Origin of the sequence: Planktothrix agardhii (genome assembly GCF_904830935.1) — a bacterium.
GTDB classification, from domain to species: Bacteria; Cyanobacteriota; Cyanobacteriia; order Cyanobacteriales; family Microcoleaceae; genus Planktothrix; species Planktothrix agardhii.
Genome location: NZ_LR882952.1, coordinates 1,890,172 through 1,947,842 on the forward strand (window position 1 = coordinate 1,890,172; position 57,671 = coordinate 1,947,842).

The 57,671-nt window shown below is 40.2% G+C and carries 43 protein-coding genes (1 of these 43 running past the window's edge); 13 read left to right on the plus strand and 30 right to left on the minus strand.

From position 1 onward, the window contains the following. Positions 1 to 230 precede the first annotated feature (230 nt). Positions 231 to 2,789: a phosphoenolpyruvate--protein phosphotransferase gene (gene ptsP / locus NMG88_RS08780; protein ID WP_254035326.1), complete on the plus strand. Its 2,559-nt coding sequence runs from the start codon at positions 231 to 233 to the stop codon at positions 2,787 to 2,789. A 199-nt stretch (positions 2,790 to 2,988) separates the two neighbouring features. After that, entirely contained in the window at positions 2,989 to 4,827 is a 1,839-nt protein-coding gene (gene ptsG, locus NMG88_RS08785) for a glucose-specific PTS transporter subunit IIBC (RefSeq protein ID WP_042155861.1), read from the plus strand. 119 nt (positions 4,828 to 4,946) lie between these two features. Here the strand turns inward: ptsG and NMG88_RS08790 are convergent, their stop codons facing one another. Then, positions 4,947 to 5,654, minus strand: coding sequence for a calcium-binding protein (locus tag NMG88_RS08790; RefSeq protein WP_235751903.1), 708 nt, complete (start codon positions 5,652 to 5,654; stop codon positions 4,947 to 4,949). A gap of 105 nt (positions 5,655 to 5,759) precedes the next feature. After that, the gene (locus tag NMG88_RS08795) at positions 5,760 to 6,425 is read right to left on the minus strand and encodes a ComF family protein (protein ID WP_227351112.1); all 666 of its coding nucleotides are present in this window, start codon (positions 6,423 to 6,425) and stop codon (positions 5,760 to 5,762) included. A 45-nt stretch (positions 6,426 to 6,470) separates the two neighbouring features. Here NMG88_RS08795 and NMG88_RS08800 point away from each other — a divergent pair, with 45 nt between their 5' ends. Then, positions 6,471 to 8,921 (plus strand): putative PEP-binding protein, encoded by a 2,451-nt coding sequence (locus NMG88_RS08800; RefSeq protein ID WP_227351111.1) that lies wholly within the window; start codon positions 6,471 to 6,473, stop codon positions 8,919 to 8,921. A 43-nt stretch (positions 8,922 to 8,964) separates the two neighbouring features. Here the strand turns inward: NMG88_RS08800 and NMG88_RS08805 are convergent, their stop codons facing one another. From NMG88_RS08805 to NMG88_RS08820, 4 genes are all read right to left on the minus strand, one after another. Then, positions 8,965 to 9,477 carry a type III secretion system chaperone family protein gene (locus NMG88_RS08805; protein WP_081846414.1) on the minus strand — a complete coding sequence of 171 codons (513 nt, stop codon included), beginning with the start codon at positions 9,475 to 9,477 and terminating at the stop codon, positions 8,965 to 8,967. A gap of 49 nt (positions 9,478 to 9,526) precedes the next feature. Beyond that, complete coding sequence (locus NMG88_RS08810) at positions 9,527 to 10,129, minus strand: hypothetical protein (protein WP_227351110.1); 603 nt, start codon at positions 10,127 to 10,129, stop codon at positions 9,527 to 9,529. 334 nt (positions 10,130 to 10,463) lie between these two features. Further along, entirely contained in the window at positions 10,464 to 13,562 is a 3,099-nt protein-coding gene (gene ppc / locus NMG88_RS08815) for a phosphoenolpyruvate carboxylase (RefSeq protein WP_227364949.1), read from the minus strand. 106 nt (positions 13,563 to 13,668) lie between these two features. Beyond that, entirely contained in the window at positions 13,669 to 13,890 is a 222-nt protein-coding gene (locus NMG88_RS08820; RefSeq protein ID WP_254035327.1) for a hypothetical protein, read from the minus strand. 183 nt (positions 13,891 to 14,073) lie between these two features. Between NMG88_RS08820 and NMG88_RS08825 the strand changes: the two genes are divergently transcribed. The 5 genes from NMG88_RS08825 (at position 14,074) to NMG88_RS08845 (ending at position 21,885) form a co-directional block, all read left to right on the plus strand. Further along, positions 14,074 to 17,544: a hypothetical protein gene (locus NMG88_RS08825; protein ID WP_254035328.1), complete on the plus strand. Its 3,471-nt coding sequence runs from the start codon at positions 14,074 to 14,076 to the stop codon at positions 17,542 to 17,544. A 108-nt stretch (positions 17,545 to 17,652) separates the two neighbouring features. Next, a complete protein-coding gene (locus NMG88_RS08830) occupies positions 17,653 to 18,252 on the plus strand; it encodes an NfeD family protein (RefSeq protein WP_254035329.1) in 600 nt (199 codons plus the stop codon). A 262-nt stretch (positions 18,253 to 18,514) separates the two neighbouring features. Continuing rightward, the gene (locus tag NMG88_RS08835; protein WP_430204123.1) at positions 18,515 to 19,807 is read left to right on the plus strand and encodes a flotillin family protein; all 1,293 of its coding nucleotides are present in this window, start codon (positions 18,515 to 18,517) and stop codon (positions 19,805 to 19,807) included. A gap of 128 nt (positions 19,808 to 19,935) precedes the next feature. Beyond that, complete coding sequence (locus tag NMG88_RS08840; RefSeq protein WP_042155845.1) at positions 19,936 to 21,252, plus strand: flotillin family protein; 1,317 nt, start codon at positions 19,936 to 19,938, stop codon at positions 21,250 to 21,252. A gap of 180 nt (positions 21,253 to 21,432) precedes the next feature. Then, positions 21,433 to 21,885: a DUF29 domain-containing protein gene (locus NMG88_RS08845; protein WP_026794651.1), complete on the plus strand. Its 453-nt coding sequence runs from the start codon at positions 21,433 to 21,435 to the stop codon at positions 21,883 to 21,885. 56 nt (positions 21,886 to 21,941) lie between these two features. On the opposite strand, the gene NMG88_RS08850 is transcribed toward NMG88_RS08845, so the two are convergent. Then, positions 21,942 to 22,721, minus strand: coding sequence for an MBL fold metallo-hydrolase (locus tag NMG88_RS08850; RefSeq protein ID WP_042157786.1), 780 nt, complete (start codon positions 22,719 to 22,721; stop codon positions 21,942 to 21,944). A 118-nt stretch (positions 22,722 to 22,839) separates the two neighbouring features. Next, positions 22,840 to 24,936 (minus strand): thioredoxin domain-containing protein, encoded by a 2,097-nt coding sequence (locus NMG88_RS08855; protein WP_254035331.1) that lies wholly within the window; start codon positions 24,934 to 24,936, stop codon positions 22,840 to 22,842. A 189-nt stretch (positions 24,937 to 25,125) separates the two neighbouring features. Between NMG88_RS08855 and NMG88_RS08860 the strand changes: the two genes are divergently transcribed. Next, positions 25,126 to 26,691, plus strand: a complete 1,566-nt coding sequence (locus NMG88_RS08860; RefSeq protein ID WP_227358120.1) for a PQQ-like beta-propeller repeat protein — start codon at positions 25,126 to 25,128, stop codon at positions 26,689 to 26,691. A gap of 5 nt (positions 26,692 to 26,696) precedes the next feature. Here the strand turns inward: NMG88_RS08860 and NMG88_RS08865 are convergent, their stop codons facing one another. From NMG88_RS08865 to NMG88_RS08880, 4 genes are all read right to left on the minus strand, one after another. Then, a complete protein-coding gene (locus NMG88_RS08865; RefSeq protein ID WP_079679753.1) occupies positions 26,697 to 26,930 on the minus strand; it encodes a prevent-host-death family protein in 234 nt (77 codons plus the stop codon). 109 nt (positions 26,931 to 27,039) lie between these two features. Next, positions 27,040 to 30,207, minus strand: a complete 3,168-nt coding sequence (locus NMG88_RS08870) for a type ISP restriction/modification enzyme (RefSeq protein ID WP_254035332.1) — start codon at positions 30,205 to 30,207, stop codon at positions 27,040 to 27,042. 55 nt (positions 30,208 to 30,262) lie between these two features. Next, the gene (locus NMG88_RS08875; protein ID WP_042155833.1) at positions 30,263 to 31,450 is read right to left on the minus strand and encodes a tetratricopeptide repeat-containing S1 family peptidase; all 1,188 of its coding nucleotides are present in this window, start codon (positions 31,448 to 31,450) and stop codon (positions 30,263 to 30,265) included. A gap of 372 nt (positions 31,451 to 31,822) precedes the next feature. Next, the gene (locus tag NMG88_RS08880; RefSeq protein WP_227351099.1) at positions 31,823 to 34,285 is read right to left on the minus strand and encodes a tetratricopeptide repeat protein; all 2,463 of its coding nucleotides are present in this window, start codon (positions 34,283 to 34,285) and stop codon (positions 31,823 to 31,825) included. Between the two features lie 223 nt (positions 34,286 to 34,508). Here NMG88_RS08880 and NMG88_RS08885 point away from each other — a divergent pair, with 223 nt between their 5' ends. Continuing rightward, positions 34,509 to 35,669: a CapA family protein gene (locus tag NMG88_RS08885; RefSeq protein ID WP_254035333.1), complete on the plus strand. Its 1,161-nt coding sequence runs from the start codon at positions 34,509 to 34,511 to the stop codon at positions 35,667 to 35,669. A 128-nt stretch (positions 35,670 to 35,797) separates the two neighbouring features. Here NMG88_RS08885 and NMG88_RS08890 read toward each other — a convergent pair whose 3' ends face one another. From NMG88_RS08890 to NMG88_RS08930, 9 genes are all read right to left on the minus strand, one after another. Then, positions 35,798 to 36,409, minus strand: coding sequence for a hypothetical protein (locus tag NMG88_RS08890; RefSeq protein ID WP_254035334.1), 612 nt, complete (start codon positions 36,407 to 36,409; stop codon positions 35,798 to 35,800). A gap of 2 nt (positions 36,410 to 36,411) precedes the next feature. Then, positions 36,412 to 37,005, minus strand: coding sequence for a S1 family peptidase (locus tag NMG88_RS08895; protein WP_254035335.1), 594 nt, complete (start codon positions 37,003 to 37,005; stop codon positions 36,412 to 36,414). A gap of 168 nt (positions 37,006 to 37,173) precedes the next feature. Then, positions 37,174 to 38,577 carry an NAD(P)(+) transhydrogenase (Re/Si-specific) subunit beta gene (locus NMG88_RS08900; RefSeq protein ID WP_254035336.1) on the minus strand — a complete coding sequence of 468 codons (1,404 nt, stop codon included), beginning with the start codon at positions 38,575 to 38,577 and terminating at the stop codon, positions 37,174 to 37,176. Beyond that, complete coding sequence (locus NMG88_RS08905) at positions 38,577 to 38,873, minus strand: NAD(P) transhydrogenase subunit alpha part 2 (RefSeq protein WP_026786183.1); 297 nt, start codon at positions 38,871 to 38,873, stop codon at positions 38,577 to 38,579. Before NMG88_RS08905 ends, NMG88_RS08900 begins: the two co-directional genes overlap by 1 nt. Before the next feature lie 27 nt (positions 38,874 to 38,900). Then, complete coding sequence (locus NMG88_RS08910; protein WP_254035337.1) at positions 38,901 to 40,058, minus strand: Re/Si-specific NAD(P)(+) transhydrogenase subunit alpha; 1,158 nt, start codon at positions 40,056 to 40,058, stop codon at positions 38,901 to 38,903. A gap of 307 nt (positions 40,059 to 40,365) precedes the next feature. Beyond that, complete coding sequence (locus tag NMG88_RS08915) at positions 40,366 to 41,283, minus strand: hypothetical protein (RefSeq protein ID WP_235751894.1); 918 nt, start codon at positions 41,281 to 41,283, stop codon at positions 40,366 to 40,368. Further along, on the minus strand, positions 41,264 to 42,157 hold the full coding sequence (gene yhdJ / locus NMG88_RS08920; protein ID WP_235767033.1) for an adenine-specific DNA-methyltransferase: 894 nt from the start codon (positions 42,155 to 42,157) through the stop codon (positions 41,264 to 41,266). Before yhdJ ends, NMG88_RS08915 begins: the two co-directional genes overlap by 20 nt. A 118-nt stretch (positions 42,158 to 42,275) precedes the next feature. Continuing rightward, a complete protein-coding gene (locus NMG88_RS08925; protein ID WP_254035338.1) occupies positions 42,276 to 43,448 on the minus strand; it encodes a methyltransferase domain-containing protein in 1,173 nt (390 codons plus the stop codon). A gap of 175 nt (positions 43,449 to 43,623) precedes the next feature. Then, the gene (locus NMG88_RS08930; protein WP_227351093.1) at positions 43,624 to 44,586 is read right to left on the minus strand and encodes a glycosyltransferase family 9 protein; all 963 of its coding nucleotides are present in this window, start codon (positions 44,584 to 44,586) and stop codon (positions 43,624 to 43,626) included. Between the two features lie 79 nt (positions 44,587 to 44,665). Between NMG88_RS08930 and ispD the strand changes: the two genes are divergently transcribed. Together ispD and NMG88_RS08940 are read left to right on the plus strand one after the other, a co-directional pair. Next, positions 44,666 to 45,358: a 2-C-methyl-D-erythritol 4-phosphate cytidylyltransferase gene (ispD, locus tag NMG88_RS08935; protein ID WP_042155817.1), complete on the plus strand. Its 693-nt coding sequence runs from the start codon at positions 44,666 to 44,668 to the stop codon at positions 45,356 to 45,358. A gap of 4 nt (positions 45,359 to 45,362) precedes the next feature. Continuing rightward, positions 45,363 to 45,956, plus strand: a complete 594-nt coding sequence (locus NMG88_RS08940) for a hypothetical protein (RefSeq protein ID WP_235751891.1) — start codon at positions 45,363 to 45,365, stop codon at positions 45,954 to 45,956. Here the strand turns inward: NMG88_RS08940 and dusA are convergent. Beyond that, positions 45,886 to 46,878, minus strand: coding sequence for a tRNA dihydrouridine(20/20a) synthase DusA (gene dusA / locus NMG88_RS08945; RefSeq protein ID WP_042155813.1), 993 nt, complete (start codon positions 46,876 to 46,878; stop codon positions 45,886 to 45,888). The genes NMG88_RS08940 and dusA overlap by 71 nt on opposite strands. Positions 46,879 to 46,883: 5 nt before the next feature. Then, a complete protein-coding gene (locus NMG88_RS08950; protein WP_254035339.1) occupies positions 46,884 to 49,376 on the minus strand; it encodes a VIT domain-containing protein in 2,493 nt (830 codons plus the stop codon). A gap of 290 nt (positions 49,377 to 49,666) precedes the next feature. On the opposite strand from NMG88_RS08950, the gene lpxB reads away from it, so the two are divergent. After that, a complete protein-coding gene (gene lpxB, locus NMG88_RS08955; RefSeq protein WP_202807851.1) occupies positions 49,667 to 50,887 on the plus strand; it encodes a lipid-A-disaccharide synthase in 1,221 nt (406 codons plus the stop codon). Between the two features lie 156 nt (positions 50,888 to 51,043). Here the strand turns inward: lpxB and NMG88_RS22670 are convergent, their stop codons facing one another. The 7 genes from NMG88_RS22670 to NMG88_RS08985 all read right to left on the minus strand — a co-directional run. Beyond that, positions 51,044 to 51,325 carry an SUMF1/EgtB/PvdO family nonheme iron enzyme gene (locus tag NMG88_RS22670; RefSeq protein WP_367399920.1) on the minus strand — a complete coding sequence of 94 codons (282 nt, stop codon included), beginning with the start codon at positions 51,323 to 51,325 and terminating at the stop codon, positions 51,044 to 51,046. Beyond that, positions 51,244 to 52,338: an RNA-directed DNA polymerase gene (locus tag NMG88_RS08960; RefSeq protein ID WP_254035340.1), complete on the minus strand. Its 1,095-nt coding sequence runs from the start codon at positions 52,336 to 52,338 to the stop codon at positions 51,244 to 51,246. Before NMG88_RS08960 ends, NMG88_RS22670 begins: the two co-directional genes overlap by 82 nt. Continuing rightward, a complete protein-coding gene (gene avd, locus NMG88_RS08965) occupies positions 52,299 to 52,649 on the minus strand; it encodes a diversity-generating retroelement protein Avd (protein ID WP_235752992.1) in 351 nt (116 codons plus the stop codon). Before avd ends, NMG88_RS08960 begins: the two co-directional genes overlap by 40 nt. Positions 52,650 to 52,754: 105 nt before the next feature. Continuing rightward, complete coding sequence (locus NMG88_RS22580) at positions 52,755 to 55,838, minus strand: SUMF1/EgtB/PvdO family nonheme iron enzyme (RefSeq protein WP_346732946.1); 3,084 nt, start codon at positions 55,836 to 55,838, stop codon at positions 52,755 to 52,757. 100 nt (positions 55,839 to 55,938) lie between these two features. Beyond that, positions 55,939 to 56,916 (minus strand): AAA family ATPase, encoded by a 978-nt coding sequence (locus tag NMG88_RS08975; RefSeq protein ID WP_254035341.1) that lies wholly within the window; start codon positions 56,914 to 56,916, stop codon positions 55,939 to 55,941. Further along, a complete protein-coding gene (locus NMG88_RS08980) occupies positions 56,892 to 57,128 on the minus strand; it encodes a hypothetical protein (RefSeq protein WP_254035342.1) in 237 nt (78 codons plus the stop codon). Before NMG88_RS08980 ends, NMG88_RS08975 begins: the two co-directional genes overlap by 25 nt. After that, positions 57,107 to 57,671, minus strand: the 3' portion of a protein-coding gene (locus tag NMG88_RS08985) for a hypothetical protein (RefSeq protein ID WP_254035343.1). 128 nt of this gene lie beyond the right edge of the window; only the last 565 of its 693 coding nucleotides appear in the window; the start codon falls outside the window, past its right edge; the stop codon is at positions 57,107 to 57,109. Before NMG88_RS08985 ends, NMG88_RS08980 begins: the two co-directional genes overlap by 22 nt.

The window sequence follows — 57,671 nt, forward strand, 5'->3', positions numbered from 1 at the left end:
CTGTTAATGTAGAAGCAGAGGAACAAGATATTTTGATCAACGAAGATAGGGTTGAAGATGAGTAGACATTGGTATTGCCAGAAGTCGCCGTTTTATACTAAGAATTGTTGCAAATTAAAACAAAATCGAAATCTTTGAATAATGACAAAAAGTTAATTGTATCTTAAACAATATCCAGAGTTGAACAACCGACCCAGATTAAAAAACACAATTTAAACAGGACTTAATTGATGATTAATACTGTAACACCAGTTCCCAAAGGGATTGGCGTTCTATTAAAAGCACCTTTATCGGGACATATTCTACCCATTGAACAGGTTCCCGACCCGGTATTTGCTCAAAAAATGGTTGGGGATGGGATTTCTATTGACCCCGTGAGTCAGGTGTTAATTGCCCCCTGTGACGGGGAAGTGATCCAACTGCATCCGTCCTATCATGCGGTGACACTGAAGACGCCAGAAGGGTTAGAAGTGTTGATGCACATTGGTTTAGATACGGTGACATTGCGGGGTCAAGGGTTTAGTCCTAAAGTTAAAATGGGCGATCGCATTCAAACAGGCGATCCCTTAATAGAATTTGATCCCGATTATATAGCTCTAAATGCTAAAAGTTTGCTCACCCAAATTGTGATTACTAATAGTGAGCAAGTGGCAACTTTTCAAGCCAGTTCGGGTAATGTTGTTGCTGGAGAAACAGTTATTTTAGAACTGACTTTAGCCCCAAAAGTCATTGAAAATAACCCAATTTCTGCCGAGATAATTACCTCAGATGAAATTATTATTCCTAATCCTACAGGATTACACGCTAGACCCTCGGCCGTATTAGCAAATTTAGCTAAAAAATATAAATCAAAAATTCGTTTACAACGGGGTGATCAAGACGCAAATGTTAAGAGTGTAGTCGGATTAATGGCCATAGAAGTCAATAACGGCGATCGGGTGGTATTGGTGGCCCAGGGGCCAGATGCGGCCGAAGCGATCGCCGAACTCACTGAGGCCATGCGTTCCGGGTTGGGGGAAGAAGGAAGTGCCCCGATCTCAGCCCCGGCTAGTGTTGCTCAAGGAGAAATCTCGAATCCAGCCCCCCGTCGGCGTTCGGACGATCCGAATCTGGTTTTAGGGGTGGCTGCATCCTCTGGAATAGCCGTTGGTCAGACCTTCCGGGTCAGGGAACAGGAAATTGAGGTGACGGAAAAGGGCGAAAACCCCAATACAGAAAGGCGTAAGTTAGAATCGGCGATCGAACAGGCCCAATTAGAGGTAGAAGCGTTACGGGCCAATGTTCATAGCCAGGGCGATCCCAGCAAATCGGCGATTTTTGCCGCCCATCAAGAATTATTAGAAGATCCCGAATTAATTGATATTGCTACCAGCACCATTGATAAGGGAAAAAGTGCGGCTTTTGCTTGGAAACAAACCTTTACCAATAGTGCAAAGCAACTGGCACAATTACAAAATGAGTTGTTATCTCAACGGGCAAATGATGTCCGAGATGTGGGGCAAAGGGTATTAAGAATTTTGACTGGAGTAACCTTAACCGGGCCGATTTATCCTGAGAATACTATTTTAATTGCTGAGGATTTAACTCCTTCGGATATGGCAACCTTGGATAGATCAAAAGTGATTGGATTTTGTACCGTTGCCGGGGGTTCGACCTCTCACGTTGCCATTTTAGCGCGTTCTATGGAAATTCCGGCGATCGCGGGAACTGAACCTCAAGTATTAGATTTAGCTGATGGTACACCTGTTATTTTAGATGGCAGTAAAGGCACTTTAAAATTAAATCCGACAACGGCGGAAATGGAACGGGTAAAAACCCTGCAAGTTGAAATAGCAAAAAAACGGGAAACCGACTTAGCTAATGCCATGAAACCCGCCATCACTACCGATGGATACCGGATGGAAATTGTTGCCAATATTGGAAGCAAATCGGAGGCAGAAACTTCGGTGAAATTGGGGGGAGAAGGGGTTGGTTTATTACGGACGGAATTTGTATTTATGGAGCGTGCTTCTGCCCCTACAGAGGACGAACAAACGGAAATTTATAGTAGTATTGCCAGGGTTTTAGGGAAGGAACGGCCGTTAATTATTCGGACGTTAGACGTAGGGGGAGATAAACCTTTACCCTATTTACCAATTCCCCATGAAGAAAACCCATTTTTAGGAGAACGGGGAATTAGATTTGGCTTTGATCGTCCTGAACTTTTAAGAACCCAATTTCGGGCTATTTTAAGATCGGCGGAGGCGGGAATGTTGCGAATTATGTTCCCAATGATTGCCCGATTAGAAGAAATTAGAATGGCAAAAGCGATGTTAGAAGAAGAACGGGAAAAGTTAAATCTTCCTCCCGTTTCTGTGGGAATTATGGTGGAAGTTCCCTCGGCGGCAGTCATGGCAGAACAGTTTGCCAAGGAGGTTGATTTCTTCTCTATTGGCACTAATGATTTAACCCAATATACTTTAGCTATGGATCGGGGACATCCGAAATTAGCGCCCTATGTAGATGGGTTAAATCCGGCTATTTTACGATTAATTGATTTAACTGTAAAAGGAGCTATTAAACAGGGGAAATGGGTGGGGGTTTGTGGGGGAATTGCTAGTGATCCTCAAGCTATTCCATTATTAATTGGTTTGGGGGTTAAGGAATTAAGTGTTAGTGTTCCGAGTATTCCCACAATTAAGGCACAAATCCGAGAATTAAGTTTAGTTGAGTGTCAAGAATTAGCCCAAAAAGCTTTAAATGCAGAAACGGGGGCGGATGTGCGGGGGTTGTATTCTATGGATGTTTGACCCCCCCTAGCCCCCCCTTAGTAAGCTGGGGGAATAATTGAAATCCCCCCCTTAGTAAGCAGGGGGAATAGTCAAAAAAGGTAACGGGGAATAGTCAAAAACTCCTCCCCTTGGTAAGGGGAGGTTGGGTGGGGTTCTTCTTCAGGAATTTTAATTCTGTCTAGTTATTATCAACAATCAACAATTAATAACAAAAACGATGTTCAAAAACGCTTTTGCTTTATTACAAAAAATGGGAAAGTCTTTAATGCTTCCCGTTTCGGTTTTACCCATTGCTGGCTTATTATTAGGATTGGGTAGCGCTCGTTTAATTGAATTACAAAATCTGGCATCGGGAACAATTTCCTCCCCTAAATTTTGGTGGCTTCCTGAAGGTTTAGCGAACATTATGAAAACTTCCGGGGATGCAATTTTTGGCAATTTACCGATTATTTTTGCGATTTCCGTTGCCATTGGATTTGCGGAAAATGACGGGGTGGCTGCTTTAGCTGCAACGGTGGGATTTGTGGTTTTTGTTGCTTCTTTAGGGGCGGCTTCTACTACTTTCTTTGGCATGAATCCCGAACAATTAAAACCTGTTATGGGCATTCCTTCCCTAGATACGGGGGTGTTTGGCGGGTTAATTATGGGCTGTGTTGCCGCCTATTTATTTAACCGTTATTTCCGAATTCAATTACCTCAATATCTGGGATTTTTTGCCGGAAAACGATTTGTTCCGATTGTGACTTCCTTTGCAGCGATCGCCATGGGAATCTTAATGAGCGTGGTCTGGCCGCCCATTGGAGCCGCGATTTCTACGGCTGCAAATGCCGCTGCATCTGGGGGAAATGTTAGTCTTACCGCCGCAATTTATGGGCTTGTAGAACGGTTATTATTACCCTTTGGATTACATCATATTTGGAATGTTCCTTTCTTTTTTCAAATCGGATCATTTCTTGATCCAATTACCAATAGAATCGTAACCGGAGACATTAATCGCTTCTTTGCTGGCGACCCAACGGCCGGAATTTTAGGGGGTGCTTATTGGTTCAAAATGTTCGGTTTACCTGCGGCGGCGATCGCTATTTGGCGGACAGCAAAACCCAAAAATCGAGCGTTAACTGGCGGGATTATGATCTCTGCTGCTTTCACCTCTTTCTTAACCGGAATTACCGAACCGATTGAATTTTCATTTATGTTCGTAGCCCCGCCTTTATACGCCATTCATGCAGTAATGGCGGGCTTTTGTGATTGGTTATTTGTTGCCTTGGGTGGGCGCATGGGATTTACTTTTTCCCAGGGATTTATTGACTTTTTCCTGTTTAATGGATTAGGTACAAAGGCGTGGTTAATTCCCGCATTGGGGCCGTTTTTTGCGGCTTTATATTTCTGTGTTTTTTACTTTGGAATCCGACAGTTTAATTTCTCCACTCCGGGTCGAGAAGATGAGGTAGAAACCGTAACAACGATTACCCCAGGAACCGGAGTTGGTAGTATGGCAATGGAGTTAGTTCGAGCTTTTGGCGGACGCAGTAATATTGCTACTTTGGATGCTTGTATTACTCGATTACGAATCACGGTTAATGATATTAAAAAGGTGAATAAACCCCGACTCAAAGCATTAGGAGCTTCGGGAGTTTTAGAAATGGGAAATAGTGCTCAAGCTATATTTGGCCCCCGTTCGGAAAATTTAAAAACGGATATGATGGAATATCTCAAAAATGCGGGGCCAGAGGCGGATTTTGTTGAGGAAATAGCACCGGAAGCAACGGAGGTTAATGCAACGGAAGCGGAGATTTCATCCCCAATTATCTCGGATTCCGAGGCAAAAAATCGGATTCAGGAGATCATAATTGCCTTGGGTGGAAAAAAGAATATTCAAAGCGTTGATGCTGTCGCCTTAACTCGATTACGAGTTAAAGTTATTGATAATAACCTGGTTGATGAAGATAAATTAAAAACCGCAGGTGTGGAAGGAATTTTACGTTTACCCGATGGTATTTTACATCTATTAGTCGGTTTGGGTGCGGAACAATATGCAGCCCAAATTCAAGATTGATTGCTAAAATTACTGGGTAAAATTGTTATAGTAGGGAATAGGAAACTAACCCCCCGGTAGAGACGTTATGGAATGTCTCTACCGGGGGGAATGTGTAGCAAAAATTAAAGGATGGAATATCAGATAGGTTTAAAATCAGTGTTAAGATTGAGTTGATTAGCTTGGACTCCTGGTAAAAATGCAATCAGTTCTTCTAAACCAGATTTATTAACATAAATACCCGCTCCTGTTCCATGCCCGGATAAGGTTAAATCTTTAAAAGTAATTACATCATTAGTTTTATAAGCAAAGTAATCTTGACCTACAGTAAAATCACTAATAAAGGCAAAATCCGTTAAACCTCCGGCGGCGTAATAGGTGCTAGAATCAGAACTCCCTAAGTAAAATCCATCTAATCCCGCACCCCCAACTAAAGTATCAATTTCACCCGCCCCTGGAGTGGCTGAATCAACATCAATCCCCGCAATAAAATCATCTCCAAGATCACCGGAAACATAATCATTTCCCCCGCCACCCGCTAGGAGATCAATTCCTTGACCTCCAAACAAAGAATCACTATCATTTCCTCCAAATAATAAATCTGAACCTAAGTTACCAAAAACTTGATTTTTACCTGATTCTCCAATCAGAACATCGTCCCCTTTTCCTCCAAATAGCAGATCATTCCCTGGACTACCATAAATAACATCTGCTCCTAGATTCCCATTCATCGTATCATCGCCTTCAAGACCTTTCAGGGTGTCATCTCCCCCTAGCCCGTAAATTTCATCGTTTTCAATCAATCCAGTTAGATTATCGGCTGCTTCAGTTCCTAAAATCAAAGTCATTTTTTTAATCAGTTATTAGTAATCAGTTATCAGTTATCATTAATAAAGCAATTGTTGGTTATTGTCAACTAAAATTAATATTTATTTTACTTAACTGATGACTGATTACTGATGACTGATGACTGATTTCTGAGTGGTGGCGATCGCCACAATACCCGCGACAGAAATTCCCGATTTTTGAAGTTGAGAAATGGCTGATTTAACCGTTGCACCCGTTGTATAAATATCATCTAAAATTAAAACCGAACCCTGGGGAGGGCGACGCCGGAAATCCTGACCAATATTAAACACACTTTGCATTTCTTTTAAACGTTGATCGGGCGAAAGTTCATGGAGTGCTTCCGTTTGTTTAATTCGTTCTAAACCGTGAGAAGATAGGGATAAACCCGTTAATTCACAAAAACTTTTCGCCAACAGTTCTGCTTGATTAAACCCGCGTTTTTTTAACTTAGCTGGGTGGAGGGGAATGGGTACGACGGTCACAGGGGAGATCCCTAACCCGGGAGTCGATAACCAAGTTTGTGCCAATCCATAGCCCAAAGGTTTAGCTAATTCGGTATGATGATTATATTTGAGAGCAGCGATCGCTCGTTTGAGAACATCTTTGTACTGTCCCCAGACACAAAGCGGCACCTCAGAGGTAAATTTAACCCCAGGGGGAAACCGACAGCGAAGTAACTGTCGTTCGCAATAATCACAAAGTTCTGTTGTCGCAGGTCGGTCACATAACGGACAGTTGGGTTTGAGAAATAAACTTAGGAGCGCTTTCACAGTTCGGGTTTTCAGATCAAGTTATTACTAAATTTAGTTCAAAGTGTGGATAATTTTTATGGGCTTCACGAAATTCAATCTGATCATCGCGATTTTGTTGGGGAGCCAGCCTTTTATTTAAGCCAATTACTCCATCAGGGTCATCCGGTTTTACCAGGTTTTGTAGTTACGGATCATTTATTTTGGGAGTTTTTAGAAACCATTAATTGGTTAGAACCCCGATTTGTTGATTTCCCTGAATTATCTCTGTATTTTGACATCAATCAACCCCGGCAATTACAAATTATTGCTCAACATCTTTGTCAACAAATGATGGATAGTCATTTACCTCCGTCATCGAGTCAACCTATTCAAGACAGCATTGACAAATTAAAAACCTCAGCGTTGATTTTTTATCCGAGTTTGAACACTCCCCATCACTTACAGACATCGGGACTTTTTGAATCGGTGATCGGGTGGGCGGATACTCAAAAAGCTTTAGTGGGATTAAAACAAGCCTACTGTGAATTTTTTCGGGCAAAAAGTTTATTATATTGGCAACGATACAAAATTGAATTACAAAATTTACGTCCGGTGGTATTAGTTCAACCTCTCCAGTCTGCGATCGCTTCCGGTTTTGTGGAAATTCGCCCTAACTGTTGGGAAATAAACTCGACTTGGGGTTTGGAATTTTCCCTGTTATGGGGAGAAAGCCATCCTGATATTTATTTAATTCAACCCCAAACGGGAATAATTCAACAACAATTAGGCTCTAAAACTATTATCTATAATTTAAAATCTTCTCCTGATCAACCGACAAAATATCCAATTCCCCAAAAGCAATTCGGAACTCCAATTTCTCAATTTCCTATTTCTGCCACCTTGATTTCTGAACCACAACAAATATTTTCCTTAACGCCGGAACAATTACAACAGTTAATTAAGATTATTCAACAAATTATACAGTCTAATCCCGCCATTACTCGATTAGATTGGCGTTTATTTCAACAGCCCCAAGATCAAGAACCTCAATTCTATCTAGTCGGGGCTAAATGTTCCGAAAACAGTCTTTATTCTAATCCGATAATATCAGATTCTAGCTCGAATCAACAGCGTTTTAGAGGACTAGCCCTAGCCTCTGGAAAATCTAGGGGAACTGCATATATCCTAACAGAAACAGATCCAATCCCATCACAATTACCTGAGAATACTGTGTTAGTTGTTACAGCGATTACTTGGGATTATTTACCATTATTAAAACAGATTGTTGCTATTGTCGCTGAACAGGGAGGAATGACCAGTCATGGTGCAATTGTGGCGCGAGAAATAGGTATACCTGCTGTTTGTGGGATCGTGAATGCAACAATGAAAATAAAAACGGGTGAATCTATTTTTGTCGATGGTAATTACGGGGAAGTTTATATTATCAAAAAAGAATTTCCCGTTAATAAAATGTTTTCACAACCGAGTTTTCAGCAACAACAATTGGTCGAAATCTCGTCAAATGTAAACTCCACAGCCCTGATGGTTAATATTAGTCAATTGAGTTCTCTACAGCGACTCGATTCTTTACCGATTGATGGAGTGGGTTTATTGCGTTCAGAATTAATGGCTATTGAAGTATTAGAACGTTCTGAACATCCTACTATAAATTCCTGGATTTCTCAGGAAATAGGGAGTAAATTCTATAATTTTAATGACTGGATTTTATCAGAAAAACAGCCGATATTTGTTCAAAAAATGGCTGAACAACTTGATCAGATTGTAACAATTTTATCCCCTAGACCTGTTTATTATAGAGCCTTCGATTTACGAGAAGTAGAACAATCTGTCTCAGGATTAACTTATTTTTACCCCCACCAGCCCCTTACCAATGGGGGTAGGGGGGATCAGAAGTTACCCTCTCAGGATGGGATTGATCGAGGTAATTTTCTGGCTTCAGAATCTCCATCTTTAGAACGTCTGGCTTTATTTGATTTAGAACTTAAAGTTTTATTAGAATTGTATAAATCTGGGGATAAAAATATTCATCTTATTTTACCATTTATTCGCTCTGTCGAGGAATTTTTAATCTATAAACATCGGATTGAAGCATCACAATTAAGTCATTATCCTGAGTTTCAAGTGTGGATTATGGCGGAAGTTCCATCAATTCTATTTTTATTACCTGATTACCTGAAAGCAGGAGTTCAAGGGATTTCAATTGGCACCAATGATCTGACCCAATTATTATTTGGAATTGATCGAAATCAAATGCAGGTATTCCCAGGTTTATATGAAAGCAATCCGGCTTTTAAAAAAGCGATAAAACAGTTAATTGAAATGGCAAAAACCGCTAATATTCCTTGTTCAATTTGTGGAGATGCTCCCGCATTATATCCCGAATTAATTGAAGATTTAGTCCGGTGGGGAATTACATCAATTTCCGTTAATTTAGATGCCATTGAATCTACCTATATGGCGATCGCCAAATCAGAAAAACAGATTCCCCTAGAAACCTCTCGCCATCATCTTTAGAGAGTAGGTAGGGGCGAGGTCTTCTCGCCCTCAACCCTCAACCTTAATATTGAGTCCGTTGGAAGGCTTCTTCTGGGGAAATATTACCGTAAATTACCGATAAAATTCCGGGTAAATAGTCATCCATCGTCGTGACACTGGTATAGATTAAATGTTTAATCAATGCCGGGTTTAGAGCCGCATCTTCCGCATCTAAACTGGTTTTATATCGAAGTTCACCATCTTGAAAATTCATTTCAAAATTTCCCACCACTGTCCCATAGTTGAGCAGGGTGATAAATGTCGCCATATTATAGCGTTTATAGTCAGGAACTTTCACTGGAGAAACGGAATAAACCGCAATTTGCCGTTCTTCTTCCCTAACAATGGTATAACAATCAAATCGGCCGTTTTTGCCCTCTACACCCAATGCTAAGACTCGCCGATGTTCAATTTCTCTATAAACCCAACCATCTAGGGTCATAAAGTCAATGAGAACATCAAATACAGGCCGATCTGATGGGTATTCTTGAGAAAGTAATTCCGGGTTCGGGTTTTGTTCTGACACAGTAAACATCCTTAATTTTCCTATATCTACAACGTTCTATGAATAGTGGCTTTAACAATTACGCTCGATGGGAGTTATCTGGCGTTGGCATATTATACGCAATTTTATTTGCTTTAGCACTCCGGTAAACAATATTAGTTAATTCATAATAAATGGGGGGATACAAGGAGTAAAGTTGACCATAATAAAAACGATTTTGATATCGGTTATAATCTTGAATTTTTTTTCTAATTCCCGATCCTAAACGAGAATTTTTTTCAAAGGTTTTATCACTCTGTTCAATTGTCCATTTAATTTCCTCACCATCAACTCCGCGACTAATTAAATCAAAACACTGTTCAATCACTTGACGAATTCTTTCCCTATCTTTGGACTGAAATTCTAGTCCCTCTTGCTCAGAATTTCTGGGTAACAACTGCAACCGATAGCATCCATTAGGATCAGCATGGGGATACCAGCCAAGTTTTAAAGTATAACCATTTTGATTAATAATCCAGTCTGTTTCCTTAAACTCAATTGATTGAATCAATAGCAAGTTTTCATGATAAAAATGCTGATTGAGAATGCGACCATCCTGTACAAACGGATCTTCATCCCCAAAAGAATTATCAGTGATTGCCCAACCACTAGGAATATTCAGACGAACAAGGTTTGATTGCATAAATTAGGATTGACTGGCTCAAGAATCAAGTAAACTCAGCTATCTGGTGTGCTGTTAGCAGCCATTAATATTGCTTTCTGCCCACTTCTGACGAATTATAATGCAACTTCTGATCAATATCATGTTTTTTTATAGACCGCAAGGCAAATATCCCCGTTACCTGTTCGAGATCGAAGGCTGATAGGCGGATTAATCGAGGTGTGATTGCGTTGAAGTGAGTTTATGTTTAGCCGTTAATCAACTGTCTACTGAGCTACCCGCGCATCTAATCTTGACTATTTACCGTTCCCTTCTTAACTGATAACTGATAACTGATAACTGATGACTGAAAAGATCAGCCTGTATTTCGCATTCCGGCGGCAATACCGTTAATGGTTAATAGGGCGCCTCGGAGTAATTCACCCTTGCTATAACGGGAATGGACGACACCCGAAGCCACGGATTTTCCGTGTTGACGTAACCGTTTTAACAAAGCCACTTGTAATAAACCCAAAGGAATAATCGTGGCATTGCGTAACTGCACCGAACGTTGTAGAACCGGATCATCTTCTAATAGTTGTTGATGTCCGGTAATTTCTTGGACTAACTGAACGGTGAGATGGTATTCGGCGAGGATTTGTTGGAATAATATCTCAAACCGTTCGAGATCATCGGGATGACTTAACTCCCGAACGTAGTGATGGGCGATTTCCATATCTACTTTAGCTAAGGTCATTTCCGTCTTGGAAATCAACACTTTAAAGAATGGCCATTTAACGTAGAAATACCGCAGGAGTTTCAGATTTTCCTGGGGTTCCTCGTTGATAAATGCCTGTAAAGCGGTTCCCACACCATACCAAGAAGGCAGTAAAAAACGGCTCTGAGTCCAGCTAAATACCCAGGGAATCGCCCTTAAACCAGAAATATCCTTTTTCTTATCACCACTGCGACGGGCGGGGCGAGAACTGATTTGTAGTTGGCTAATTTCTTGGATCGGGGTAACTTGATGGAAGAATTCGGGTAAATCAGGTTCTTCATAAATTAAAGCCCGATAGTGCGCCCGCGATCGCATTGACAACTCCTCCATAATTTGATTCCAGGGATCAATCTCATCAAAACCGTTATGGAGAAGACTGGCTTGGATGGCTGCGGTAGTCACGCTTTCGAGGTTAAATAAAGCCAACTGTGGGAGAGAATATTTAGACGCCAGGACTTCCCCCTGTTCGGTAATTTTAATCCGGCCATTAATACTGCGGCCCGGTTGAGCCAAAACCGCTTTGTAGGCTGGGCCACCGCCTCGACCCACCGAACCCCCGCGTCCGTGAAAGATTCGCAGACCGACTTTATAGGATTCAGACACTTTCTGCAAGGCTTTTTGGGCTTTATGAATTTCCCAGTTACTGCTCAAGAAACCCGAATCTTTATTACTATCGGAATAGCCTAACATAATCTCTTGTAGAGATAGATCGGGATCGTGACTCACAAGTTTATATTGTTCATAACCTCCGGCTAACATTGCCCGATATAAAGGTAATTCAAACAGAGTTGTCATCACCCGGGGAGCACGTTTGAGATCTTCTACCGTTTCAAACAGAGGAACAACAATAACATTCCCAATTCCGGTGGCTGGATCATAAAGTCCGGCTTCTTTTGCTAACAGTAATACTTCCAGTAAATCACTGGCTTCATTACTCATACTAATAATATAGGTTTGGCAAATTTCCGGCTCAAATTCCTGTTGTAATTCCCGCATTACCCTAAAGGTGGTAATGGTTTCGCAGGTTTTTTCAGAAAACGGTAATTCCGCCGGAATTAGGGGGCGACGGGTTTGGAGTTCTGTTGCTAACCATAGACATCTTTCGGCTTCTGAAAGCTCGGTGTAGGGTTTGGGTAAGACTTGCAAATAGTTAGTAATTTCGTTCAGAGCATTACAATGAATTGAAGACTCTTGACGCATATCTAACCGGGCTAAACTAAACCCAAAAACCTCCACCTGACAGATGAGATTTTCCAGTTCTTGACAGTTCATTCCGGTTTCCTCTAGGTTGCGTTGAATCATTTTCAACTCCACCAAGAAATCATTCCCAGAACGGTATAATTTACTGGCTTCGTGGTCAGGAACCAGACGCTCTCGGATGCGAGACATTTCGGCATTATTGTACATTTGCCAATTGCGATCGCGAGTATTTTCTAACCGTTTTTGGACATAAGAAAGTTTTAAACGATAGGGTTCTTGACGATAGCGAATGGCGGTTTGATCATAGATATCAGGTAATTGTCCTTGATCTCGATCCAAAGATTCTAATAATTCGGGAAGAACATCACTCCAATGTAAGGATAAACTCAATAAACGATTGAGGCGTTTGACGGCTTCAATATATTTTTCTAGGACAACATGACGCTGATAACAAGCAGTTTTCCAGGTAACTTCCGGTGTTACCGATGGATTTCCGTCTCGATCTGAACCCACCCAAGATCCGAATTTACAAAAATCATGTTTAGGTAATTTCAGATAGGGAAAAGAAACATTTAAAGCGTGTTTTAAGCGCTTATAAAGTTGAGGAATGGTGTCAAATATAACTTCCTGAAAGTAGTGCAGGGAATAATCTACCTCATCCAAAACCGTTGGCTTAAATTGGTGGAGTTCATCGGTACGCCACCACAGCCGAATTTCTTCGGTCAAGTTTTCATGGAGTTCTTCTGTCAATTCCGACATAATGGAAGATTCTCCTAGCTCCTCAGTTCTGAGTCCGCCAAAACTTTCATCAATTTGATCAAGTTGTTCTAGGATAGTGGCAATGCGACGCTGTTTGGTTCTAATTGTATGGCGAACAATTTCCGTCGGGTGAGCCGTAAATACCATCCGCACATCTAGTTGATCTAATAACCTTTGGATCTTTTGGGCGGGAACATTTAACTGTCGCAACATCGGAAACAGGGAATGGAAAGTAGCCAACTCCCGATCCTGTTCGCTGTAATTGGTGACATTAGGAAGGGGACTTTCTTCTTGATCGGAAAAACGTTGATTCCGAGTATCGAAAGTAGACATGGATTTCACCGGGGAGACAGGTGACTTTGCTTTCCCTTTTCCGTGGTTATAAGCAAGCTGTTGTTCCCGTTGTTCATAGTGCTGTTCAACGATATTAATCAGTTGAAAATATAAGGCAAACCCTCTGGCCGCACGAATAGCCTGGTTAATATCAAGCTGTTCGATTAACTTGAGGGAATCCGATCCTTGAAATTCTTCAGCCTGTCCTTCCGGTGAGGTCATGGATGCTAACTGATGGAGTAAATCCACCAGTTGTTGACCGCACTCTTGACAGAGAACGGACTCCCAGACATCCTCAATAATCTTGAGACGATTGCGTAAAAATAAATCCGAAGTGGTAGTTGGCGGGTTTGACGAAACGACCGTATTTGGAGCCTGTTCGGAAGATTGGAGCAGTGAACTCATGATCGTCTTTTCCTGTGTGTGTGGCAAGAATATCCAGTTTATTGTATTGCCTAATTTCTCGCATAACCACAGAACTTTACAGTCAAATCTGTCACCGTTCTCTATTCTATTTTTTGTCTAATTCGGGAAAATGCAGAATCGGAAGGCGATCGCCTCGGAAAATTTCTTCGCTGTTGGTGCTAAGGTTCAACATAAAATCATGGAGTGCTTTGGTTCCCAGTGCAGCGATTAATAGGGGTGGAGTAGCCAAACTGACCAACCACTCTTGGGGAAAAGCAATGGGGTCGGGACTTTTTACTGGATGATTATTGGTGGGGGTGGGTTGCATAGATGATTTGTGCTCAAGCGCAACAACGGGGAGTTGATCTAAATTTTGGGCTAATCGTGCCAAAATTGTAGTCGAATTCTAACATGGGTGTTGTTGTATTTTTGAACCCATCTCAGGCATTAACCCTTGAGATTAGAAATGAAATTCACAAATCGGGCCGTTTGGTAGGGGTAGGGAGTTGAATTGAAGGCCAATAAAACAGTTTTAACCGGAGAGGGTTTAGCTTTAACCCAATGGGCAGAAAAAGCCGTTGGACTTGCGGATGTGCAGGTTCAAATTCGTTTGCGTGGCAATCATTTGCACGTTCTGTGTGAAGCACTGATCAGTCCCGATGAAAAAATCGCTACATCTAATTTTTCCGGGGCCTTAACCCAAACGAATCTAACGGCTTTACTACCGCCCAATCAACCAATCTACAAGATTTTTTTATCGGGTCGAAGTTTGGGGGCGGCACGACCGGATTGGACAGTTAAGCTCGAATACACGGAATTACAATTTAAGACATCTACAGGGCCTTCTAAGGCTGTTGAAAGCCCCCTAACATCAGAAAATATTCAACCTATTCCTGAGCCTAGACAGAATCCCTTAACAAAAATTACCAGCCTATTTAGACGCTCTCAGCCCCAGGAACTTGCTCCGGCCCACCGTATACAGCCAGGGGGGGTTGAGGAGACGATTCAACCCGAACCAGAACCATTTTCCTCCCTCGCCGATGAAGGTTTGGCTTTCACTTCCATGCCTTTGGAATTTAATACCGAAGCACCCGCAGCAGTGCCAGCGTCCTCCCTCCCTAATACACAATCATCAACAACCCTCAACCCTCAACCATTAACAACTAATAACGAACCATTAATACAACCATCAATAACTGACCCTCAACCGTCAACGGTTACAGCCATTGAGGTGTCAACGGAAAGTTTAGCCCGACAGGGTTATCCCGATGCGATCGCCAGCTACCTGAGCGAAATTTTAGGAGGATTAGGCGTTGGGGTAAAAGTGACGATTCGGGAAAAATCCCAAAAAGGCACAAAAACCGAAGCCCCACCGGAAACCAATCCATCCGGTCGGCGGCTGTGGGTATTGTGTGAATCGGCTTATAGTCCCGATCCCTCCCTATTAGCTCAACCCATTGCTCAACGGTTGCGACAGTTGCAGCTTGAGGGGTTTCGGGATGCTTGTATTTTGTTGCAAGTCCAGGGGGAATCTACCCCCGACTGGATGTTACGGATTGATTTAACTTCACCGGATCGGATTCTCAAACAGTGGGGGCGCTGGGGGGATGAACAGGCGATCGCCCGCTTAATCAATGAAAAATTGAGTCAATTACAGGTAGAAGTCCGAACTACCTTAAAAGAATCCACCCTACATCTGTTCTGTACAGACGTGCCAATAGCCTTCGGCATGGCTTCGCCCGGGCGCGTCTCTACTCAAACGAACGGCGCAACCAAAAGCCGCAAGCGTCAGGTTCCTGATAAACAGGCGGTGATGGATATTGTTATCCCCCTATTGGATATCCTGGCTCCTCAAGGAATTTGTGCCGTCACGGTCTATGGTTTAGAAACCACCGCCACCCAAGCTAAACCGGGTGCTCCGATTTGGGTAGATTGGTTAAATTTACCCGCGGCCCAACATTCTGACCTCCAGCCCACGGCTCTAACCTTAGCGGAACAGGGCAATCTTTCCGCCTTGCGCTTTGTTCTGACTCGTTTAGTTAATCCCGATTTAGAGCTAAAACTAGCCACGGGGGGGATTCGGGTACTGTTATTACAAAAAGCCGAATTACTGCACGTCATGACCGAGGGAGCCACTTGTCCGTCCCAATCTCAGGTGGCTCCGGTGATTGCTCAATTTTTACGCAACCATCGGATTAGTGGTATTTCCGGGGTGAGAATTTATGGCCGTCGTTCAGGACAGAAACTTCCTCTCTGGCGCTACGGGATTTATCTAAAAACCAGTCAACCTGATACTGTCCCCTCCGTCTTACCCGATTTTGTTACTCCCCCAGAGGAGGGCGAAACCCTGGGAGAAAAGTCATCTTTACCCGATGGTTTAGTCCTGCGTCCTGACTTAAATCTGGATCATCTTGAAGCCGATGTTTCCAAACCCTCAAATCTGCTCTATCCCAATTGGCGAGAGGTTTTAGATCGGGGGGCTGAAGTTCTCGCCCAAGGATTGGTAACTACCCGGTTATTTGCCCCACGGACGGCGATGATGGTTTCCATACCTAGCAAAACCCACCGTTATCAAAAAATTGCTTTAGCTTTAGTTTGGGCAACCTTGGGAGGATTATTTGTTGTACAGGTGGATAAAATTCTAGGGGAATTGTTAGTAGAAATTCCTCTGAGTCGGGTTGGGGAAATGGTAATCACTACTGATAATTCTAGTAATTTAGAGGAAAAAAACTCGGAAATTATCGTGGCATCAGATATTACGGAAAGTCAGAAAAATTCCAAAGAAAATGATATCTTTAATGGCAGTAATTTTATTTCTTCCACGGTCAAAAACCAAAAATGCAATTTATCTGATACAAAATTAGGGTTAGAAGCCTGTAAGTTAGCTCAATTTCTTTATCCAACTTTTAAAAGCCCCCAATTAGATGAACAGTTGGCTCGATATCAACATTTTATTTTGACGGAAAAACGCCCCCCGGATATTATGATTATTGGGAGTTCTAGGGCTTTACGGGGGATTGATCCTGGGGTTTTAGAAACGGAATTAAAAGCCCGGGGTTATGGGAAATTAAAAGTTTATAATTTTGGGGTGAATGGAGCAACTGTACAAATTGTTGATTTAATTATTCGTCAAATTTTACCCCCGGAACAATTACCCAAGTTAATTATTCTAGCTGATGGGGTACGCGCCCTGAATAGTGGTCGAGTTGATCGTACTTATGAAACTATTTCTGCCTCGGAAGGTTATCAACAAATTTCCCAGGGAACATTTCAAATTCAGCCCCAAATTGAGCAGAAGCAGCCTTCTATTATAGGTTGGCAATCTAGTTGGGGAAATTTAGCTAAAAAGTTTCATCAAGGACAATTGAATTTTGAGGGGTTTCAAACGGAATTAAATCAACAGTTTGTACGCTATTCACAAGTATATGAAAAACGCGATCGCCTGCAATTTCTATTACAGTCTATAGTCAGGGGAGAAGGGTTTAAAAACCAGATTGAATCCCCCGTTGACGAAGGTGAACCTTTTAATGACCAATCACTGAAAGCATCTGAGTTTTTACCCAGTGGATTTTTACCTTTATCGACTCAATTTAGCCCTGAAATTTATTATCAAAATCATTCTCAAGTTTCTGGTTATTATGATGGGGATTATAAAGGGTTTGAATTAGAGGGAAAACAAACCACTGCTTTAAAAAATTTAATTGAATATGTAGACTCTAAAAATATAAATTTGGTGTTTGTCAATATGCCTCTTACTGAGGATTATCTAGATCAATTGCGGATGGCTTATGAAGAAAAGTTTAGGGATTTTATGCAATCAATCAGTCAGGAAACGGGAATTACTTTTATTGATTTATCCGGCGAATTGTTACATAATTATAATTATTTTTCCGATCCAAGTCACTTAAATCAATATGGTGCGGTGGCTGTTTCTCAAAAGTTAGTTGAACTGGATCAAATTCCTTGGCCAAGAAGGAAGTAGACAAGCAAAGAGAGTTGGGAGACCCAACCCCTACGATAAAATGTTACAACCTATTTAGGATTGCTATAGGAGTATTTCAATGGTTATTCCCTACTTAAGAACCCCATTATGCTGACGCTGTATCTATTCTGTCTTACTATTGGTGGGGGTTTTGTGATTCTATCAGCCTTTGCTGGATTTGATGGAATTGATTTTGATACTCATTTTGAGATGGATGTTGAACTTTCTGAACCTAAAAATGATCCAGAAACTCTCACATCCAGAAGCCATCGAAAATTCCCTAAACCAGCATTTCACTTACCCTTTTTAACCTTACGATTTTGGACGTTTGGGAGTTGTTTTTTTGGCTTAACTGGATTTATTTTAACAAAACTTAATCCTCTGTTGCCTCCTATCCTGATTTTGGCGATTTCCTTGGGAATTGGAGTTAGCTTTGGAACCATCATTGTAGGAATTTTAGGCCGACTTCGCCGACAACAAGCCAATAGTTTAATTTTATCTGAAGATATGATTGGATTATCGGGAACCGTTGAAATTCCCTTTGATCAAAATTGCAAAGGCAAAGTCAGATTATATCTGAAGGAATCTATGGTAGATGTTGTCGCCATTACCGAAGATACCCATAGCTTTGAAAAAGGGGATAAAGTTTTTGTCGTTGGTAGAAGTCATAATAAAGTCTTAGTAATTTCGGAGGAAAACTTGAATTAAGGATTAAGATTGAGGAGAATCCCAAAAAAATCACCGATAATATAGCAATCATAAATAGGTTGTAACATTTTAAGACTGACATGAAACAGTCAGAAGTATTACCCCAGATCCGGCGTTCCCTCCCCCCCAAGCCCCCCGTGCACGGTGGGTTTGGGGGGTTGTTCCGGTGTTCCGGTGTTCCGGTGTTCCGGTGTTCCCTCTTAACTGATTAATTGGAGTAAAAATGACCCAAGATTATATCCCGAAAATCAACAATTTACCGATGATTACGGAAGTTGCCCAAGTTCCTAATGCTGATCTTCCTCCTGATAATAGTTCTGGCAGTATTGGAACGGCTTTACCCGTCGCCCTTTCTATTTTTGGTATTATTATTTTTCTGTGGTTTCTTAATACCTTTCTGCAAATTTGTAAACCCAATGAAATTTTGATTTTATCCGGTCGGAAACGTCGGAATCAAGACGGCCAGGAACTGGGTTATCGGGTAATTTTTGGCGGTCGGACAATGTGTATTCCGATTTTAGAAACCGTTAAAACCATGGATTTACGGACAATGCCCGTGCGAGTGGAAGTTAAAAATGCCTATTCTAAAGGGGGAACTCCGTTAAATATTCAGGCGATCGCTAATGTTAAAATATCTAATGATCGGAAGATTGTAGGAAATGCAATTGAACGATTTTTAGAGCGAGATCGTTCAGAAATTTCTCGGGTTGCTAAAGAAACCTTAGAAGGAAATTTACGCGGTGTTGTGGGAACTTTAACCCCAGAACAATTAAACGAAGACCGTCTACAATTTGCCGAAAGTATTGCCGAAGATGTCTCCCGTGATTTATCAAAATTAGGTCTACAATTAGATACCTTAAAAATTCAAAGTGTTTCCGATGATGTTGATTATCTTAACTCCATTGGTCGCCGTCAAATTGCCTTAATTGTTCGAGATGCGGAAATCGCAGAATCTAATGCCATGGCGGAAGCTGAACAAACTGAAGCTGACTGTCGGCGACAAGCAGAAGTGGCAAAAACCCAAGCCCAAACTATTGTTTTACAGAAGGGAAATGAACTCAGAAAAATTAAAGCTGAATTAGAACAACAAGCTCGTTCTGAGGAAGAAAGAACCACCGCAGCAGGAGAAGAAGCTCGGGCAAAAGCGGAACAATTATTGCAAACTGTCAGGGCAGAATTAGAGCGGTTACGGTTAGAATCCGATGAGGTTTTACCTGCGGATGCTCAACGTCAAGCGAAGGAATTAAGAGCCAGAGGAGAGGCGGCATCTTTAATCGAAAATGCCTTGGCTGCGGCAACGGTAACGGATTTATTAAATCAAGTGTGGAAGGAAACGGGATCGGATGCTTCGGAATTATTTAATTTACAACAAATTGAAATGATTCTCCGTGAAGCGGCTAAGGTTCCTAACCGAGTGAAGTTACAAAATATTAATGTTATTGATAGTGGGGATGGGAAATCTGTTGCGGGTGTGGTTAATATCTATCCTGAAATTTTCCGGCAGTTTTTGGAAACTGTTGAGCATATTTTGGGGGTTAAATTATCATCAAAATAATCAGGTTTTTAAGCCGTTGTTGGGCTTTAGCCCTCTTATCTTAATTTGGGAAGTTAACGTTGTTGGGCTTTAGCCCTCATGTAAAGATTGCGCTTAAGCGCAACAACATATTTTAGGAGATTTTAAACATGGGAATTATCATTGCATTGTTAGGGGTTCTGGGATTAGGAACGGGGGCAGGATTTTTAATCATTCGCAACCTATATTATATTTGCCAACCCAGTGAAGTGTTAATTTTTGCCGGAAGTCGTAGCACTGTTGAAGGTGGAACAGATGTTGGTTATCGTTTGGTTAAAGGTGGAAGTAGCATTAGAATTCCTTTATTAGAAGATGCTTTTCGGATGGATTTAACCAATATGATTATTGAGTTAAAAGTCTCCAATGCCTATTCTAAAGGAGGCATTCCGTTAACGGTTGAAGGGGTAGCTAATATTAAAATTGCTGGGGAAGAACCGACAATTCATAATGCAATTGAACGGTTATTAGGCAAGAGTCGGAAGGAAATTGAACAATTAGCTAAGGAAACTTTAGAAGGGAATTTACGCGGTGTTTTAGCCAGTTTAACCCCGGAACAAGTGAATGGGGATAAATTAGCTTTTGCTAAAAGTTTATTAGACGAAGCAGAAGATGATTTAGAAAAGTTGGGGTTAGTGTTGGATACCTTGCAAGTTCAAAATATCTTTGATGAAGTGGGATATTTGGATTCTATTGGGAGAAAACAACGGGCGGATTTATTCAAAGATTCTCGAATTGCTGAGGCTAAAGCCCATGCGGAATCAATTATTCAAACCGCAGAAAATCAGAAAAATACTTCCTTGAAAAAATTAGAAACCGATATTGAAGTCGCCAAAGCTGAGGCAGAAAGACGGGTTAAAGATGCCGTTACAAAACGACAAGCTGTAATTGCCGAATCGGAGTCGGAAACGGCGTCTAAGGTGGCAAAAACCCAGGCTCAGGTGTTAGTTCAGCAAGCCCGAATTAAGCAGGTCGAACAACAGTTACAAGCGGATGTAGTTGCACCCGCCGAGGCTCAATGTAAACGGGCTATGGCTGAAGCGAAAGGGAATGCGTCTCAAATATTAGAAGCTGGAAAAGCTCAAGCGGAAGCTACTAAACGATTAGCTGAATCTTGGAAGTTAGCGGGGTCAAATGCCAGGGAGATTTTCCTATATCAAAAATTAGAAGTATTGTTAAAAACCATAGTGGAAACGGTTCCTAAAGTTGAAGTTGATAATGTTACTGTTATCAATAGTCAGCAAGGAGGAACTGCGACAAAGTTAGCCGCATTTTTAACGGAATTAAAGCAAACAACGGGGATTGATGTGGCAGAAACTATTGAAACCATGAGTCGAAATCATTCACCATCCCAACCGATTCCTCCAATTGTACCTCAAGTGTTACAATCAGTCTCCAAAAATTTCCCCGAATCTAATTCAGAAACCTAATTCTGTTGTAAATTAAACCGTAGGGGCGAGGTATCCTCCCCCTAAGCGATTAGTAATGCGGTGTTTCTAACTAATAAAGGACGGCGAACTTTTCTAAACTCGATTAATGCTTTCTCTAGGCTGGTTAACTCCCCAAGTTGCAATAACCTATAATCCCTATAAATAAGGACTAATCAACTCATGACCCAATCCCTAATTCCCCTAAAATTATTGTATGATTGCGACTTTTTAAAATGGACAGAAGAAACGAGCACCCATTTACAGAATCGAGACTTTAAACAATTAGATATTGCCAACTTAATAGAGGAAATAGATTCTTTGGGGAAAGCGCAGAAAAATGCCTTTAAAGGACAAATTAGGGCATTAATAGAACATATTATAAAGCGCTACTATGTTGATATGCCCCTAGAATATCATGGCTGGGAAAGGACAATTCGCAACATTCGCCCCGAAATTGAAGACTTGATTGAAATTTCTCCTAGCTTACAGAATGACTATCCCCAAGTCCTGGATACAGTTTATCAGCAATGTCTGAAAAAGCTGCAACCCGAATATAAAAACACAAAATTTCCTGATACTTGGCAATTTACCCGCTCCTTAGATGACCTTCTTAACCTAGATTTCTGGGAGTAAGGCAAAGCAGTTAGGAAGCGAGGACGTATGAATACGCCCCTGCTATGGGTTGTGACTTAAACACCCACCCGACGATGTTCTAATACCACTTCAAAACCTTCTCCGGGCTGGGGGTTGAGTACCCGGGTGGATAGATTTTCTTTAGCTAACATAGACCGAAAATCCTCTAAATTACCACTGACTTTTAATAACGAAACTAACCACCCTTCATAAACCACATCCCCGGCGGCGGCCGTGGGTAACATCACTTGGGGACTGACTAATTTAGCTAACTCCAAGGCTGTTTTTTGCCCACGAATAATTGGCCCAATTAACGGTAAACTAATATCAATTAATGGGGTAATAACGACATCAATGGGGGCTAGTTCTTTTAATAGAGAATCATGATATCCATGGGGTTCATAATAAACAGTATTTTCTGTTATTAAATCTTTTAAAAGATAGGCATTTTCAAGAGTTGTTGGGCCGATGGGAGAACCTCGCAAGGATTTAATTTCTACCTGATTTTCTAAACAATAGGTTTGTCCATGTTCCAAAGCTTGTACTTGAGTATATCCCAACTCCTGAACAAGTTTTGCCGCACTAGGAGAGCCGACAACGGGGATATTTTTGTTCAGTTGTTTTAAGGTTTCAGGATGGGCGTGATCTTCCAATCCCTGAGATAATAAAATTAAGTCAATCTTTTCAGGAATGGGTCGGGAATTTCGTCTTTCCCCCTTAAATAACCAAGTTTGATTCCCAAAGGTTAATGCACCCACTAACCAAGGGTCAATCAAAATTTGTTTTCCGCCTATTTCCAGTAACCAAGAGTTGCTATCGAGCCAAGTAAAATACATAGAGGTTGATTCCATTAGAACACTACTATTGTAGAAAAAAATCAAAAAACTGGCGAGTAATATTAAATCCCTATTAATTGGCTAGAAAGATATTAACTTACACAGCCAAAAATTCAAGTTAAGAGCGAGTCTGACTGGCTTGCAACTGTTGTAACAGTTCTTCGGAGTTTTTGGCAGGTTTATTACATTTTAATCCCTGACAAACTAAGCCAATAATATCATGAGAAAGCGTGTTATCAACTTTAAAAATAGTTGAGGGGAAATACTGCACACCTAACCCTAAAATTTGTTCGGGAGAAGTCCGAACTAGGGTATTATTCCGATACCAGTCTAACGCCGTAAATAAACTCGGACAAGCTTGGGGGGATTTTTGCATCACCGAACTAAAGGCGGTTAAACCTTGTTCCGCTTGGTCTAAAAAATCCAGATTTTCTGTTAATAAAAACAGACGCACTAAATTAGCAATAGCTACCCCATTCGCCGCCGGAGTTGCATTATCAATATAACTGCGTTCTCGAACTAATAAATCTTTTCCGGTATCTTTGGCGGTATTAAAATAACCTCCTAATTCCACACTCCAAAGTAAATCATTAAATTCTTCTTGAACTTTTTTCGCCTGTTCTAACCAATAATCTGGCTGTACTAAAGTTGTAGTTAATGTTAAACTAGCTTGGTGTAAATCAATCAAAGATTTAACTAATAACGCATAATCTTCAGACTGAGCTACAACATCCGGTTTTCCTTCATAATTAACTCGATGTAAACGTCCATCTACCCATTGATGATTCAGAATAAATTGGGCTGCTTTTGTGGCTAATTCTAAATACTCAACTTCCCCAAAAACCTTTGCAGCCTTGGCTAAACCCGAAATCATTAAACTATTCCAAGCTACAATCATTTTAATATCCGTAACCGGAGGAATTCTACCTAACCAATTATGGGTTTTTGCCTCCTGATTATTGCGGGCGGGGGCAAATAGTTTTAATGTTTTTGGCATTTCCCCATACCGAACTTGAAACAGTTTTTCTAAACCAGATTCGATGATATCACTTAACTCATCTGCATTGCAACGTTGTAAGACATTTTTACCTTCAAAATTACCGGATTTTGTAATAGTAAATTGTTTTTGTAGGGCGGCATATTCTTCAGGAGTTAATATTTTTTCCAGTTCACTATTATTCCAAACATAAAAAGCCCCTTCTTCCGGTTCTGACCACCCCGAAGCCTCCCCTTGGTAAGGGGGGGATGGGGGGGTAAAATTATCGGCATCTTGGGAAGCATAAAAATACCCTTCCGGGGCTGTCATTTCCCGTTTTAACCATTCAACAGTGCCTTGAATTGAACGTTTAAAGGCAGGTTTTTGAATACCAGCACTGCATAAATCCGCTAAATATTCCACAATTTGCCCGTTATCATAGAGCATTTTTTCAAAGTGGGGAACTGTCCAAGTCGGGTCAACAGTATAGCGATGAAATCCTCCCGCAACCTGGTCATAAATTCCCCCTAAAGCTAAGTCTAAACCCCGTTGAGTACAGGCTTCCTTTCCATCATATTTTGACTCAAAATTAAACCGAATTGTTCGTAATGCCATCTCGGAATAGGGAATCATCGGAAACCTTGGCCCCCCATATTCATTGCGACTAATCACCCCAGTATTGGCATCTAATCCTATTTGTAATAAATCTTCAGTTAATGTAGAAATAGGTAAAATTGTAGACTGCTGCAAATGCGTCATAATTTCATCTTTAAACGCTTGCAATTTGGTTTTTTCTAAGTCATAAAATCGACGAATTGCTTGTAAAACTTCTAAAAATCCTGGTCTACCATAACGGGGTTCTAAGGGGAAATAAGTGCCGCCATAAAAGGGGATTCTTTCATCGGGAGTTAGGAATATATTTAACGGCCATCCTCCTTGACCAGTCATCATTTGTAAGGCTTGCATATAAATACTATCAATTTCTGGCCGTTCTTCTCGATCAACTTTAATTGGCAAGAAATTTTGATTCATATATTGAGCAATTCCAGGGTCAGAAAATGCCTCTCCTTCCATTACGGTACACCAATGACAACTGGAATAACCAATCGAAAGAAATATGGGTTTATTTTGCTGATTTGCTGTTTCTAAAGCCTCGTCACACCAGGGCCACCAATCAATGGGATTTTCTGCGTGTTTGCGAAGATAGAGACTTTTGGACTCAGAAAGACGATTAACCATTAGAGATACCTAAAGATGTTTTGAGTAGATACGTTGCATGAAACGTCTCTACGGAGATTATTAATTATATCAAATCTGGGTATGGATTTTTTAATTAGCAATTCATGGTTTAATATTAATATCGGATTAGAGAGACGCGCCGTGGCACGTCTCTACGGGGATTATTAATTATATCAAAATTTTAAAATCATGGTTTCTCGACGACGCTTTAATCAACTTGCTGCTTATTTTTCTTTAGGATCTCTAATTCCTTCTGGTGTTTCTCAATTATTTAACTTTAGCACAAATGAAGCAGAAATTCAAGAGAAATTTAAAACTTTATTATCAATTTTAGATCCAGAAATTGAGTTATTAGTTCCGACTTATTTAGGTAATGATCAACGGCGTTTTTATGGGCGAGGAGTGCCGGAAAACCTGAAAGAAATTCATAAATTCCCATTAGGAACAGGAGTAACTTATGTGGGACGTACCCGTAAAGTTTGGAGTGGGGCGGGATGGACAGGACAACCAACTATTACCCGCGATCGCGGCAAAACCTATTTAATTATAGGAGCATTTGACCATTATTTAAGAAAAATAGAATTAGACACTCAAAAGGAAATTTGGAGATATAAATTTGATGATGTGGTTAAAGGAACATCAAGTATTTATATTGATCAAACTGCAACAGATGAGAACCAAATTGTCGTTTTACAAGGGAGTCGTAGCAGTATGTCAAAAGGAGGATTAGCTACAAGTTTCCGGGCAATTTCCTTTAGGACGGGAAAAGAAATCTGGAAATTAGATTTACGTCCCACCCCAAGTTATAGTCGAGATAATGATAGTTCGCCGTTATATTTAGGGGATGGAGTTATTTTTAATACTGGGGAAAATGCGATCGGTTATTTTCTCAATAGTTCAGCTAAAACAGCCGAAAAAAAATCGGGTTTCTTACAACCTAAAATTTTATCAGAAGTGCAACTTTATCAGGATGGAGATAGTAGCAGACATGGGGGAAATTTAGTTAGTGAATCCTCTCCTTCTCGGTTAGATAATCGGATTTTTATGGCATCGGGTTCGGGACATATTTATGGAATTGATATAAAAAATAGAAAAATTATTTGGGATTTTTATACGGGTTCCGATATTGATGGGTCGGCGGTTATTTCTCAAGATGGTAAGTTATTTTGTGCGATTGAAAAACAATATATTCCGGGAAATGGAGGTGTGCTTAAACTCAATCCTAACAAGAATCCTCAAGATAGTTTGGAATGGTTTTTACCGACAAAAAATCAAAAATTTAATACCTGGGATGGCGGTATAATAGGTTCTGTGGCGTTAAATGATGAATATAACCCCGATGGATTTCCGGCTATTTTTGCCACCAATGCCATTGACGGTTATTTATATATTGGATCTCAAATGATTACAACGGATAAAACCGTAACTGGGCCATTAGGAAAGGGAGAATATAAAACCCCTTTAATATTAGTCCAAGAAAAAATCGGAGCTTCGATTTCAACTCCTATTTTTACCGATGGTTATAAATTAGTAACGGCGGGATATAATGGAGTTTATTTATTTAATTTATATTGGGAAGAAGCCAGAGCAAATCAAAGCAATGCTATTCCTAACCAACGGGGGGAATATTATCGGTTAAGGGTCGAAGAAAAGGGACGATTTAAACCGGAAGTTTCCTTTGAGTCAACGCCTGTGGTTTGGAATAATCAGGTGATGATTTGTGGACGGGATGGGGGATTATATACGTTAGGGTGAAACTATCAGAAACCGGGTTTCTCGCTTAAGGGTAATAATCCTTCGTCCACATCTGCAAAGTCTTCGTCTAAGGGTTCAAGGGTAGAAAGGGTTTGTAGGAGGGATTTTTTCTGGACGGGGGAAATAATAGCGAAGGGGATACCGTCTTGGATGATGGTGAGGGTTTCGCCTGTTTTTTTTGCTTGGTTAATTAGGGTTTGGAGGGTTTCGGGAAGTTCAGCAAGGGTAATTTGTGTCATGGTGGTTTCTAGGGTTAGGGAAGATCAACTTGGCTTACATCTATTTTAACTGTGACGGCGGTACGATATTCTTTTAATAATATTACCCCAGCGAGCGAGGACGCTCGCACTACTCGATGGCAATTTTATCAATTTCTTTCATTAGTCTATCGGTTTCCGTCAAGGCAACAATAATTTTTTGATAATGGAATATGTCTTCAATTTCTAATTTTCGGTCTTTGCGGTCTTTGAGCCATTTTTGAGCGGGTTGATAGCCACCAATATAAAAGTTCCAAGCTATTTCGGGAACAAAATTAAAATATTGGGTATTGTTGATGTAAACTTTACCATCTTGATACTTTGGTTTTGTGACAATATTATCTCCGTCCATGGGATATTGTGTAATATATTTTTCAACGGTTGGACTTTCTAATAAATGGATTTGTCTGATTTCTTCGCCTAATTTGATCAATTGCCAAAAAGTGTTTTGGTCTTTGGGATAGGGGACTCTGGGAAAATCAATTTTCAGAAACTCTTTATATTTTTCTCGGTAAGTTAGCGAGTGTAAAACCGCATAGATATAGTCTAAAATATCTATGGGTGCAAATGTGTTTTCTGTGGTTTCTTTCTCGTTAGTAAAAGTTAATCCTAATTTTTCTGCTATTTGCTTTATAATTTCTGTGTTTAGGTTTGGTATTCTTTCGGCTGTTTGTATGATGATTTGTTGTTCAGGGTTATCAGGATAGAGGTAGAGAGGGAAGACATAACCTCTTTCTCTTGATTTGTTGGACACAAAAGAATCATCAACTATTTTATTTGTTACAAAAATATGCGAATACTCGTCCGTTACTAATTGACGGCATAAATCAATACCAACATTATCTTTATTGATAAAGTGATACATAAATTTTTCCCTGCCCCAATCAACCATAGAACTATGGTAATAAATGTATCTATCGTCAAATAATCTATACGCAATTTTTTGAATAATATCATTGTGGTTAAAACTCTGTATCGTCTTTCTCGCTTCAACCATTTTCCAACCTCTGGAATCGCCTGCTAAATATTTACCTTCCTTTTTATTTCCAAAAAATTTTCTTCTTATGGAATCATCAGTGAAGTTAATGTCCGAAAACTCTTCCATTCTTTTTTTAAGAATTGGTTTTTGAAAATCAATTACAAAACTATCTCTTGCCGTTACAACACCTGTAACATTTACTGAAAATAATTCATCAACTCTAAAACCTTTTTCGTATTCCTTTGAACCTTTATTGTTTTTTGGAACAAAAAATAAAAATGGTTTTTCTGGTTTTAATTCTTGAAAATTTACCGATTTTAATGAACTATCAGAGAGAAAATCATATTTCATTTCTCGTTTGCCATACAAGTCAAAATGAAATACTTTTCCTAATTCGTTTGCCTTTTTCTTTCCTGTTTTTACGAAAATATTAATTGAAACACCTTGCATAATGTCAAATACATTAACATCAGCATTTCCATCAGGTGCAGTTTCTTTTTTCTTGCTATTTCCGTGTAAGTCTATAGTATAAATTTTGTCATAAGTTTTTAGCAAATTCCAACGCATTCCCCGAAAAGTTGGGTTGTCTAAAAATCCGTGGGGATTGATAAACGCCAAAACACCACTCCCATTTTTTTCAATAAAATGCTGTCCGTAACGCAAGAATTTAACATAGTCATCATTTAACCAATGTTTGCGTTCATTAAAATGTACGCCATCAATATATTTATAATCTTCAATTAGTTTATTAATCCATTCGCCATTATTAGATGAAATTCCGCTATAAGGTGGATTCCCAATAACACACATTACAGGTGTATCTCTTTTAATATAATTCGCTTCATTCGCTTCAGCACTTAACCAACTTGCAAACAGCGTTCCAGTGTCGGGGTGTTTTTCTTCTAAACTGTTAGTAAGGTAAACTCTAAAACGTTGATTTGTGGTGGTTTTATAGCCCGTTTCAGTTAATAGTAAATCTAATTGAAGATGTGCCATAGCATAACTCGCCATCAGCAACTCAAAACCGTTGAGACGGGGCAATAAATGGGTTTCTACATAGTTGCTCCAAATCCCTTGTTGTCCGACAAATTTGTTATGAATATGTTTAATAACTTCCGCCAGAAAAGTTCCAGTTCCGGCGGCGGGGTCAAGGATTTGGACTTTGTGAACTTCCTGCTCAACCTGTTTTCCCTGCACATCAACTTTGATTTTAGTTTTGCTATTGTCTGCCAGTCCTTGGGGTAAATCAAATTCGGTTTTTAAAATATCATCAACCGCTCTAACTATAAAATTTACAACGGGTGCGGGTGTGTACCAAACACCACGAGCTTTACGCAATTTTGGGTCGTATTCACTTAAAAAGGTTTCGTAAAAATGGATAATTGGGTCTTCCATTTTTGTAGATTTACCGTAATTCTTTAAAATTTCTTCGACATTACAAGCTAAAAATATTTCTACTAAATTATCGACTATCCATTTAATTCGATCATCAATATCTGGCCCAGCAATGTATCCAAATAGCTTTCTTAAAAACGGATTTGATTTAGGAATAAGTTCCGCAGCTTTCTGTCGGCTGAAAGTTTCTAAAATCGGGTCATGTAATCGAGCCGCAAACATCCCATAAGCAATAGTTTGAGCATATACATCAGCAAATTCTTTAGGGGTAATATCGTGAATGAGGATTTTCTTAAAAGCACCCATTTGGTCTTTAAGCGTACTATTTTCTTGGTTAATTTCGTCACTCATTAAGGCTTTTTCAATTACTCCAGAAAGAAGACGAGCTTTCCCTGCCATCATTTCTGCTAGTTTTTTAGGACTTTTGATCGTTTGTCCGATGTGAGTACAAAAATCTTTAATTAGGTTAGTAAATGTTAAAAAATTTTCGGGTAAAGATTTAATCCCTGTTTCTGTTACTTCTCCTATAGCAATTTTAGTAATAAATTCGCCATCTCTATATAAATGAAAATCAAGATAATCCGTGAAAATTAAGTTATTTAAAGATGCTTTGTAACGATCAAATTGTTCTTTGTTTCCGGTTTTTTTAGCTCCTTTAAGGTCTTTATCCCCAATATCTTTTGCTTCTATAAAACCAACGGGTATATCTTTTTTGGTTAAAATATAATCCGGTGCTCCACAAGATTGCCGTTTAGGTTCATTGGTCGCACTAATAGTAGGAACCAAATTTTCAATCAGTTGTTGTAAATCGCCCCGAAACGTATGTTCAGTTGCATTACCTAGTTGATAACGCTTATTGATATTTTGAATGTATTTTTCTATCATTTCCGACCTCTTGAATTTTATAAAATTGAATATAGAACTCAAAAAACAAAGTAGCCTATTCAAGTTCTTTCAGACGATTTAACACCTCTTGATAGGCAGCTTTTCGACCTAATTTTTCATAAAGTTCCGCCGCTTTTTGAAAATCCGATCTGGCGTTAATTTTATTCTTCAATTCCAGATAAGCTAAAGCTCGATTATAATAGGCATCAGCAAAACCAGGATTTAAACGAATAGCTTCGGTATAATCCTCAATTGGATTAGGGGCACGGGTGGGTTCACCAATATTAGTGGCTAAAAGAGTCCGGGCAATTCCTCGATTAAAATAGGCTTCAGGAGTGTTAGGATCTAATTCAATCGCGTGATTAAAAGCATCAATCGCATCCCAGGTTTCACCTTGATCTAATAAAGTTAACCCTTGAAAATAAAACGCCTGATAGGTTCGCGGAAAATCCAAGGAAACGGGGTTAGCTTCCGGTAGTTTTTCATCAATGACTAAATCCGATGATTTTAAGCCTGTTTCTAACAATTTTGTGATAAATAAATTGATGGGAATAGCCGCATTGAATCCCGTTTTAATCGGGGCGACATCACCGGAACTGGTTTGAGCAAAGCCAAATTCTCCCTGTCCATGTAAGCCCACCACCCGGCCTTCAGAATCGAAAACTGGCCCCCCACTCATCCCGCTCCAAGTCACCGCTTGATAGCGTAAATTATAGCCTTCTGGACGACTTTTCGGGCGACTGGTAACTAATCCAGGGGATAATTCGGGTTCCCTTTCTACTCCAGTTAATCCCCCGGTTGCGGGATATCCATAAACATAAATCTGAGCACCAATAACTGCTTGTTCAGAATTACCTAATGTAGCAATCGGATAGTTTTGAGAACTTTCAAATTGAATAATAGCTAAATCCGGTTCTTTATCATCATTTTGTAACCGAACAATTTTTGTCTGTGGATGACTATTTCCATCGGAAGTTCGCACGGTATATTTAACATTTGGATCTTCTACAACATGATTCACCGTCAAAACCGTATAAACCTTGCCATTTTTAGCAATAATCACCCCAGACCCATCCCCTAATGGGCTGTTAATTTGTACGGTAATGGGTTCGGCGATTTCTGCCACCTGTTGCGCTGTTTTTGCCAGTACAATTGCGGACTGACTGACAACCAGGGTGACAACCGTTGCTGTTCCCGTTAGCAGATAAAGAAGGGAATCAGACGAAAACAACCCTAAACCCATAATTTAACTCCTAGATATAAATTCCCTTAATTTGTCATTATCCGTTACCCACTACCCGTCAAAAACTAGGACAAAATTCGTAAGAGGACATTTTGATCAAAAGACGCAAATTCACTAGATTTTGTTCATCATTTTTCTGACTTTTTTTCATCTGGGTTTGGGCAGTCATCATTCTTAACCCCCGAACTAATAGTCTAATTAAGCGAATTCTATAGCTAATTTTTAAGTCTTTACTAAGGCTAAGGGTTGATGAACTTTTAGTTGCTCGGTATTTTCCGTAATTAAATTAGCAATATTTTTAATTCCTTTAGGGGGTCTAAAGCCCAACAACTAGGAGGGCTAAAGCCCAACAACTAGCCCAACAACGGAATATTAGGATTGAAGTTTGGCTTTCGGACGTAAAAACTTAATAACTGCATATAAATCCGGGTCGGTTTTGGCCTCCTCTCGATAACGGGCACTGAGATCAATTGCTTGCTCTAAGTTTTCAACGGCTAATTCCGTTTGACGTTGTTGAGCATAAATAATTGCTTTATTATAATAAGCATCGGCATAATCGGGTTTTAAAGTTAACGTCCGATCTAAACTTTCTAGGGCTTCTTTTCCCCTTTTTAACTTAATTAAAACATAACCGCGATAATTCCAGGCTTTAGAATTATCCGGGTCAAATTCAATCGCCTGATCAAAGGATGTTACCGCATCTTGATATCTTCCAATTGCTTGCAATGCCATGCCTCGATTTAACCAAGCCACACTATCTTCTGGTTTGGCTTTCACCGCCTGATCAAAGGCTTCAAAGGCGTCTTGATGTTTTTGTAATTTGCCATAGGCTACACCTAAATCTACCCAGGCTTGGTGGTAATCTGGTTTAATTTCTAGGGCTTTTTTATAGGATGCGATCGCCTCATTTTGACGTTTTAATCGACTTAATGCCATGCCTCGATTTAACCAAGATCGATAATCATTGGGTTGCAATTCTACCACTTGATGAAAGGTAGCTAAAGCATCTTCATAACGCCCCTCAGCAAACAATAAATTTCCCCTTTCGACATAATCATCAACGTTTAAAAACAACTCCGGTTTATTGGATTTTAACCGATCTAATTGCTCAGAAATGGTGTCAATTTTCTGGATCATTTCTGAAACCGCCGATTCCATTAAATCCGTTGGCGAAACGGCTAATAACTGTTGGAGAATTTCATCTTTTTTCACCAAGGCTTCCGACTGCATTGCCACTAATTCTTGGAAAATTCCCGCTTTTTGAGCATTGGCATCCGCTTGAACTTCTGTGATCTGCTCCGTTAACATTAAATCAAATTTATCTAATTTATTAAAAGTAGAATCCTTGCGGGTTTGTAAATCTCCTCTTAACTGTTCAATTACCCCAGTTACATCTTGATCAAACTTTTCTAACCGTTGGACAATTCGTTCTTTTTGGGTTTTCCATCCCGTTTGACTATCAGCAATAATGGTAGTATATTCCGCTTCTAATTGTTGTAATCGTTGTAACTTTTCATCGACTTGAACCTGTAATTGTTGTTGATAGGTTGCTAGTTGGGTTTCCGCTTGCTTTTCTAACTGTTGAATGCGTTGGAGTTTCTGTTCCATTTGTCCTTGAATTCTGCCTTGGGATTCGGAGAGTTGAGTCACCGCATCCTTGCCAAATTTCTCTAAATTTTTCAGGGATAAATCAATTTGTTCTTGAGCTTTTTGTTCCGATTTAATTCTAATTTCTTCTAGTTGCGGCGCGGAATCCGTTTCATAACGTTCTAAACGAGCAAAGACCCGATCTTTTTGGGTTTCTGCCTGTTTTTGTAGTTGGGATAATTCCTGAGCTAATTCAGTTTCAATTTGTTGTAAATTCTTGCCCACGGTATTTTTTTGACCTTCGACATCGGTTTGCCAACCGGATACGGTGGTTCTAAATTCTGTACCCACCTGTTCAAGAGTTTTGAATAGGCGATCGCGTTGATTTTGAACTTGAATTTGTAACTCGGATAATTGATTAGTTAAAGTGGCTTCTGATTGTTTGAAATTCTCTAAAACCGTATTTTTTTGACCATCCACATCCGCCTGCAACCCGGCGACATGATTCGCGTAATTTGTTCCCAGTTTATCTAAGTTTTGTAAGATTAAATCCTGTTGATTACTAGCGCGATTTTGTAAATCTGCCAATTGTTTAGAAAACTCAATTTCTAAGCGATTAATTTCCTGGGTAACTTCTTGAGTTTCCTGTTGAAAATTTTGTAATGCTCCTTGACGAACTTGGGATAATTCAGTTAACCATTCCCCAATTTGATTGCGATGGGTTCCTAATTCATCCTGAAAATCATCCGCTTCTGCATTCAGGTCTTGAGCAATTTTATCGGTTTCTCGAATTACCGCTTGCATTTGTTGATTAGCGACGGCAATTTTTCCTTCTAAATCCCCTAATTCATTCAGATGATTTTTAACAATAACGGTTACTTCTCGGACAACGGAACGCCGTAATAACCATAATCCCACTAAGGTTGCTGCTAATAAAATTCCTAACAATCCTAATAGGAGATTAAACAGGGTCATTGTCTGTTTAAAGGTGCGTTGAGCTTCCGCTTGAACTTGTTCCTGTAAAAGCTGCTGTTGTCGCAGTTGTTCCAGTTCCAGCCGCTCCTTGGGGGATAGGGTTTTTGTCGGAGTGCTGGGTTTCGGTTCTGGAGACTTGGGGGACTGAGCCATGCTGACTCCCGCCGAAAGTAATACTAAAGTCATAATCACGCTACTGCGGGATATCCAGGCCAAAAAATTCAGGCGTCGATCCGAGATCACACCAGCATCAGTCCGTTGATAATTTTGCATGAATAGCTTTGTCTGCTTAACCAAGTCCGAGTTCTCCAACCCATCCCCTATAGTTTACCCTAGATCCAAGCGATCGGATTCTTAATCAATTATCTGATTCCCCGATCAATGAAAACCAATTTCCCATCTGGGACTGACCCAATAATTGATCTGATCAGGGTAACAATTGCGGTAAAATTATCAAAATTCTAGGGTGAAAATGATGATTTTTAAGAGTCGATGGATGACTTTAATCTTAACCAGTAGTTTGTTTATTTTTAGCGGGGGATGTAGTAACACAAACCCGACAAAAACAGCAGAAGTCGCCGCAGAAATTATCAACCCTCAACCCCCCCAACCCCAATCTTATACAAAAGAAGCAGAATTAATCGCCGTGGGGGATATTATGATGCACGGAGCTCAAATTAAATCCGGCTATAACCCAACTACAAAAACCTATAATTATGATAATTTCTTTAAGGAAGTTAAAGGAATTTTATCATCAGGAGATTGGGTGATTGGTAACTTAGAAACTACCCTATCAGGCCCGGAAACCGGATACACTGGATATCCTTTATTTAATGCTCCAGATTCTTTAGCAGATGCGATCGCCAAAGCCGGATTTAATATTATCTCAACTACAAATAATCATTCTTTGGATCGAGGAGAAAAAGGAGTTTTAAAAACCTTAGAAAATGTGAAAAAACGAGGTTTAATTTCCGTGGGAACGGCTGCCTCGGTTGAGGAAGCTGAAAAAATAGTTATCGTTGAAAAGAATAATATTTCTATGGCAATTTTAGCTTATAGTTATGGTACTAATGGTATCCCGATTCCCAAAGGTAAAAATTATTTAGTCTCATTAATAGATGCTAAAAAAATTACCGAAGATATTACTAAAGCTCGTAAATCAGGGGTAGATGTGGTCACGGTTATTTTACATTTTGGTTCAGAATATCAACGTCAACCGAATACCGAACAAAAAACCTTAGTAAAACAGTTAGTTGATGCTGGGGCTGATATTATTTTAGGGAGTCATCCCCATGTTGTGCAACCCTATCAAGTTTTTGAACAAACTGGGAAATTAGGAAAGTCTAAAAAAGCTGTAGTTATTTATTCTATGGGGAATTTTGTCTCTAATCAACGGGAAAAATATCGAGATTTAGGGACTATTTTTAAAGTGAATATTTTAAAGAATTTTCCTGATAAAACCATTGAAATTAAAGACATTCAAACCCTACCCACTTGGGTACATCGCTATGATCAGAATGGGAAATATCAGTTTCGGATTCTGCCCATAGAACAGGTATTAAAATCTCGCAAAGATCCCTTATTATCGGCGGGAGATTATCGACAGTTAGAAATTGACTTAAATAATATGAATCGTCATCTTAATTCTTTAAAGTAAACTACTTCATACTTTCCCTCAAAATTTCTCTTGCCTATAGCAAAATTGCCTATTCCTATAGAAAGTCTAAATAAATTAGACACCTATAATGATCGGGGTTATTAACCCTAAAAAATACCTACATTCGCTTATTTTGGTGGAGTCTTGGAGTCTCTACGCATCTGACACCAGGCATTAAGTGTAATTTTACCCATCGTCATGAATAAAAGAACGACTATAGGCATCACATAAGTTGCTGCTGCACCTATTGTTGATGCAATTGCTGCTGACACAGCACTCACAAAAGTGGTTTGCAATAGTTCTGATGAGGAAAGTAGCTCTTTACGCTCATCAGCATACTTTTCATCACCACACAAAAACTTTTCGATTTCATCCTGGACTTTTTCAAGAAATACATTTTTCGCCCTTTCTGCTCCAAAAGGAAATGTGTTCTCCGGCATTGCATCAAGCCACTGTTTTGCTGCATCTTCGTAGGAAGTAGTAGAGCTTACCCTTACTTGTTGGTATTTAGGTAGTGCTTCCAATTCATCCTGGACTTTTTCAAGAAATACATTTTTCGCCCTTTCTGCTCCAAAAGGAAATGTGTTCTCCGGCATTGCATCAAGCCACTGTTTTGCAGCATCTTCGTAGGAAGTAGTAGAGCTTAGTAGTTCCCTTACCCTTACTTGTTGGTATTTAGGTAGTGCTTCCAACCAATTTTCACTATCAACTTGGAATAACTTGTCTAATTTTTCTTGCATATCTACAACATTTGTTTAATGTACTCGGCAGAGACTGCATGAGTCGTTTGATGAAGTGTGTGTGGATCAACCCCGCCCAATGATATACCACCTCCACCACCTGGGGCATATGATCCAATCAGTATAGCAACAATAACGGAAGTTTGTGAGGAAAATATAGGGCTTCCAGATTGACCTGGACGAGCTTGAGTGTTTAGTACAACGTGCTTAGTCTTAATCGACCCATTTTTAATGAGGATTCGCGCACCGATTTGAGTTCGATGCTGGGTGAGTACCAATCTTCCAGAATCTGCATGGGGATAACCAAAAATATCAACAATATTGCCTAGACTAAGAATGTCTGTGTCACCTATTGATAGATTTGAAGATGCCTCAATATCAGCAGCCAAGATGCACAAATCTGTAAATGGATCAATAGCTTCAATGCGAACGGGAATTAATTTAACCTCAGAATCCGAAGTATCTTGATAATCATTGATTGAATTGTATGGCCTCAGAACAACGACCAGATTCTTGTCATTTTTGTTAGTCACATGAGCAGCAGTAACAAACTTTCCAGGACTATTTATTAGCGTTGCTGTACCAAGTAGGGACACTCCACTTGTTCCAGTCCGCCCAACGGCGAATATTATGTTTGTAAGAGCCGAATACACCATATTTCTTTTTTTAAGAGATTACACTATGAAGATTTATCAATTCTAGTTTAAAACTAGGAAATTAATTCGGTAGAGACATTGTATACAACGTCTCTACTTTAGGTTACTCTAAAGTTGCTTCACTTCCGAAACTAACTTAGCAACAACATCCTTAGCACTACCAAACAACATCATGGTTTTGTCTTTGTAGAACAAATCATTTTCTACCCCGGCAAACCCAGTGCTCATACCGCGTTTAATCACAATGGTATGTTTGGCTTTATCAACATCCAAAATCGGCATCCCATAAATGGGGCTATTTTTATCTTCCCGTGCCGCCGGGTTCACCACATCATTAGCTCCGATAACTAACGCCACATCGGTTTGATCAAACTGCGGGTTAATATCATCCATGTCATATAATTGAGGATAGGGAACATTCGCCTCCGCTAACAGCACGTTCATGTGTCCGGGCATCCGTCCCGCCACCGGATGAATGGCATATTTGACATCCACCCCATTACTTTCTAATTGATCGACCAACTCCTTAACACTATGCTGCGCTTGGGCTACGGCCATTCCATATCCAGGTACAATCACCACAGAACGGGCATATCCTAACATCATCGCCCCTTCTTCGGTGTCAATACTGCGAACCGTTTGATCCGTTGAACCACCGCTACTAACAGTCCCAGAACCACTTTCTCCCGTGCCAAATCCGGCAAATAGCACGTTAGTTAAAGAACGGTTCATTGCCTTACACATAATCACCGTTAGGATAATTCCCGACGCCCCAACCAACGCCCCAGCAATGATTAACAGGTTATTCATCACCACAAACCCGGCTGCTGACGCTGCCAACCCGGAAAAAGAATTTAACAGAGAAATCACCACGGGCATATCGCCGCCCCCGATGGGAATGACGAATAACACCCCCAAAATTAGGGAAATAAATACTAACCCTAAAAATACCGACACATTAAAAGGAGTTAGGCAAATATAAACACTGCCGACTCCAAAAGCAACAAACAGCAGAATATTAAACTGTTGTTGCAGAGGAAATAAGATCGGAGAACCACTCATAATTCCCTGCAATTTGGCAAAGGCAATCATCGAACCTGTAAAGGTTATTCCTCCAATTAATACTCCTAAAATCGCAGTAATTGTTGTGCCTAAAGGGGGAGTTTCTGCTAGGGCTAAATAGCGCCAAAATTCTCCCACCGCCACCATTGAAGAAGCGGCACCCCCCAAACCGTTGAGTAAACCTACCATTTGGGGCATTTCTGTCATTTGAATTTTATAAGCCATCACCGCCCCAATGACCGAACCAATCACTAAGGCAAGGATAACCCATTCATAGTTCAAAACCTGCCGATCTAACATCGTGGCAACAACAGCAATTAACATCCCAATGGCGGCCCATAAATTGCCACTTCTAGCTGTTGCTGGAGATCCTAACTTTTTCAATCCAAAGAAAAAGAATGTGACAGCTACTAAATAGCTGAGTTGTATTCCTGTTAAGCGAATATCCATTAGGCTTTAACCTCTTTTTTCTTGAACATTTCCAGCATTCGATCTGTGACTAAAAAGCCACCGACAACGTTAATCATGGCGAGAATAATTGCAATAAATCCCAGAATAACGGTGACATTCCAATCGCGATCGCCAGCAATAATTAACGCTCCTAAAACGGAAATTCCTGAAATCGCATTTGCCCCAGACATCAGGGGAGTATGCAAAGTTGGGGGAACTTTCGTAATCACTTCAAACCCCGCAAAAGTTGCTAAAACAAACACAAACAATGCGGAAATCAATGTTTCTGCGGTCATATAATTTTAGATTTAGAGATTGTGAACTTAACCAGAAATCGAGACTTGTTGACTATTTGCATTCAAAGCATCTTTAACTCGTTGAGAGCGAATTTCACCATTATGGGTTACACAAGATCCATCGAGAATATCATCGGCAAAATTGATCTCCAGTTGCTTATCTTTATTAATCATTAATGCCAATAAAGCCGAAATATTTTTCGCATAAACTTCACTGGCATGAATGGGCATGGAAGCAGGTAAATTAATCGGCCCAATAATTGTCACACCATATTTGACCACATCTTTCCCGGCTTCGCTGCATTCACAATTTCCTCCCTGTTCGGCAGCCAGATCGACGATCACCGAACCGGGTTTCATTTGGGCCACCATATCCTCCGTGACCAATACCGGGGCTTTTCTGCCCGGAACTTGGGCCGTTGTCACCACCACATCAGAAGCCGCGACGTGCTGCGTCAGGACTTCCCGGGTGCGTTCCTTGGCTTTTTCGGAAATTTCCTTAGCATAACCCCCCTCGGCCACGGTATCTTCCTCTAGGGACACATCTACAAACTTAGCCCCCAAACTTTGTACCTGTTCTTTAACTTCGGGACGAATATCAAACCCTTCGACGATAGCACCCAGACGTCGGGCCGTGGCGATCGCTTGTAACCCAGCGACTCCAGCCCCCAAAATTAACACCTTGGCGGGACGAATGGTTCCCGCGGCCGTGGTTAACATCGGAAAATATTTCGGTAAGGCTGCTGCGGCAATTAATACCGCCTTATATCCGGCCAAGTTTGCTTGGGAGGATAGGGCATCCATGCTTTGGGCGCGACTGGTACGCGGGATCAATTCCATACTAAAGGCGGTCACGTTCTGCGCCGCCAGTTTCTGGACTAATTCTGGGTTTCCCAAGGGGTTTAAAAAGGTAATTAACACCCCTCCAGACTTGAGTTGAGAGACTTCAGAGTCCTCTAATACCCCGACTTTCAGCAGGACGTCCACTTCGCCCCAAAGTGTCCCCTGATCAACGATTTTCGCCCCAACCTGTTCATAAGTTGCATCGGAAAAACAGGCCCGTTCCCCGGCCCCTGCTTCTACCCATACTTCCACACCCTGTTTAACCAAACGGGCGACAACATCAGGGATGAGTGCCACTCGCCGTTCATCTACCTGACTTTCCTTAGCAATGCCAATTTTCATAAATCTCCTGATAATTTGTTCACAGTTAACAGTTAACGATTAACAGTTATGTTGTTTCCTCCGCTTAGGCAAGTTAATGCAATATGGGTCAATCCCGATAACATGAACAAGATCGTGTTATATTATATGCGAGGTTTTGAAAATTCGATAAGATTCCAGACATACAAGTTTAGGTTATATCTTAATACAGATAAACAAATATCCCTAAGAAAAAGCAAGTAATAGTAAAGATCAAGTACGGTTAGCTGATAGTTAGTTAGAAGATTAGCCCGGCGATCGCAAAATCTCAAGTCAAGAAACCGGGTTTTTAATTGAGATTAATTACATCTTTGATCAAAATATCTTGTTCCTCTGCTTCTACATTAAATTCCACACGACTTTGTAAAACGATTTCTTCAATGACGGCTGCACCTTTACCCCGTTCTAAAACCCTATCAAAATGACTCATCAGTTCGGGAATATTAATCACTTCTTCTACAGATTCCATATATTTTTTAACAATAGCTTTAATATTATATTTTTCCGGTGACCAACCCCAATATATTTGTTGGTCTGCATAATATTCCTTCAAAATGGCGTAGCTGACAATTTCAAAAACTCTTGCATCTATATTAGGTTTAAGTAAATCTTTAATAAATTTAACCGCTTGTGAAGGATCTTGTTTCTGAATATCGATCATCTGTTGACAATAGATCATAAAGTTATTGAATGCTTGACCACGCGCTGCTATATAAGCATCAATAATATCTTTAATCGCTTCAGCAATATTTATTTGAGAATTATCAATAGAACATTTTAAGAGATTTTCATTAATCCAATATTTATTGGTTTTAGAATCTCTGATTATCGGTACATAAGATGATGTTGGAAAGTATTTTTTAAATTCTTCATTTAGTCTACTATTGAGGGCATGATTTTGCAGTTTACTTCCAAATGGAAGTTCTCGTTGTCTCTGAAGAAGTCTTGTAAATTTTGCTCCTTCATAATCACTATAACTACCATTAATATGAAACTTATTATTTAGATAGTCGTCGATCAAGACATATATAGCATAATGATTTGCAAATCCTGCTCGTGACTTAGAACCACGATTAGCAGCTTTTGTCTTAATATTTAGATATTGTAATAACTCGCTAGAATCTAAGATTTTACTTCCCTGTTCAGGAAAATATATATTTAAAATCTCAGTAATCTTATCGGTAAATTCATGCTGTACTGTCGGCATTAAAAAGCTCCTGTTGAATGAAATCAAAATTTTGAGTGTTTTTATTTCTTTTAGTCTGTTTTTTCTGTGGAGGTAATAGCTTCTCACCTTTATATTCTTGCCATCCCAGAACTCGCCTCAGACCAATTTTAACATACTCCTCTTGAGATTCTATACTAATAGAATTTCTTCCTAATCGTTTGGCTACCGCACCCGATGTAAATGTACCTCCAAATGGATCAAGTACAATACCACCCTCCTGACTACTGGCAAGAATTATCCTCTCTAGCAATGCTTCAGGCTTTTGGGAAGGATGGTTTTCGTATTCTTCCATAAGATATCTAACACGAGGAAAATACCAGACATTCCCCGGTATTTTTTCCGAATTATAGGGACTAGGAACGGATTTTCTATAATCAATTAACTTCCGTTGCGCGCCTGTTTTTGCTTCTACTTTAATATTATTTGAGTTAAATACATAATTACTCTTATTTTTAACGCAATAAAGTAGGGGTTCATACATTGATCCAAAGTATTTTTTGGCTTGAACTCCTGAACTATCATAATGCCATATAATGCGGCTCAGAATTACTATTTTATTTCTTAAATAAAGATCAAAATATGGCATCGCTTGGGTACTTGCCATCACATATAAAGTTCCATTAGGCTTTAATATCCGAATACACTCATCCAGTAATTTATAAGCCCATACTGCATATTCATCATCAGACTCCCACTTGTCGTGGAAATTTGAGAATTGTTTCCCGATATTATAGGGAGGATCAATAAAAATTAGATCTACAGATTCCGATGTTATTTCACTCGACAAAATAGGTAAAGAATCACCGTGAAATATAATATGTCCCTGGTCTTCATATCGTTCAAACATTACCATTGGTTAGGAAAGTAATTTATAAACCAACAAAGTGTTTCTAGCTATTAGCGATCGCCCTAATCTAAAGTTACTGAATATCACCTTAGATCAGGACTTATTATAACCTTTTTTTCAATATTTAACAACAACTAGAACTCACAGGAGCGCAACAGGAATCATCGGAATTGGTGATGGTAACGTGATAATGCTCTCCCTTGGTTTCTTCCGGTTTGCGAATAGCATTCCGTCTACAATCAAATTCTGGGGCTGATTCTAGGGGGATAGTTTCATGGGGTAAAATTCCTAAAATATCTTGATAATAGGGGCCGTTTATGTTATTATAAATTTGGTAGGTTTTATCACAAACTGCCATTCTTTCCCCCCGATATAAAATATGTCCGTCATCGTCCATGACTTGTTTCCAAGGCCCTTTATAAATCACGGCTTGGTTCACATCTAAACAGGGGCCGTCTTTGCCTTTAAATGCAGTAACTGTTAGGGAACGAAACTCAATGCCATCAATCACTTGCCAAGGTTCTTCTTGTCGGGCTAATATCTCAATCCCATAAAATCCGGCCTGTTCAAAACGTTCTAAAAATTCATTTTCCCGAAACGCTCCCGCAATACAACCACTCCAAAGATCGGGATCATTTAAAATCCTGGGTGTGGGATCTTGATCGCAAACAATATCGGAAATAACTGCCCTTCCGCCCCGTTTTAAGACTCGATAAATTTCTTGAAATAGTTGATCCTTATCCTGGGGACGGACTAAATTTAAAACACAATTAGAAATAACAACATCAACACTATGGTCAGCAATTAAAGGATTATGTTGACGTAGGCGATCGCATTCTAACTCAAATTTCCCCAGATCTTCAATAGATTGAATCGGATTAACCGTTAACCACCGTTGAACTTGATCTAAATCTAAGGCTAAATCCTGAATTTTTGCCTTAACAAAACTTGTATTAAAATAGCCTAATTTCTCCGCTATTTCCGGTTGATGGCTGCGGGAAAGAGTCAACATTGTATCATTAAAATCCACCCCGATCACTTGACCGGATGATCCTATTTTTTGGGCGATCATATAACAATTTTTACCCGCCCCGGAACCTAAATCAACTACGGTTTCCCCTGGGTTTACATAACGAGTAGGATCACCACAACCATAATCTTTATCTATAATTTCCTGGGGAATAATTTCTAAATATTGATTTTCCTGATATTCCACCGGACAACAGAGGGAAGGTTGTACCGTTTGGGCTCCCGCTTTGTAGCGTTCAATAACTGTTTCTTCAATATTGTAATTCATATCACGGATTTAAGAGGATTTGAACACGGATTAAGAGGATTTCACGGATTTCACGGATTTTAATTAGTTAATGGTTCACTATTAACTGTTCACTATTAACTGACAACTATTAACTGTTCACTATTAACTGACAACTCTTAACTGATAACTGATAACTGTTAACTGATAACTGATTTCATCCGCCCCAGATTTTTTTAATTACTTGATCGGGAGAGATATCAGACATTTTGCCTGAAGGAGATTTAAGCCCAATTACCCGATCGCTTTTTGGTAATAATTTAGCGGGTTCAGTTGGGCCAAATAGGGCGATCGTATAGGTTCCCACCGCAACGGCTAGGTGCATCGGGGCGCTATCGGTACAAAGCATTAAATTCGCCGAGGCGATCATCGCCGATAATTTACCAATATCCTCCGGTTGGGTGACTTTAACCTGGGGACAAGATTCGACAATTTGCCGCACTAAGGCCCCATCTTCTGGCCCCTGGACAATGATCACGGGGAGGTTAGGTTGGCGCTGTTGAATATCTTGAATAATTTTTTGCCAACTGGTCACGGGGTAGATTTTATCAATGCCTTTTTGTTTGGCTAACTGGCTAGATCCCCCATGAATCAAAATATAACCACTATCCTTGACTCCTAACCGTTTCTGTTCCGCTTCTCCCCAGTCGAGATCCAGTTTGGGCACATTAATTGATAATCCTGGGAAGGGACTAATAATATCCAACCCTTTGAGCAGGTCATAATACATTTCGGCGGCGTACTGCTCTGGTTTTAAGGGGACTGGGTTGCTAATAAATAACCCCTCACCCCCGCCTGCGTAACCAATGCGGGTGGGGATACCCGTTAACCACAATAACAACCCGACTGTCCAACTTTGACCCAGGGAGACTACCACTTCATATTCCCGGTCACGGACAATTCCTAAAAAATTTCCCCAGTCGGCCAAACTGTTCCGTCCCTTGAAATCATAGGTTAAAATTTCAGAAACGGACTTACAAACTCGATAAGCTCCCCTGGCTCTGGGTTCTACCATAACAGAAATTTGGGCTTCGGGATAGGCTTGCTTGAGGCCATCAAGGGTGGGAAAAAACAGGATTTGATCGCCTATTCCACCTGGGACAAGGGCTAGTATTCTCATAATTAAAGAGTTAATCTACAAGGTCAGCTTAATTCTAATATGAACATAGAATTGTCAATCTTACCTCTAAATTTTCACAATGCACCTATTAATTCCGGCGGCGGGTATGGGACGAAGAATGGGGAGCGATCGCAACAAATTGCTCCTAACTTTATTGGATAAACCCCTATTAGCCTGGACACTTGAAGCGGCGGAGGCGGCGACGGGTATTGACTGGATCGGGATCATGGGTCAACCCGTGGATTTTCCCGACTTTCAGGAAATTTTGGCCCAGCTTAATTTAACTAAACCCGTCGAGTTAATTCAGGGGGGTGAAACCCGTCAACAATCGGTTTATAATGGCTTACAGGCCTTACCAACCGATGCGGAGCGGGTGTTAATTCATGATGGGGCGAGATGTTTGGCCACACCGGAGTTATTCGAGCGCTGTGGGATGGCTTTGCAGACTTGTTCGGGGTTAATTGCGGCGGTTCCAGTTAAGGATACGATTAAGGTTGTTGATCAAAATGGGTTAATTTTAGAGACACCCGATCGCCAACAATTATGGGCGGCGCAAACTCCCCAAGGTTTTGAGGTGAAATTATTAGAAGAATGTCATGATCAGGGACGTCAACAGGGTTGGGAAGTCACCGACGATGCCGCTTTATTTGAAAAATGTGGGTTATCCGTTCATATTGTTATGGGAGAAGAAACTAATTTGAAAGTGACAACTCCTGTAGATCTAAGTGTGGCCGAATTTATTTTAAGATCAAAAATCAAAAATCAGGAATAAAAATATGATCGCCAAAACTACACTGAATAACTGGAAAAATATCTTAATTCGTGAGTTCATTAATCTCGGAATTATTAATTTATATTTAGCCTCATCCTTTAGTATTTTAGTAACCTTAAATTCCCTAGCTTTAGTTAAATATGGCATTAATGGCTTTAACTACGGAATTGAGATTATGGGAGCTTTAGTTTTAGGAAAGGTAATTCTTTTATCGGAAAAAATGCCAATTGTAGAACGCTATCAAGATAAGCCGTTAATTATTTCGGTGGGTTATAAATCCGTTTTATTTACCATCATTGCTTTGTTTTTTAATAGTATAGAACATTTAATTGTAGGTTTATTTCAAAATGAATCTCTGGAACGGATTTTAATAGAATTTAAAAATCAAGTTTCTCAAATTGATTTATTTTATCAAATTTTATGTTTATTGATTGTTTTTATTCCTTTCTTTATGATGAGAGAATTGAATAAAATCTTAGGAAAGGGAACCTTATTTAATTTGTTTTTTAACAATAGGAGTTTGAAGGTTAAGGAAGTTGCTTCAATGCCTGCTCAAGAACTTCTACTCCAGCATGGGTCAGATGGGCATTTTCACTAATATAACGTTTCCAGGCTTTTGTCCCTGGTTGTCGGGCAAATAACTCTAAAAAATGGCGGGTCATACTATTTAATTTTACCCCTTTTTGTAACCAATATTCCAGATAGGGATACATAGCTTCTATGACTTCTTGACGGGTCAAGGGAGGTGTCTTTTCTCCATAGATTTCTTGATCCGCCGTTGCAAACAAATAGGGGTGATCATAGGCGGCGCGTCCGATCATCACAGCATCAACAAATTGCAATTGATCTTTAACTTCTGCTAAGGTTTTAAACCCGCCATTAATTTCAATAAATAGCTGGGGAAACTCTTGTTTTAAACGATGAACTTCTTCATATCTTAATGGGGGAATAGTCCGGTTTTCTTTGGGGCTTAAACCCTGTAACCAAGCTTTGCGTGCATGAACAATAAAATGTTGACATCCGGCGTTAGCAACTATTCTGACAAAATGCGCCATATATTCATATTTGTCCTGGTCATCAATACCAATTCGATGTTTAATTGTCACCGGAATATTAACGACTTTTTGCATTGCTTCCACTGCTTTAGCTACTAACTCCGGTTGCGCCATTAAACAAGCCCCAAAATTACCATTCTGCACCCGATCACTGGGACATCCCACGTTTAAATTAACCTGGTCATATCCCATATCTTCGGCTATTTTAGCGCAAGTTGCCAGATGATTCGGATTATCTCCTCCTAATTGTAATACTAGGGGTTTTTCTTCGGGTGAAAATCCCAATAATTGCTCTTGATCTCCATGCAAAATTGCCGCCGTTGTCACCATTTCGGTATATAGCAAAGTTCGCCGGGTGATTTGTCGCATAAAATAGCGATAATGGCGATCGGTGCGATCCATCATTGGTGCAATACTGAGGGGATAAACCTGATTTGAGGTGACAATTGAGGTCGGAAGATTCATGGAATTTAGGATTTTGTGGCTTTTAATTCTAAGGTGATTTTGAGTTTTCCACTCACGGGGTTAGACGGTTGCCAAGTTAAGAGCGATCGGCGAATTTTATCAATAATCATTGCCTGTTTTATATTATTATCTAAATCCAGATTAGAGTCAATATCATCAAAAATGGCTCGTTGGACATTTCCTTGATCAATAATCATTTCAAAGGTCACTTTTCCATTGATTTGATCGGCTAAATTTAAGCCTTGTAAATAACGGTTGAGGTCATTAATTAGGGTGCGATCGCTAATTCCTGCAACTTCAACAACTGTTATTTTTACAGGACTATTTCCGACTGCATTAATATTTGTGGGTTCCGGGTTTATTCCCCAAATAGGAGGAGGCGGTGGCGCAATTTCTGGACTACGTTGACCGCCATAATTATTATAACCAGATGCAGAACGAGTTGGCCCGAAATTAATAGGAGCAGATGAGGGTAATTGAGCAGGTTTGGGTGTGCCAAAAATACCATCATAACTCACCCCTTGGGGCAATTCTAGGGGAACTTCTACGGTTTGACGGGTTCCATTGGGATCGACTCTAACTTCTTCGCTGACGGCGATAAAAGCGGTATATTCTGATAGTAATTGATAGGATAAAGCGGTGCGTGTTACCCCTTCAACCCCTGACTTTGTTTCCCCGGAAAACATTTGATTCATCAGGTCTTTAATTCTCGCCCGTCCCCACAATTTAGCAATGGCAATGTTACCAGATTCGTTATTATTGATCTCAGGAAAATTAACGGGTAAGGTTTGTTCATAGCGATCGCCTTTTGCGGTTATTCCGGTGATTTTTAATAAGCCATTACGCCGATCTAATTTACGCCCAAACAACACTAAAGGTTGATTATCAAACAAATCTGATAAGCTGATCGGATAAATTTCGGGTTTTAATCCTTCCCCTTGCCAAGTGATTTCCATATCTGTTAGAATGGGGTTATTAATTTGTTTGAAAAAAGTTTCCACAACGGTTTCTGTAGGTTCATCTTGACGCACAATTTGGGTTGTTCCCCGGCCGATTTCTCCCAAACGATTAAGTAAAAAAAGATTGACAGAACTTCCCACCCCAAAGGCGTACAATCTATTTCCGGGTTTAAGTTTATTTTGAACTTCTGCAATTATTTCTTGATCATTTCCAATATATCCATCTGTTAATAAAACGATACTACGTAGGCGACCCGTCGGGGGAGAGGGAAATTTCATTACCGTCTGGATTCCATTTAATAATTCCGTCCCGCCATTAGCTTCTAATTGATTAATATAATTCAAGGCTTTTTGTCGGTTAGCGGCGGTATTTTCTAGGGGAGTTTCTGATAGGGTATTGGTGGTATTGGCAAAATCAATAATATTAAAGGTATCTTCGGAATTTAATCCTTGAATAAATCTTTTCATTAATTCTTGAGATTTTTTCAGGGGTTCTCCTTCTTGGGAACCGGAGGTATCCATCAGAAAAATAACATCTTTCGCAATAATTTGATTAGGATTATAACTAATTGCAGGTAACAAATAGGCGGCAAAATGTCCTCCCTGTTGATCTACTTCTGTTAATACCGATGCTCTGGTATTTTCTCCTGAAATCTGATATCTTAGAATTAGATCTTTATTGGGAATTTGATCGGATTGATCTAAACTAACAAATATCCGATTTCCCTGCTGTTGGGTAATAATTTTATGGGAAGTTGATCGGACATTTTCAATCGCAACCCCCGCATCAATTTCAACATCAACTTGAATTTTATGGGGGGATTTTGTCTCTCGGTCAATAATTGGTGACGTGATCCGATCCGCATCGGGAACTTGATCGGTATTGGGTTGATTTTTATTAATTAATTGACCGGGAATATAACGGGGGCCAACTACCATCGGAAACACAAATTCATAGTTTCCCCCTTCAAATTTTAATTGATCAATATAGCGAATCGTTACGGATATTTGTTCGCCGGGTTGAATATTAGCTACAGACTGAGTAAAGATATTATCTCTTTCCTGTTCTAATAATGCGGTGGTGCGACCTTGAGCTTTAGCCCGTTGATAGATTTCCTTGGCGTCTTCTCGGGTTTCAATTTTGGATTTTATGGTGCGATCGCCTATTTTAATTACCATCTGATCAACGGCGGCTTGATCGGGAAGGGGAAATACATAAATCGCTTCTAAAGGTTCTTTAAAAGGATTTTCAAAGGTTTGAGAAACTTCAACCTGTGAAACATTCCCCGAAATTTTAGCCTTAACCTGGGTTTGTTTTAATGGAAAAACTTGGCTTTTAGTTTCAGATTGAACATATAAATTGCCTAATTGTTTATCCATGGTTTGTTGAGGAAGTTGTGCTAATTTTAATACTGAGGATTGACGATTCAACTGTTGAGATAAAATAGCAAAACTTGGGGGAGTATTTACCATAAAATTCAAACTATTGAAAATCATAATTCCCAAGGAAAGCCCGGCTATATTTGATAAAGAGTTCATAAATAAAATTGTCATTATTTGAGTTAGACTATTAATTGGAGATACTCACTAAGACCCGATTCTGATTATAAACGTTCCTGAGTCAGATCACTTTTTTACAGTCCCAAAACGACCGGAGGAAAAGCTACAATTTTTGTCTGTGAATAGTGATTGTATCGTTTGTTACTTCGTCTGAATCATCAGATTTTCAGGAAAATTCAGCAGGGACTAAATAAACGGCTATAATCTGAGGTTGGGTTATGAATAAAACCGATCTAATCCGTTCCCAAATTATTTACTATTGAGTTCTAATGCTTCCAAATCAAACCCTAATTCGGATTTTTATAAGTACGGGAGAAGTCTCTGGCGATTTACAAGGGTCAATGTTAATTGAAGCCTTATTTAGACAAGCTAAAAATCAGAATATCCCTATAGAAATTATAGCATTAGGCGGGGAAAAAATGGCCGCAGCCGGAGCAATATTATTAGGAAATACTACAGGAATTGGTTCCGTTGGGCTTTTAGAATCTTTACCATATATTATTCCGACTTATTTAATTCAGCAAAAAACTAAACAATATTTAAAAAATCATCCCCCCGATATTGTAATTTTAATTGATTATATGGGGCCGAATATTGGTATCGGAAATTTTATTAAAAATCACTTCCCCAAATTGCCGATTTTCTATTATATTGCACCGCAAGAATGGGTGTGGTCATTAGGTTCAAAGAGTACGGAACAAATTATTAAATTAACCGACAAAATTTTAGCGATTTTTCCAGAAGAAGCCCGTTATTTTAAATCAAAAGGTGCCCAGGTAACTTGGGTGGGTCATCCTTTATTAGACCGGATGAAAACGGCCCCCAGTAGAGAAGAATCTCGGATCAAATTAGGGATGAAACCCGATGAAATTGCGATCGCTTTACTTCCGGCTTCCCGATGGCAAGAAATTAAATATTTAATGCCAATATTATTAGAAGCTGCTAAACAAATTCAAGTCAAAATTCCTGGGGTTAAATTTTGGATTCCCGTATCTTTACCCGAATATTATAAAACCATAGAAACCGCCATTAAAAACTATCAATTAAATGCGGTTTTAGTTTCAACAAAAGCAGGAAATTGTCAAACCTTAGAAGTAATATCCGCCGCTGATTTAGCAATTACCAAATCAGGAACCGTTAACTTAGAAATTGCCTTATTAAATGTTCCCCAAGTTGTGGTTTATCGAGTCAGTAATTTAACCGCTTGGCTGGTTCGTCGTTTCTTAAATTTTTCAGTTCCGTTTATATCCCCAACTAATTTAGTCCAAATGCAAGCCATCGTGCCTGAACTTGTTCAAGAAGAAGTGACTCCTGAAAATATTGTGCGAGAGGCAATAGAATTGCTAACTAATCAACCCAAAAGACAGAAAATATTAAATCACTATCAACAGATGAAACAGGCATTAGGAGAGGAAGGAGTCTGCGATCGGGCGGCGTTAGAAATTCTCAGTAGTATAGCAGGGAACACCGGAACAGTAAACAGTGAATGAGTTTGCTGGATTTAGAAGTGTCCTAACTGTAATGCGTAGCGCTATAGTGGTCAAGCCACTGTTCAGTTAATTCCTACCAAGCGACTTGACCCAGTTTGATTTTTGGATGCTGTCGCCACCATCTCAGGCACAGGTCTGGACTCTTGATCATACTCCTCACGAATTCCCATCCGCTAGTTCCGATACTCCAGAGTCTTGCACACTAACCAGGGACGCACCAACAACCCAACAAACCCGAAAGCCGTTGTTGTTGTTGAAGTTGTCGGGGGTGTTCCTGTCACGATTAGCAGAACGGCAGTTATCAGGATTGTTGATCCACGAACCGCCCCGCAGACATTGGGATGCCTGTCCCTTCTCTACTCCCTCGTCCAAGCGAGTGAAGCAAATATCTGTTGGCGCAAATGCCAGGTATCTCCGTGGGCGAGGTGGGCGAACCAACTGTTGAGCGATCGCATCACGTGAGATGAGTAGATTTTACCTTGAATGGTGTCTCGTTTGAGTCGCCTTAACCGTCTTCTTCCCCGTCTGAGGTTTTCGGTTCTGACCCGTATTGTGTGGGGAAAAACACGAAATCCCATAAAGTTTCCGCCGTGTTTGGTTTCAAATAGTTGGCTTTTTATCGGGTGAATTTTTAAGCGAAATTGGGCTAAATATTCCTCTAGGGCTATTCGACAGTCGGCTAAAAAGATAGGGTCATCTGAGAACAGGGCAAAATCATCGACATAACGAACATATTTGCTAACTTTGAGTTGTTCTTTGATAAAATGATCGAATCCATTTAGATAAATATTAGCAAAGGATTGACTGGTTAAATTTCCAATGGGTAAACCTCGTTTTCTTTCTAGGGGTGTTAATAAATTATCTCCAGGGAAATACTCAATCACGGGAATCTGTTCATTACTTTGAACAATAATCAGATCAATTAACCAGAGGGTCTCTTTACATTTAATTTTACGGCGAATAACAGTTTTAAGAATTTCATGATCAATACTGGGAAAATATTTTTTTAGATCACACAGAAGGACGTAGCGACTGGAATGGGCAAATTGAGTAAACTTTTTTAAAGCTTTATGGGTTCCAAATCCAATCCGGTTGGCGTAGGAATCGGCAATAAAGGTACGTTCAAATATAGGATAAATCACTGCACAGAGGGCATGGTGAACAACACGATCTCGATAAGGGGCGGCGGAAATCATCCGACGTTTGGGTTCAACTATTTCAAAGGTTCTATATTCTCCAGGTTGATAGGTTTTTGTGGTTAATTCTTGTTTGAGTTGAGCCAGTTCTAGTTCTAAGTTATAGTTAAATTTGAGAACATTGGGACGAAATCTTTTACCCCGTTGGGCTTTTTTGGTGGCGGCGTAGAGGTTTTCAAAGGCAATGATTTGGGGCCAGAGGTTGCCGTATCGTTTCATGGCTTTTTCTTGCGATTTTGTTGGTGTTTTATCCATCCCCCTAAATCCGTTCCAATATCGTTAATTTGTTGTCCAGCAAATTCATAGCGGTCTAGGGAGATGAGTTGAAAGTCTAACAACATTCGAGTTTGGTAACGCAGAATATCGAGTTGACTGTTTATGGATTCTAAATAGGAAAGTTTTTCGGCTGAATATCTTGCCAAAATTAGGGTTTCTAAGATATCATAGAGACAGTTGATCATGCGATCGCCTAACATGAATTTGTGATCCTTGGGCAAACGATTTAAAATGGGAACATACCATTTGATCAAATCGTAGGTTTTTTGGATGATTGGGAGTTCTTCCATTAACAAAACTTAATATTTTAGAAAAAATAAAAACGCTCGCTTCGCTCGGACACAAGGGAAAAGAAAAAAGAAGGGTAGAGGGCAAAAGAGCTAAAGAAAACAGGGCTAAGAATCCCGCACACTAACCAGGGACGCACCAACAACCCAACAAACCCGAAAGCCGTTGACGTTGTCGAAGACGTCGGGGCGTCCGGCGTAACGATTAGCAGAACGGCAGACATCAGGAAGGCTGATCCACGAACCGCCCCGCAGACATCGCCTCTGTTCATCAGTTAATAAGTTGACTAAATTTTCAACATTATAGATTTGATAACGATTATCATTATCATTCTGCTCATCCCAAACTTCTCCTTGTGTTGGCGCTCCTTGATAGTTTTCATGCCAGGGGTCGGCGCACCATTCCCAGACATTGCCATGGAGATCATACAGTCCGAAGGCATTGGGAGGGAATTGACCAACGGGGGTAGTTTCTTCTCGATATTTTCCCTTGGGTTCGTTTGCATAGGTATGGTTGCCATAATAATTGGCTAAATCACTGGTTAGGGTTTCCCCAAAGTAAAATGGGGTGGTAGTTCCAGCGCGACAAGCATATTCCCATTGGGCTTCTGAGGGTAAACGATAGGGGCGTCCGGTGCGTTGGAGTAGTCGGGCACAGAATTCGACGGCATCGTACCAGGAAACGTTTTCTACGGGTCGGTGAGAACCCCCCCTAGCCCCCCCTTGGTAAGGGGGGGAACTGGAGGTTTCTGAAGCCCCTGTTTCTAAAGGGGGTCGGTTAGAACCCCCCCTAGCCCCCCCTTGGTAAGGGGGGGAACCGGAGGTTTCTGAAGCCCCCCCTTTGTAAGGGGGGGTTGGGGGGGGTTTGCTTGTTAAAGGGGGTTGGGGGGAAACTCCTAAAGCCCCCCCTTGGTAAGGGGGGGTTGGGGGGGTATCTTTAAAACGAGAACAGTCAGGATCAAGATCCCGTTGAATTTTAGGCCCCTTAGCCACGGCTTTCCATTGGGCTTGGGTGATGGGATATTTGGCCATGAAAAAAGGAGGGACTGTAACTTGATGTTGGGGGTATTCGTCGTTGTCTCCTTCCCCCTCCAGTGAACCCATGAGGAACGTCCCCCCAGGAATATAAACCATGTCTAAGGTGACTCCATCCCCCAGGTCTTCGGTGAAATATCGGGCTTGTTCGGGTTCCTGTTTGGGTTCCTGTTTGATAATTTCACCCTTTTTGTTAACAGTAACGGTTTCAAAACTAAAGGTTTTCAGAGGAATGCGACCGAGTACACTACCCGGTTTTGCCAGTTCAACTCCCGCTAAAGTAACGGTTTCCTCCTGACCTAAATATTGTTCCCATTCCCGTTGGGCGTTTTCGGTTTCTCGACGAATACCTCGCGCTTCGGCGCCATATCCTTTAGCCGCAATTAATAAGGGTTGATATTTTTTATCGGTTAAAACCGAGGATAGGGTTTGTGCTAATTCCGACCACTGGACTAACTCGGATTTATTATTTTCTAAATAGGCTTTTTTCAAGGATTTTGCCAACTGTTGCACGGCTTCATCCTGTTGGTCAGTATAGGCTAAGGCAGCCCATTGTTGTCGTTCATAAAGACTCCCTAACCAATGGGGAAGTGTAGATTTTAGCTGTTTTTTTAGGTATTTAATGATAAAATCAGATAATTCTTTTAGTCGTTTTTCTCCTTCTTGGTCTGTGAGTTTGATCAATAATTGATTACGGATATCTGGTTCTATTTCATAGAGTTCTATTAATTCTTCTTCCACGGGTTGGCAAAAGTCTGATAACAATATATCCGCTACTGCATACCAAGGAAGTTCAAGTTTAGGGTGAAAAGGGACTAAAAATTTTTTCCAAAGACGATAGAGAAGGTCTGGAGTTAAAGTTAGGGGAAAGGCGGCATGGGACGCTAGGTTTAAATAGGAATTACCGTATTGTTGGGTAAAGCTATTAATTCGACTGGTGGCGTCGAAGTCCCAGTTAAGAGAACCCCCCCAACCTCCATTGGTAAGGGGGGAGTTAGAGTCTTGGGAAGTTTCTGGGGAAGAACCCCCCCAACCCCCCTTGTTAAGGGGGGAGTTAGAGTTAGTCCCTTTAGTAAGGGGGGAGAAAGAGTCACCCCAGCGTAACCAGCGCAGCATTTTTTGATATTCTGCGGGTGTGAGGGCAAACATCGGGACTTGTTTGGGGTATATTTTGGCGATATCCTCCGCAGTGGTATCTAACCAACGGTGACGGGGGAGAGGGTTTAACCAAGCGACACGGGAAACGGTATCGGTGAGGAGGTTGAGAAATTCTACGGTTTCGTCCCAACGGTCAGGGACTGAACGTTGTTTCGCTGCGCCAGCATCACTAATAATTAAAGCAACGGTATTGTTAGGGGAAAATTGGCTTAAAATTTCGATATCTTCCCCTTTTCGCAGTTGGGGGTCAAGATATAAGCTATCGGTTGGGCAGTTATGGAAATAGTAAACCGTCGCGTCTGACCACAGGTTAACCCAATGGCGACAAAGGGGATGAAAGGGCGCCATTGAGCCTTTTTGGTCGATGAGTAATAGGACTTTTGGGGGTATTTCTAGGGTCTGGGTGGGGGCGAAAACAGGTTTAATGAAAAAACCATCTTTGGTAATTTGTTCAACGGTAGCGGGAATATCTATTTCTTTGAAAAAGGTTTTTGGACGTTGAGGTTTAAAGGTTTCCCATCCTTTCCGCAGTTGTTGACGACTTACGGGGAAATAATACCTTTCTTGCCAATTTACAGAAATAGCAGTTCCCACTTGCAGGTTTTGGTTTTCAATTGTTAGGTATTCTTCTAATTCTCCATCGCCCCCATTTCCAAGGGGGGTTGGGGGGGTCTCAACAGAATTTTCTGGAGTAGTGACTAATTGTTGTTTACCTCCATCGCCCCCATTTCCAAGGGGGGTTGGGGGGGTCTTATCGGGGTTTTTTGAACTTAAAATTAACTCTTGCCAACAGTCTTCAAACCGATGTTGTTCTTCTGGAGATTTAACCCAAACGGCTTGACAAAGGTATTTTATTTTATCAAAATTAGTCGGATCAAAACCATCATCAATAGACTGGGTTAAGGCTTCCACAGCAAAATTATACTGGTCAATTCCTAGGGGAAAATCAGCTTTTTTGAGTAGGTTAAATAATTTTCGCAGTGGTAAAGCGGTTGTCATTTTTGAGGTTAGGTTTTACAGGGTTATAGAGTTCTGAGATCCATTTCTGGCGTAGGTCTGTAGGCGCGCCTCGCCCCTACAGACCCGTTGAATCATTAGGTTAAATATCCTGATAACTATTAGAACTCTGATGATCTTTACATAACGTACTTGGTAGAGGAATTCCTGGTTTTTCGAGCATAGCCTTAATTTCCCCCGTAGGATAGTCATAAAGGGCTTTAAACCAATCAATTAATTCACTGGTACTAACTTGTTTAGGAAGTTCATCTTCTTCCATTGCTGCTCGCAGTTCCAGAAATTTATCTAAAGCATTTTTAACTATGATAGCCGGAGGATTCTTAAACCGACTATTAATAATTTCGGTTAACCGTATGCTATCAGGAAATTCCACATAATGATATAAACACCGTCGCAAAAAGGCACTGGGAAGTTCCTGTTCTCGGTTAGAGGTAATAATAATAATCGGTGGTGCAGCTTTATTAGCACGTTCCCAACGGGGTTCGCCATTGTCTTCTCGAATTTCTTTAACTAGGAATTTCTGTTGGTCAATAGCTAATAATAAATCATTGGGTAAATCTTTATCAGCTTTATCTATTTCATCAATTAAAACAATAGTCCGACAGTCCTGTTCTCGAAAGGCATAACCCAAGGGCCCCCAGTTAATAAAATTTTCTGGTTTACGAGGGTTAATACTTTCATCTTGTACCCTTTCTTTGTCTAATTGTGCGGCTTGAAGTCTCCCGACATAATCATAAGTATAAAAGCCATCCTGGGCTTTACTGGTAGATTGAATATTCCAGAGTCTATATTTCCAGTGAATATCACGATAACGTTGATTCAGTTGATAAGCAACCGCCGCCGCCAACTGACTTTTCCCACATCCGGGCTCTCCTTCCAAGAGTAACGGACGGTTAAGACGAATGGCTAAATTAACCGCTTCTATTAACCCATCACTGGGATAATAGGGATAAATTTCTTGGTCAACTAAATCACTCCATTCGCCACCTTTAGGGGGTTGGAATTCTTCAGTTTCATCTTTTATATATTTAGGGTTTATCGGGGTGGGTAGGTCTGCCATTGTCGCATTAAGTCCTCATATTGACAGTTAAAAGTTTCCACTATATTATTCAACAGTTGAAAAGTATCGATATCTTTACCAGAAATTATACAATCCTTGAGTAAATTTTGAGCAATTGACTGGGCTTCTTCATCCGATTTTAATATCCTCTGCTCAAATTGTGAGGAGAATTTTAAATTCAGGCTTAAAATCAGATCTTGCGCCAACGACATTTATGCACCATTAAAAAGGCTTGTTTATAATTATTAATACCAGTTTGCTTTATTACTTTAATTTGAGACTGGTGATTAAAAGCAGTTAATTCTGAAACTAGCGCCTGGATTTTAAGTGTATTAATATCGGGAGAATCACTCTTTATTTTTTCAAAATAAGATTTATAATCTTTCGGTGCTATACCCAAAGCATCCCAGAAAGCCGCAAAAATATCTTCGTCAATTTCCTGTTTACAGTCTAAAAATCTTCTCCAATTAGGATTAGTAATATTATAAAATCTCACTTTTTTTTGATTTGATTTTATTAAATCATTGATTATTTCTACTAAAGCAATTCTTTTAATGGATTTATTAATAAACTCCTGAGTCACATATTGTATAACAATTTCATGAGAAGATTCTCCTTTCCTATTTCTTGATTCTTTCTTAACAAAAACTTCCTCGTCATTTATCCAGTCTAAAAAATCTTGTATAGGAATATCAACATCGTCATCTTTTCCGTCTTTTTTAAACTTCTTAGCAAAAGCGTTTCTAAATTGATAT

Coding starts and splice junctions, on each gene's coding strand:
- ptsP (WP_254035326.1), top strand. CDS start 231: ATGATTAATACTGTAACACCAGTTCCCAAAGGGATTGGCGTTCTATTA.
- ptsG (WP_042155861.1), top strand. CDS start 2,989: ATGTTCAAAAACGCTTTTGCTTTATTACAAAAAATGGGAAAGTCTTTA.
- NMG88_RS08790 (WP_235751903.1), bottom strand. CDS start 5,654: ATGACTTTGATTTTAGGAACTGAAGCAGCCGATAATCTAACTGGATTG.
- NMG88_RS08805 (WP_081846414.1), bottom strand. CDS start 9,477: ATGTTTACTGTGTCAGAACAAAACCCGAACCCGGAATTACTTTCTCAA.
- NMG88_RS08810 (WP_227351110.1), bottom strand. CDS start 10,129: ATGCAATCAAACCTTGTTCGTCTGAATATTCCTAGTGGTTGGGCAATC.
- ppc (WP_227364949.1), bottom strand. CDS start 13,562: ATGAGTTCACTGCTCCAATCTTCCGAACAGGCTCCAAATACGGTCGTT.
- NMG88_RS08820 (WP_254035327.1), bottom strand. CDS start 13,890: ATGCAACCCACCCCCACCAATAATCATCCAGTAAAAAGTCCCGACCCC.
- NMG88_RS08830 (WP_254035329.1), top strand. CDS start 17,653: ATGCTGACGCTGTATCTATTCTGTCTTACTATTGGTGGGGGTTTTGTG.
- NMG88_RS08835 (WP_430204123.1), top strand. CDS start 18,515: ATGATTACGGAAGTTGCCCAAGTTCCTAATGCTGATCTTCCTCCTGAT.
- NMG88_RS08840 (WP_042155845.1), top strand. CDS start 19,936: ATGGGAATTATCATTGCATTGTTAGGGGTTCTGGGATTAGGAACGGGG.
- NMG88_RS08845 (WP_026794651.1), top strand. CDS start 21,433: ATGACCCAATCCCTAATTCCCCTAAAATTATTGTATGATTGCGACTTT.
- NMG88_RS08850 (WP_042157786.1), bottom strand. CDS start 22,721: ATGTATTTTACTTGGCTCGATAGCAACTCTTGGTTACTGGAAATAGGC.
- NMG88_RS08855 (WP_254035331.1), bottom strand. CDS start 24,936: ATGGTTAATCGTCTTTCTGAGTCCAAAAGTCTCTATCTTCGCAAACAC.
- NMG88_RS08860 (WP_227358120.1), top strand. CDS start 25,126: ATGGTTTCTCGACGACGCTTTAATCAACTTGCTGCTTATTTTTCTTTA.
- NMG88_RS08865 (WP_079679753.1), bottom strand. CDS start 26,930: ATGACACAAATTACCCTTGCTGAACTTCCCGAAACCCTCCAAACCCTA.
- NMG88_RS08870 (WP_254035332.1), bottom strand. CDS start 30,207: ATGATAGAAAAATACATTCAAAATATCAATAAGCGTTATCAACTAGGT.
- NMG88_RS08875 (WP_042155833.1), bottom strand. CDS start 31,450: ATGGGTTTAGGGTTGTTTTCGTCTGATTCCCTTCTTTATCTGCTAACG.
- NMG88_RS08880 (WP_227351099.1), bottom strand. CDS start 34,285: ATGCAAAATTATCAACGGACTGATGCTGGTGTGATCTCGGATCGACGC.
- NMG88_RS08885 (WP_254035333.1), top strand. CDS start 34,509: ATGACTTTAATCTTAACCAGTAGTTTGTTTATTTTTAGCGGGGGATGT.
- NMG88_RS08890 (WP_254035334.1), bottom strand. CDS start 36,409: ATGCAAGAAAAATTAGACAAGTTATTCCAAGTTGATAGTGAAAATTGG.
- NMG88_RS08900 (WP_254035336.1), bottom strand. CDS start 38,577: ATGGATATTCGCTTAACAGGAATACAACTCAGCTATTTAGTAGCTGTC.
- NMG88_RS08905 (WP_026786183.1), bottom strand. CDS start 38,873: ATGACCGCAGAAACATTGATTTCCGCATTGTTTGTGTTTGTTTTAGCA.
- NMG88_RS08910 (WP_254035337.1), bottom strand. CDS start 40,058: ATGAAAATTGGCATTGCTAAGGAAAGTCAGGTAGATGAACGGCGAGTG.
- NMG88_RS08915 (WP_235751894.1), bottom strand. CDS start 41,283: ATGCCGACAGTACAGCATGAATTTACCGATAAGATTACTGAGATTTTA.
- yhdJ (WP_235767033.1), bottom strand. CDS start 42,157: ATGGTAATGTTTGAACGATATGAAGACCAGGGACATATTATATTTCAC.
- NMG88_RS08925 (WP_254035338.1), bottom strand. CDS start 43,448: ATGAATTACAATATTGAAGAAACAGTTATTGAACGCTACAAAGCGGGA.
- NMG88_RS08930 (WP_227351093.1), bottom strand. CDS start 44,586: ATGAGAATACTAGCCCTTGTCCCAGGTGGAATAGGCGATCAAATCCTG.
- ispD (WP_042155817.1), top strand. CDS start 44,666: ATGCACCTATTAATTCCGGCGGCGGGTATGGGACGAAGAATGGGGAGC.
- NMG88_RS08940 (WP_235751891.1), top strand. CDS start 45,363: ATGATCGCCAAAACTACACTGAATAACTGGAAAAATATCTTAATTCGT.
- dusA (WP_042155813.1), bottom strand. CDS start 46,878: ATGAATCTTCCGACCTCAATTGTCACCTCAAATCAGGTTTATCCCCTC.
- NMG88_RS08950 (WP_254035339.1), bottom strand. CDS start 49,376: ATGAACTCTTTATCAAATATAGCCGGGCTTTCCTTGGGAATTATGATT.
- lpxB (WP_202807851.1), top strand. CDS start 49,667: ATGCTTCCAAATCAAACCCTAATTCGGATTTTTATAAGTACGGGAGAA.
- NMG88_RS08960 (WP_254035340.1), bottom strand. CDS start 52,338: ATGGATAAAACACCAACAAAATCGCAAGAAAAAGCCATGAAACGATAC.
- avd (WP_235752992.1), bottom strand. CDS start 52,649: ATGGAAGAACTCCCAATCATCCAAAAAACCTACGATTTGATCAAATGG.
- NMG88_RS22580 (WP_346732946.1), bottom strand. CDS start 55,838: ATGACAACCGCTTTACCACTGCGAAAATTATTTAACCTACTCAAAAAA.
- NMG88_RS08975 (WP_254035341.1), bottom strand. CDS start 56,916: ATGGCAGACCTACCCACCCCGATAAACCCTAAATATATAAAAGATGAA.
- NMG88_RS08980 (WP_254035342.1), bottom strand. CDS start 57,128: ATGTCGTTGGCGCAAGATCTGATTTTAAGCCTGAATTTAAAATTCTCC.